This is a genomic window from Schleiferilactobacillus perolens DSM 12744, assembly GCF_001435585.1.
Taxonomy (GTDB): Bacteria; Bacillota; Bacilli; order Lactobacillales; family Lactobacillaceae; genus Schleiferilactobacillus; species Schleiferilactobacillus perolens.
In genome coordinates this window covers 1-52,942 of the sequence record NZ_AZEC01000017.1, presented here as the reverse complement: position 1 = coordinate 52,942, position 52,942 = coordinate 1, and the positions used below count along the sequence as shown (strand labels likewise).

44 protein-coding genes and 1 tRNA gene are annotated in these 52,942 nt (G+C 49.7%); 21 read left to right on the top strand and 24 right to left on the bottom strand.

Annotated features, from left to right (window positions below; translation table 11 throughout):
- Positions 1-50 precede the first annotated feature (50 nt).
- Entirely contained in the window at positions 51-788 is a 738-nt protein-coding gene (locus tag FD09_RS13620) for a hypothetical protein (RefSeq protein WP_057822242.1), read from the top strand.
- Positions 789-887: 99 nt separating this feature from the next.
- Positions 888-1,811, top strand: a complete 924-nt coding sequence (locus FD09_RS13615; RefSeq protein ID WP_057822241.1) for an AEC family transporter — start codon at positions 888-890, stop codon at positions 1,809-1,811.
- 45 nt (positions 1,812-1,856) lie between these two features.
- Here FD09_RS13615 and FD09_RS13610 read toward each other — a convergent pair whose 3' ends face one another.
- Positions 1,857-2,291 (bottom strand): MarR family winged helix-turn-helix transcriptional regulator, encoded by a 435-nt coding sequence (locus FD09_RS13610; protein WP_057822246.1) that lies wholly within the window; start codon positions 2,289-2,291, stop codon positions 1,857-1,859.
- A 167-nt stretch (positions 2,292-2,458) separates the two neighbouring features.
- Between FD09_RS13610 and FD09_RS13605 the strand changes: the two genes are divergently transcribed.
- The 3 genes from FD09_RS13605 (at position 2,459) to FD09_RS13595 (ending at position 5,468) form a co-directional block, all read left to right on the top strand.
- A complete protein-coding gene (locus FD09_RS13605) occupies positions 2,459-3,382 on the top strand; it encodes an AEC family transporter (RefSeq protein WP_057822240.1) in 924 nt (307 codons plus the stop codon).
- Positions 3,383-3,400: 18 nt separating this feature from the next.
- Positions 3,401-5,044, top strand: a complete 1,644-nt coding sequence (locus FD09_RS13600) for an acetolactate synthase large subunit (RefSeq protein WP_057822239.1) — start codon at positions 3,401-3,403, stop codon at positions 5,042-5,044.
- Positions 5,045-5,162: 118 nt separating this feature from the next.
- Positions 5,163-5,468: a SemiSWEET family transporter gene (locus tag FD09_RS13595; protein WP_057822238.1), complete on the top strand. Its 306-nt coding sequence runs from the start codon at positions 5,163-5,165 to the stop codon at positions 5,466-5,468.
- A 64-nt stretch (positions 5,469-5,532) separates the two neighbouring features.
- Here FD09_RS13595 and FD09_RS13590 read toward each other — a convergent pair whose 3' ends face one another.
- Both FD09_RS13590 and FD09_RS13585 read right to left on the bottom strand, forming a co-directional pair.
- The gene (locus FD09_RS13590; protein WP_235812298.1) at positions 5,533-8,400 is read right to left on the bottom strand and encodes a hypothetical protein; all 2,868 of its coding nucleotides are present in this window, start codon (positions 8,398-8,400) and stop codon (positions 5,533-5,535) included.
- Entirely contained in the window at positions 8,357-8,584 is a 228-nt protein-coding gene (locus tag FD09_RS13585) for a hypothetical protein (protein ID WP_057822236.1), read from the bottom strand. The genes FD09_RS13590 and FD09_RS13585 overlap by 44 nt, the downstream gene beginning before the upstream one ends.
- Before the next feature lie 198 nt (positions 8,585-8,782).
- Here FD09_RS13585 and FD09_RS13580 point away from each other — a divergent pair, with 198 nt between their 5' ends.
- Positions 8,783-9,253 (top strand): DUF3290 family protein, encoded by a 471-nt coding sequence (locus FD09_RS13580; protein WP_057822235.1) that lies wholly within the window; start codon positions 8,783-8,785, stop codon positions 9,251-9,253.
- 12 nt (positions 9,254-9,265) lie between these two features.
- The gene (locus tag FD09_RS13575) at positions 9,266-9,895 is read left to right on the top strand and encodes a DUF421 domain-containing protein (protein ID WP_057822234.1); all 630 of its coding nucleotides are present in this window, start codon (positions 9,266-9,268) and stop codon (positions 9,893-9,895) included.
- A gap of 112 nt (positions 9,896-10,007) precedes the next feature.
- Here the strand turns inward: FD09_RS13575 and FD09_RS13570 are convergent, their stop codons facing one another.
- The 7 genes from FD09_RS13570 to yycF all read right to left on the bottom strand — a co-directional run bounded on the left by FD09_RS13570 (position 10,008) and on the right by yycF (position 19,199).
- Complete coding sequence (locus FD09_RS13570; protein ID WP_057822233.1) at positions 10,008-10,679, bottom strand: MgtC/SapB family protein; 672 nt, start codon at positions 10,677-10,679, stop codon at positions 10,008-10,010.
- Between the two features lie 830 nt (positions 10,680-11,509).
- On the bottom strand, positions 11,510-12,895 hold the full coding sequence (locus tag FD09_RS13565; RefSeq protein ID WP_057822245.1) for a S1C family serine protease: 1,386 nt from the start codon (positions 12,893-12,895) through the stop codon (positions 11,510-11,512).
- Positions 12,896-13,062: 167 nt separating this feature from the next.
- The gene (locus FD09_RS13560) at positions 13,063-13,875 is read right to left on the bottom strand and encodes an MBL fold metallo-hydrolase (RefSeq protein ID WP_057822244.1); all 813 of its coding nucleotides are present in this window, start codon (positions 13,873-13,875) and stop codon (positions 13,063-13,065) included.
- 171 nt (positions 13,876-14,046) lie between these two features.
- Positions 14,047-14,877, bottom strand: a complete 831-nt coding sequence (locus FD09_RS13555; protein ID WP_057822232.1) for a two-component system regulatory protein YycI — start codon at positions 14,875-14,877, stop codon at positions 14,047-14,049.
- Positions 14,878-16,296, bottom strand: a complete 1,419-nt coding sequence (locus FD09_RS13550; protein ID WP_057822231.1) for a YycH family regulatory protein — start codon at positions 16,294-16,296, stop codon at positions 14,878-14,880.
- On the bottom strand, positions 16,280-18,160 hold the full coding sequence (walK, locus tag FD09_RS13545; protein WP_057822230.1) for a cell wall metabolism sensor histidine kinase WalK: 1,881 nt from the start codon (positions 18,158-18,160) through the stop codon (positions 16,280-16,282). Before walK ends, FD09_RS13550 begins: the two co-directional genes overlap by 17 nt.
- A gap of 325 nt (positions 18,161-18,485) precedes the next feature.
- The gene (gene yycF / locus FD09_RS13540) at positions 18,486-19,199 is read right to left on the bottom strand and encodes a response regulator YycF (RefSeq protein ID WP_057822229.1); all 714 of its coding nucleotides are present in this window, start codon (positions 19,197-19,199) and stop codon (positions 18,486-18,488) included.
- Between the two features lie 167 nt (positions 19,200-19,366).
- On the opposite strand from yycF, the gene FD09_RS13535 reads away from it, so the two are divergent.
- The 3 genes from FD09_RS13535 to FD09_RS13525 all read left to right on the top strand — a co-directional run bounded on the left by FD09_RS13535 (position 19,367) and on the right by FD09_RS13525 (position 27,744).
- A complete protein-coding gene (locus FD09_RS13535; RefSeq protein ID WP_057822228.1) occupies positions 19,367-20,695 on the top strand; it encodes an ABC transporter substrate-binding protein in 1,329 nt (442 codons plus the stop codon).
- 133 nt (positions 20,696-20,828) lie between these two features.
- Positions 20,829-20,901, top strand: a tRNA-Lys gene (locus FD09_RS13530).
- A 744-nt stretch (positions 20,902-21,645) separates the two neighbouring features.
- Positions 21,646-27,744, top strand: coding sequence for a mucin-binding protein (locus FD09_RS13525; protein WP_057822227.1), 6,099 nt, complete (start codon positions 21,646-21,648; stop codon positions 27,742-27,744).
- A 104-nt stretch (positions 27,745-27,848) separates the two neighbouring features.
- Here the strand turns inward: FD09_RS13525 and FD09_RS13520 are convergent, their stop codons facing one another.
- The gene (locus FD09_RS13520; protein ID WP_057822226.1) at positions 27,849-28,031 is read right to left on the bottom strand and encodes a hypothetical protein; all 183 of its coding nucleotides are present in this window, start codon (positions 28,029-28,031) and stop codon (positions 27,849-27,851) included.
- 405 nt (positions 28,032-28,436) lie between these two features.
- On the opposite strand from FD09_RS13520, the gene FD09_RS13515 reads away from it, so the two are divergent.
- Positions 28,437-28,835 (top strand): hypothetical protein, encoded by a 399-nt coding sequence (locus FD09_RS13515; RefSeq protein WP_057822225.1) that lies wholly within the window; start codon positions 28,437-28,439, stop codon positions 28,833-28,835.
- A 5-nt stretch (positions 28,836-28,840) separates the two neighbouring features.
- Positions 28,841-29,698, top strand: coding sequence for an NAD(P)-dependent oxidoreductase (locus tag FD09_RS13510; protein WP_057822224.1), 858 nt, complete (start codon positions 28,841-28,843; stop codon positions 29,696-29,698).
- A 92-nt stretch (positions 29,699-29,790) separates the two neighbouring features.
- Here FD09_RS13510 and FD09_RS13505 read toward each other — a convergent pair whose 3' ends face one another.
- The 5 genes from FD09_RS13505 to FD09_RS13485 form a co-directional block, all read right to left on the bottom strand.
- On the bottom strand, positions 29,791-30,246 hold the full coding sequence (locus tag FD09_RS13505) for a hypothetical protein (protein WP_057822223.1): 456 nt from the start codon (positions 30,244-30,246) through the stop codon (positions 29,791-29,793).
- Between the two features lie 157 nt (positions 30,247-30,403).
- Entirely contained in the window at positions 30,404-31,093 is a 690-nt protein-coding gene (locus FD09_RS13500) for an endonuclease III domain-containing protein (protein ID WP_057822222.1), read from the bottom strand.
- Between the two features lie 101 nt (positions 31,094-31,194).
- Entirely contained in the window at positions 31,195-32,127 is a 933-nt protein-coding gene (locus tag FD09_RS13495) for a helix-turn-helix domain-containing protein (protein WP_057822221.1), read from the bottom strand.
- Between the two features lie 971 nt (positions 32,128-33,098).
- Positions 33,099-34,241 (bottom strand): MFS transporter, encoded by a 1,143-nt coding sequence (locus tag FD09_RS13490; protein WP_083487953.1) that lies wholly within the window; start codon positions 34,239-34,241, stop codon positions 33,099-33,101.
- Positions 34,242-34,587: 346 nt separating this feature from the next.
- Positions 34,588-36,411, bottom strand: coding sequence for a cation:proton antiporter domain-containing protein (locus FD09_RS13485; protein WP_057822220.1), 1,824 nt, complete (start codon positions 36,409-36,411; stop codon positions 34,588-34,590).
- Between the two features lie 69 nt (positions 36,412-36,480).
- On the opposite strand from FD09_RS13485, the gene FD09_RS13480 reads away from it, so the two are divergent.
- Positions 36,481-37,209, top strand: coding sequence for a TatD family hydrolase (locus FD09_RS13480; protein ID WP_057822219.1), 729 nt, complete (start codon positions 36,481-36,483; stop codon positions 37,207-37,209).
- Here FD09_RS13480 and FD09_RS13475 read toward each other — a convergent pair.
- Positions 37,200-37,520, bottom strand: a complete 321-nt coding sequence (locus FD09_RS13475) for a hypothetical protein (RefSeq protein WP_057822218.1) — start codon at positions 37,518-37,520, stop codon at positions 37,200-37,202. The genes FD09_RS13480 and FD09_RS13475 overlap by 10 nt on opposite strands.
- 241 nt (positions 37,521-37,761) lie before the next feature.
- Here FD09_RS13475 and FD09_RS13470 point away from each other — a divergent pair, with 241 nt between their 5' ends.
- Positions 37,762-38,025 (top strand): GlsB/YeaQ/YmgE family stress response membrane protein, encoded by a 264-nt coding sequence (locus tag FD09_RS13470; RefSeq protein WP_057822217.1) that lies wholly within the window; start codon positions 37,762-37,764, stop codon positions 38,023-38,025.
- 393 nt (positions 38,026-38,418) lie between these two features.
- The gene (locus FD09_RS16395) at positions 38,419-38,853 is read left to right on the top strand and encodes a macro domain-containing protein (RefSeq protein WP_157053833.1); all 435 of its coding nucleotides are present in this window, start codon (positions 38,419-38,421) and stop codon (positions 38,851-38,853) included.
- Positions 38,854-38,917: 64 nt separating this feature from the next.
- Here FD09_RS16395 and FD09_RS13460 read toward each other — a convergent pair whose 3' ends face one another.
- Positions 38,918-40,822, bottom strand: a complete 1,905-nt coding sequence (locus FD09_RS13460) for a M13 family metallopeptidase (RefSeq protein WP_057822215.1) — start codon at positions 40,820-40,822, stop codon at positions 38,918-38,920.
- Between the two features lie 108 nt (positions 40,823-40,930).
- Positions 40,931-41,380, bottom strand: coding sequence for a MarR family winged helix-turn-helix transcriptional regulator (locus tag FD09_RS13455; RefSeq protein ID WP_057822214.1), 450 nt, complete (start codon positions 41,378-41,380; stop codon positions 40,931-40,933).
- 218 nt (positions 41,381-41,598) lie between these two features.
- On the opposite strand from FD09_RS13455, the gene FD09_RS13450 reads away from it, so the two are divergent.
- Entirely contained in the window at positions 41,599-41,865 is a 267-nt protein-coding gene (locus FD09_RS13450) for a hypothetical protein (RefSeq protein WP_057822213.1), read from the top strand.
- Between the two features lie 3 nt (positions 41,866-41,868).
- Here FD09_RS13450 and FD09_RS13445 read toward each other — a convergent pair whose 3' ends face one another.
- On the bottom strand, positions 41,869-42,678 hold the full coding sequence (locus tag FD09_RS13445; protein ID WP_057822212.1) for a hypothetical protein: 810 nt from the start codon (positions 42,676-42,678) through the stop codon (positions 41,869-41,871).
- A 313-nt stretch (positions 42,679-42,991) separates the two neighbouring features.
- Between FD09_RS13445 and FD09_RS13440 the strand changes: the two genes are divergently transcribed.
- Complete coding sequence (locus tag FD09_RS13440) at positions 42,992-43,810, top strand: aldo/keto reductase (RefSeq protein ID WP_057822211.1); 819 nt, start codon at positions 42,992-42,994, stop codon at positions 43,808-43,810.
- 28 nt (positions 43,811-43,838) lie between these two features.
- Here FD09_RS13440 and FD09_RS13435 read toward each other — a convergent pair whose 3' ends face one another.
- The 4 genes from FD09_RS13435 to FD09_RS13420 all read right to left on the bottom strand — a co-directional run bounded on the left by FD09_RS13435 (position 43,839) and on the right by FD09_RS13420 (position 47,172).
- Positions 43,839-44,345, bottom strand: a complete 507-nt coding sequence (locus FD09_RS13435) for a methylated-DNA--[protein]-cysteine S-methyltransferase (protein ID WP_057822210.1) — start codon at positions 44,343-44,345, stop codon at positions 43,839-43,841.
- A 638-nt stretch (positions 44,346-44,983) separates the two neighbouring features.
- A complete protein-coding gene (locus tag FD09_RS13430; RefSeq protein ID WP_057822209.1) occupies positions 44,984-45,469 on the bottom strand; it encodes a helix-turn-helix domain-containing protein in 486 nt (161 codons plus the stop codon).
- Positions 45,470-45,778: 309 nt separating this feature from the next.
- Positions 45,779-46,387 (bottom strand): hypothetical protein, encoded by a 609-nt coding sequence (locus tag FD09_RS13425; RefSeq protein ID WP_057822208.1) that lies wholly within the window; start codon positions 46,385-46,387, stop codon positions 45,779-45,781.
- A gap of 155 nt (positions 46,388-46,542) precedes the next feature.
- On the bottom strand, positions 46,543-47,172 hold the full coding sequence (locus FD09_RS13420) for a sugar O-acetyltransferase (RefSeq protein ID WP_057822207.1): 630 nt from the start codon (positions 47,170-47,172) through the stop codon (positions 46,543-46,545).
- A gap of 117 nt (positions 47,173-47,289) precedes the next feature.
- On the opposite strand from FD09_RS13420, the gene FD09_RS13415 reads away from it, so the two are divergent.
- From FD09_RS13415 to FD09_RS13400, 4 genes are all read left to right on the top strand, one after another.
- On the top strand, positions 47,290-48,543 hold the full coding sequence (locus tag FD09_RS13415; RefSeq protein ID WP_057822206.1) for an MFS transporter: 1,254 nt from the start codon (positions 47,290-47,292) through the stop codon (positions 48,541-48,543).
- An 18-nt stretch (positions 48,544-48,561) separates the two neighbouring features.
- The gene (locus tag FD09_RS13410) at positions 48,562-49,320 is read left to right on the top strand and encodes a TerC family protein (protein WP_057822205.1); all 759 of its coding nucleotides are present in this window, start codon (positions 48,562-48,564) and stop codon (positions 49,318-49,320) included.
- Between the two features lie 309 nt (positions 49,321-49,629).
- On the top strand, positions 49,630-51,354 hold the full coding sequence (locus FD09_RS13405; protein WP_057822204.1) for an ABC transporter ATP-binding protein: 1,725 nt from the start codon (positions 49,630-49,632) through the stop codon (positions 51,352-51,354).
- Positions 51,355-51,402: 48 nt separating this feature from the next.
- Positions 51,403-52,821, top strand: a complete 1,419-nt coding sequence (locus tag FD09_RS13400) for an ATP-binding cassette domain-containing protein (RefSeq protein ID WP_057822203.1) — start codon at positions 51,403-51,405, stop codon at positions 52,819-52,821.
- Positions 52,822-52,942 lie beyond the last annotated feature (121 nt).

The window sequence follows — 52,942 nt, the reverse complement described above, 5'->3', positions numbered from 1 at the left end:
GGTATCCTCGCTGTTTTTGGATGAAAGAAAAGCACTGCAGGAGGCGTAGTATGACCACTTTAACAATCACTTTGACAGCCGCCCAAACCACCGTGACGCTGCCGGCTGAACAGGGTCAAATTGTTTTTTCTAAAGAAAAACTGGCTCTGCCCGCCCATGGCGTCCAAATACCGGTGCAGGCTGGACATTTAGCCCCAATGGCAGAAACCGCCGCCGAATACATCACGATCACCCTACCCTGGGCCACTGAGCCGACGTATGTCGAACGCTTTTTACAGGCTCGGGCAGAAGGTGCAGCGTTGGCGCTCCCTGCCAATCAAGAAACCGGCTTAGCCGACTATTTGCAATTGCTGGATCAATTACTGACTCGCTTTGGCATTCAGTCTGGGCCCGCTGCAACACCTAAGCCCACGACCAAAAAGCCGATGAAGGCCCGCCACCGGTTCGATAAAGCATTGGTCAATGAGCCGTTTCATGTGGCCCGCAACGGCAGCAGGGCCACTGTCTACTGGACGAAACGTAACGAAATGACAGTCAAGACGGGGGCCACATTGACCACCGAGCTGCCGCTGAATCGGGATGGCTCATTGCGCTATGGCACGAAATACGGTCAAAAATTACGGGACGATCACGCCGCAGCCATTGCCGATCATCGCACCACAGCAGACGTCCATTTGCGCAGTGTCAACGAAGTGGGTCTGTTCCTATATTTTGGCGACACCAACGGCTGGCTGGAATTGATCAATGACCGGGGCCAAACGTTAGACGAATTGACCCGGGTGGATTAGCCGCCAATGTTGACAGAGCAACGTTTTACTCCTAAAGTCAGGGTGTTACATATTTTTGCACTCATTTGCTGAAAAAATTTTGGGAGATGCTCAGAGAACATGGCAGAAACACTGATCAGCGCCCTGCTGCCGATTGTGGTCACATTATTCATCGGTTGCTTTGCGGCGTGGCACAAGGACTTTACAGAACAACAGGCGGACGGCATCAACAAACTGGTCATGACCTACACCTTACCGTTAAGTTTGTTTGGCGGGATCATGACTACTCCGCGGGCTACTATCTTTTCCCATTTAGCCGTCGCCGGGTGGCTGTTGTTGGCCATGGTGGGCGGTTATCTGGCTGCTCTATTCATCGCTCATTTCATCCTGCACCAGGACATCGCCATCTCGACGCTGCGTTCCCTGGCGGTGGCCAGTTCGGCCGTGCCGTTTGTCGGCCCCACGATTCTCGGATCGCTATTTCCCACGCAAAGTGCCCTACTCATTTCCCTGGGTGCGCTAATTATCAATGTGATCCAAGTTCCGATCAGTGTTATTTTGCTCAGCGGCAGTGCGCATGAGCAGGCGTCGATTGGGGAGAATTTACTGGCAGCCGTCAAGAAACCGGTGGTGTGGGCCCCGATTCTAGCCTTCATCATTGTTCTGTGCGGCGGTCAACTTTCCCCTGCCTGGGCCAAGAACTTCACTGTCTTGGGCAGCGCCACCGGCGGCCTGGCCCTCTTCGCTTCTGGGGTCATTCTGTTCTCTAGAAAACCGATTCTCTCCTTGCCGGTTTGGATCAATACGCTGAGTAAAAATATCTTTTTACCGCTCATTATGTTCGGCTTGATGGTGTGGGCCCATACACCGACCCATATTCTCAATATGTCGTTGATGGCAATTAGTATTCCCACCGGCGCGATTGGCACGATTTTAGCTAGTCAGTACCACAAGGCTGAGCAGGAGATGGCGTCGAGCCTGTTCCTGAGCACAGTGCTGTCGGTCTTCACCATGGGCTTCATTATTATCATGCGCAATATCTAATCCGCAGCACTAAAAAAAACGAGAGGCTTGTGTCTCTCGTTTTTTTTAGTGCTGCGTGAGTTCGTCTTGAATTTTCTGGATACTAGTCACAAAAGGTGCGGTGGGTTCCAAGTTATTTTGAGCTAGCCGCTCTTCCCACCAGTGATTCCGAATAGCGATGATAGTGGGCAGTAACTTCTTCCCTGTCGCCGTGATAGTCACAATATTGGCAGTGCGGTTCGTGGGCGATACGGCTTTGGTCAGAAAGCCAAGAGACGCCAATTTTTTAGTTTCCCGGGTAATTTGGCCTTTATCAATAATCAAAGCATGGGCCAAGGTAGATTGGGTGCTGGGACCATGTTGAGCCAGGTATAACAAAATGTACGCACTGGTGGGATTCAAGCCCAGTTGGTCATACTGCTGCTTGGTGTCCCGTAAAAACGCTCGGTGAATCACCGAAAACGCCTGGGCAATATCGCCCGGAAATGTGTTACGTGCCATTGCTTTCACTCCCATCATCTCAATCTCACCTTTATTGTAGGCATTAACCGCTTTATTGAGCAAGTTTAACTGATGGGTGTTGACAATGCAACGTCTCTGTTCTATTGTTGTATTGTCAACATTAAGTGTTCTATAGGACATTAATTTTTAGGAGATGACCTGATCCATTGGCTGAGGCATTAATCAGCTCTTTGCTGCCCATTGTGGTCACTCTGTTTCTTGGATTCTTCGCCGGTTGGCGGAAAGACTTCGGGGAGCAGCAGGCGGGCAGTTTAAATAAATTAGTTATGAACTACACCTTGCCGTTAAGTTTATTCGGCGGCATTATGACCACCCAGCGGGCGTCTATCTTTTCCCACTTAGCCGTGGCTGGTTGGCTCTTAGTCGCCATGGTTGGCGGCTATCTGGTCGTCGTGCTCATTGCCCGGTTTCTGTTACATCAATCCACGGCTTTAGCCGCGCTGCGGGCAATGGCGATTGCCGGGCCGGCCATCCCATTCGTGGGGCCGACCATTCTGGGGTCACTTTTCCCCAGTGAAAGTGCCTTGCTGATCTCATTGGGCGGCTTGATCATGAATATTGTGCAAGTCCCCGTTACTGTGATCATGCTTTCCACGGCCAGTCAGCAGCATACTTCCGTGGGAGCAAATCTGTTAGGCGCTATCAAGAAACCGGTGGTCTGGGCGCCAATCCTAGCCTTTATCATCGTATTGTGCGGTGGTCAGTTGTCACCGGCGTGGGCCAAGAACTTCACCGTCCTCGGCAGTGCAACCGGCGGTTTGGCCCTCTTCTCTTCCGGGATCATTTTATTCACCAAACAGCCAAAACTGTCTCTGCCCGTCTGGGTCAACTCTTTGGCTAAGGACATCGTCTTACCCGCAGTCATGTTCGTCATTATGTTAGCGGCGCATACGCCTACATCAATTTTGAACATGTCCCTCATGGCGATTAGTATCCCCACCGCCGCCATTGCCACGATTTTTGCCAGCCAATATCATACGGCCGAGCAAGAAATGGCGTCCACTTTGTTTCTGAGCACCATTCTTTCCGTGGTCACGATGGGCTTCATAATCGTCGTCCGCAGTATTTAAGTTTTTGGAGGTCTTTAAATGGAAACTGCGAAACAAATCGTTAAAGTACTGGAGAACCGGAACGTCAAATACGTCTTCGGTATTCCCGGCGAAGAAAACATCCATCTCGTGGATGCCATCAATCAATCTGATAAAATTCAATTCATTTTGGTCCGTCACGAACAAGGGGCTTCCTTCATGGCGGAAGTTTACGGTCGCTTGACTGGCCAACCCGGTGTGGCCACTGCCACATTGGGACCAGGCGCCATCAACCTGCTATTAGGGGTGGCCGATGCCCAAACTAACTCTACCCCGCTGATTGCCATTACCGCTCAGGGTGGTTTGAACCGCATTTATAAGGAATCCCATCAAGTGATCGATCTGCGCGCCATGTTCCAACCGATCACCAAGTGGTCCACCAACATTTACACTGCCCAATCTACTTCTGAAGTGATTACCAAGGCCTATGATAAGGCCGTCAATGGTCGGCCGGGGCCGGTTTATGTGGGAATTCCTCAGGATGTGGAAGAACAGGATACCGGCAAACAATTGATTGCCAATCCGATGCCTGCTGAAAATAATGCGCCCCGCACCGAAGAAATCAATGCCGCGGCTCAGGCCATTCGCCAAGCTAAACACCCGGTGGTATTGGCCGGTAACGGGATTATCCGCGGCCATGCCTGTGACGCCATGCGCCAGTTAATGGATGCGACCCATCTCCCCGTCGCCACCACCTTCATGGGGAAAGGCGTCGTGGACGACCGTTCCCCTTATGCCTTGGGTGTCGTCGGCTTCATGGCGCATGACTATGAAAACTTTGCATTTGACCAAGCAGATCTGATTATTTCGATTGGTTATGGTCTGTCTGAATTTAATCCCGTCAAGATTAATCCAGAGGGTAAAACACCGATTATCCACTTGAACACTTTCACTGAGGATACTGATGAACATTATCCCGTGAAGATTAATATTGTGGCGACATTAAAGGAAAGTATTCCCGCATTGACTAAGGCTTTAGCAGGTTATCAGGCACCTGCCTTACAACCCGCAATCAAGCAAGCCGTCACTAATGAACTGGCTCAGGGTGCTGCAGACAGTGATGCGCCTTTGACCCCGCAACAAATCGTCAGTGCGACCCGTGAAGCCGTCGATGATCAAGGGGTCGTCTTAGTCGATACCGGCGCCTTGAAGATGTGGATGGCTCGCCTGTATCCCACTTACGCGCCAAACACTTGTCTGATCGACAACGGCTTGTCCACTATGTCCTGGACTTTACCCGGAGCGATTGGTGCCAAGTTGGCTGAACCGAATAAGCATATTCTATCTGTTATGGGCGATGGCAGCTTCATGATGAACTCACAGGAACTGGAAACCGCCGTTCGCTACCATGTACCGATGACCATCCTGTTATGGGTCGATAAGGCCTATGGGTTGATCAAGTGGAAGATGGATATGGAAATGGGCCACCATTCTGAGGTCGATTTCAATAATCCTGATTTCATCCAATACGTATCTTCATTTGGCGCCAACGCTCATCAGGTGACAAGCCGCAGCGATCTGGTTTCATCTCTGCGCGACAGCATGACCAAGGATAACGGTGTGAATGTCATCATCGCGCCGGTCGACTATCGTGAAAACATGAAACTAATCAATAAATTGGGCAAGGTCACGATTTCTCTTTAAAATATCCCTCATAATTTAATTGCAAAAAGCAGGGCTTGATGGTCCTGCTTTTTGCGTCAACGCTTTCCTTGTGCCATTTTTCCATCAATGATACCCTTAAAGGAAAGGAGTTTTGTTTATGCGCTACGATACCGGTGAATATCCTAAGAATGTTGATCCCAAACGAGTCAAACGGCTCAAACTTTTGAGTAAGGTTGCGACCATCACTTGTATTTCCATGTATGTCTCTTACATTCCTCAGATTATTGCCAACTTTTCGGGTAATCCCGTCTCTCCAATCCAACCCCTCGTGGCTATGATCAACGCCTGCTTGTGGGTGGCTTATGGCTGGTTTAAGACGTACAAGGATTGGCCGGTCATTATTTCCAACTTGCCCGGCATCGTCTTTGGCTTGGTGACCGTGGTAACTGTCTATATCCACTAACAATTAAAATAATAGAGCGATTCAATCACTTCCTTTATGGAAAATTGATTGAATCGCTCTTTTGTTACAGCCCGTTAGTCACCAACCACGTAATTTCACCCGTATACTGGCCCACACTGATGGCAGACCGGTTGGCATCAGTAATCAACAACCGCGGCCCAGCAATTTGGTTGGCCCCCGTCTGCGGGCTGCCGGTTTTCCACCAGGTATTAGAAATATTGAAAGTGTTGGTGCTGTTATCTATGTTGACGTAAACGATCGTACCAGCGGCCAGCGAATCAATGGTGCCGTTGGTGCGCTGATACCCGAGGGCATCGGTTAAGATCTTACCGGTACTGCTGGTCAGTGGCTTGGTGGCCTGGGCCGCCACTTGGAAGTTCTTATTCGTCGTCGTTTGATTAGTGACCGTTAATTCCCCAGTCATCTTGGCAATTGGATAGTTTCCGCTAAGCACGGTGAGGGGCTGCTCGCCAAAATCAATCTGGGGCACTGTGATAGCGATTAGCCCGGCGGCATGCTTTTTGTAATAGTACTTGATATCGATTGTATCCGATGAAGACCTCAGCTCTCCTTGACCATTACCGGGCAGTCGAGATTGGTCCAAATCGTACCGGGTCGCGCCGCTGATGACGGTTAAGGGCGGGTGCCCTTGGAGATTATCCGCCGCCGTATCCAGAATGCTGGGACTGCCGGTGGCGAAATTGTTAAAGTTATATGGATCCGGCATAATACCGGTTTTTACCACCGGGTTAGCCACTGCCGCACCCGCAGTATTTTGCAAGCTAAGCAGTTGGCCAGTATCGTCCAGCAAGTGAATGTTGGCTTTCGCCGGCTTATTTACCGCGACTTGCACCACGTTGGACACTAAGGGCACATCCTGTTTGTACGGATCGTCAACCGTACTGTTGTCAGGGGTATCAATGGCGTAAATGTACACGGTGTGCTGGCCGCCATCGGTAAGCAGCTTAAGATCAGCGGGATCGGTAATTTGCCCAGCAAAGTCCAGATAGTCCGTATGCGGCGGCTTAGTGGCATACTGGGCATTGAACAGGACTTTCTTATTGGCAATATTAGCGGCATTACCGGTGGTCACAGGAGTGCCGTCCACCTGATAATAAACCGTCGCTCGATTACTATTGAGGTCAAACACACCACCCGGAATGGCCGCGGTGGATGATCCTGCCGGGATGTGCTGGTAATCGCTGTCCGCCCGAACGGTGGGGGCCGTTCCCATATTGAGCGCCGAGTTGAAAGACATGTCGAAGGATTCGCCATCTTTGAATGAGCCTACCTGGCTGGGAGACCACTTCATGATGATGGCAGAATCATCCGGCGGGACGCCGCTGCCGGTGACAGCGCCACTACCAAAAATCACTTCATCCGCCTTGGCATCGGCCTTGCCGGCGTCACCTTTACCCTCTGGGCCGGCAAAGACGGGATAGCCATCGGGATAGTTGCCGCCGGTACCGTCTATATCACCAATCATTGACTGATACGTGTTGAGCCCATTTTCTGTGACATACATATTTATCCGGGCGGATGTATCACCTGGAGATGTTGCCACGGTTGGCTGGAAAAGTTGCATCCAGTGAGTACCGCTCCAACTATCCGGTCCGTTGATGCTATTGAAGTTAAATTGCATGGAATAGGGTGATTCCAGAGTCGGGGAGCGGAAATACACGCCTTGAGGTTTGCCTTGACGGGGACCGTCCTGCGCAATAGCTGAATAATACAAAGGTGCATTGTCCGTGGTCCCTATTTTTACATCAAATTGACGGCCAAAATAAATACCAGTTAAATCTTGTCCACTGATATTAGTCACGCGTTCCCCCATCATCATCTGACGACCATCACTACTCGGCTGCAACTGGCTTTGAACATGTACAGCCAGAGGGCCGTTTTTTATGCCAAGCATTTGCAGATAATACGTATTTTTGATGTAGCCATCATACTCTAGATGAATAATCTTTGAATCGGTACTGTCTGGATACATTCGGATGTGTTTAATATCGTCAAACTGGATTAACGGTGAATATTTATCGCTCGGTGGCTTAGAACCGCTGGAACTACCCGTCCAAGGAAGCCATGGTGCGCGCGCAAAACCGATTGCCAGGCCCCCAGAACTATATAGGTTGGTAAAATCAGTCACGCTGTTTCTTGCCGGTGCGTTGGTTGGGAACATCGAGTCTGATTCCCAAAGTGAATTAACCGCAGAGCCATTCTTGAGCAAATTGAAATTAGGTACATCAATAGAGTTGGTTAACTGGGTCAAATCATAGTTACTGTGGGTCGTTGCCTGATTTGATCGATACACACCATACATGTAGCGTAGACTTAAATCGTTACCCAATGGCAATTCGGCGGAAGCTCGGGTAATCTCTGGTCGCCATAAATTAAAAGTAATCTGCATCGTCTTCTGATTTTTTGCGACATTAAAAATCACTTTTTTACCGTTATATGGCAAGGCGGCGGGATTGACAACAGTCAGGGTCAGACTGGGAGGCGTTTGCCCACTCCCCCAACTGTAGCTGAGTTTAAAATCCGTCGGTTTCAGATCCGATGAGGCCTGCCAAACAAAATCACTCAGTGAAAGCCCGGTTAACTCATTGGCGGTAAAACTGCCCCGATCAATGGTTCGCGCCGGGCTAGTCAGATTGTAAACATCCCCCGCGATTTTCGTGGGTAAAAGGCCTCCTGGTGCTACCCCATCAAACGCCACCCCCGCGGGAATGATTGGCACCGCCGTACTGCCGGTATCAAAATAAGCAAACGCCTTACCACTATCCGAGGGCGCAATATCCAAATATGTGACGCCTGGCGTGGCTGCTGGCGTCACAGCTAACGGCGCTGCTGGCGCGGCCAAGTTGTTTTGACTGAATTGACTCCCGTTAACCGCCTGCATCAGTGCACCGGCGTCCATCTCCGGGTGCACTGTTTGACGGCAACCCAATAAACTCATCCGCGGTATACGCTGTTCCCACCACTGCCTGCTGGGCCCACTCTGGCGCCACTGAATCGGCGTGCACTGTGTTATTTTGTAACACACCAAAAAGCATTCCCCCGAATACCAATAACAGCGCAAAGAAATGTAAAAAGTATGTATGTTTACGTCTCACGGCCTTCTACCCCCTTGCTGAAAGGCCAAATGTCAATATTGTTATGCTCACTTATTAACAATTTCACTGTTATTATATCATTTCTTATTCCCACAAGGAAACGTTTGCGAATACGAAACAAAATCCTGACATGTTATTTGCACTCCACCATCAGATTGGCGACAATAGTCTTATCTTAAGGTTTGGAGGAAGTAAAACATGACACAAATGTGGACCTATGGATATTTTGGCCACCATACCAGCAACCAGTTCGACTGGGTGGGTTATATCATCACCGGAATTGTTTTAGTCATCACGATTATTCTGTTACTGAACTATCTGCGCCACCGGAATAACGCTCGGAATCGGGATTTATTAATTCTGTCCTTGCTGGTTGCAGCATTGTCCGTCACTATCCAGATCAGCGATCTGCAATATAACTACCAGTTGACCAATAGCAACAATAATAATTCCCTGGTTATGATGGAATTCATGCGCCATGTGGCCAAGGATAAGAAGGTAACGGCCAGTCAAGTTGCGGCCAATCAGACTTCACTGGGAGCCGGATTGGTGGTCAAAGTCGCCAGTGATTATTATCAGGTGACCTTCAACAACGATAACGCCATTACCAGCTACACGCTGACAAAAACAAAGTTACTGAATCGCAAAATACAATTAATCAAGGAATAAGGGGACGCCATTATGGATATCGATTATTTTGAACTGTTTGTTAAATTGGCCCTGGGATTTGCGGCCTTCGTTTTACAAATTTCATTGGCCGGGCGCGGCAACTTAGCGCCCTCTAACGCTATTGATCAACTGCAAAACTTTGTCTTGGGCGGAATCATCGGGGGAATTCTTTACAATCCGAGTATCACCACGCTGCAATTTTTCATCGTGCTGCTGATTTGGAGCACCATCGTCTTTGGCGCCCGTTTCCTCGCCAACCACAACAACCTCGCCCGCCGCATCTTGATCGGTCAGCCCCACACGATTGTGCATAATGGCAAAATCGATACCGACTTTGCCACCCGGGCTGGTATTTCGGCCCAAGAACTGGCCTTTCAGTTGCGCCAGCATGGGGCTAGTAACTTGGAGAAAGTCAAAAGGGCCGTCTTGGAGACCAACGGCACTTTGACCGTGACCTTACAAAACGACCCAACAGCGTACTATCCTGTGATCCTAGACGGCCAGGTAGACGAAGATGCCTTAGACATCATCCACCGCGACCGGGACTGGTTAGATACCCAGCTAGAATCCCACCATATAGAAATGTCCCATGTGTACATGGCAATATATCAAGATAATCAGCTGCAAATCACGCAATATTAACTCACTCCGCGTATATCAAAAACGAGGGGTTGAGGCCAAATCTTCCCGGATGCGCCTGTGCCAAAGCTGCCCATCAGGAAGGATTTTGTCCCAACCCCTCGTTTTTCTGTTTTTAATATTGCAACGACTTAATTCCTGATCGCTCTGCAAACATTGTCAAAAACCGGTCGATGTTATGTGGGTGGGATGTTTCCAGCCACAGGCTTAATTTGACCTCGTTTTTCTCCTCATCACGACGCATATCCAGGTTAGTCACATGAATATGAAAATCATGCAGCTGGGCACGAATCGCTTTGATTTCCAGTTCGTTTTGCACCATGACAATGGTCACATGCTGTGTGTCCATCTTTGGCACAAATGGCAGCTGGCGGTGCAAGATGATCTGAATCAGCAGCACAATGGCGGTCGTCGCCACACCAACGATGTAAAGCTTGGCGCCGATCGCCATCCCGACCGCAGCGGTCGCCCATAGCCCAGCGGCGGTGGTTAACCCATTAATGCCGGAACGCCGGACCAAGATTGTGCCGGCACCTAGAAAGCCAATCCCAGTCACAATTTGGGCCGCGATCCGCGAGGGGTCCAGCGTAATGTTTTGCGTCCGCATTAAATCGAAGAACCCATATTTAGACACAATCATCACCAGGGCAGAACCCACAGCGACGATCATGTGCGTCCGAATGCCGGCCTCTTTCAACCGGTTGGTTCGTTCATAGCCGATGGCGAAGCCGCAAAGACTCGCCACGAGCAATCGTAAAATTAATTCGAGTTGTTGTACCCAATCCATGACGGTGATCTTACCTCTTCGCATATTTAGATAGAGAGAGGGTAACCAGCATCGTCTTGATTCCTCAATTGACCGAAGAATCAAAACAACCCCAGCGCCCTCTTTTCTTCAATAAACCAGTTTAGCCCAACCTTATCCACAACTCAAATGCACTTATCCCCTGTTCCTGTGGATAAGTATTTGGGCAATGTCCATATATGGGGGCGGTATTATGTTTGTCCCCTATATGTGTGTTGGCTAAAATCGAGCCAATTTTTTTCGCTAACCATTTTCCACATGGTAAAAATCGTTCGATTCAATTTTTTTGTTGCGTTCCACACTCGTTGGGGCCGTATGTTTCACGAGATTTCGAACAAATGTTTTCCACAGTTATCGACAAGTTATGCACACTGTGGATAACTTACTCACAACCCCGCAAAACCAAGTTATACACACAATCCACAGACTTATCCACAGGTTGACCAATTTATCCTCCACCGGTCTTTTGACCCTTGACATTGCCACTTCTTAACATTAACGCGATATTTACAATATTATTACGTAATAAACGAACGTTCGCCTGTAAGATGGCCGTCTTGCGACCGTTTTCCCGTGGAACACGGATATTTCCTATGTTTCACGACATGAAGAATTCTGGAAATAGTTGTGCACAAGCACCGGTATTCCCGGGAAATATTTCCCAGACAATTCTCGCCTGGGCTAAACCTGTGCAAAACTGTCTATTCAGTCGGGAGCACCGACCTCGCCTATTTGATTCGATCAAAGGAGAAGACGCAAAAAAGAACCGGCTATCATGATGATAACCGGTTCTCCCCTTATCCGCTTACCGCTTAATTACGGGCGGATGAACTACTGCTGCTACTGTTCTTCTCGACTTGACTCTGCGTCTCGCTCAACGTGACTGTGGCAGTCTGTTTGTTACTGCCGCGGTAGTACGTGACCGTCACCTTATCGCCCACACTGAAGTTGTACAGTGCCGTATGCAATTGGGCCACGGAGCTGATGGCCTTACCGTTCAGGGCGGTAATTACATCATAAGCTTTCAAACCAGCGGCGGAAGCCGGTGTATTCTTATCCACGCTGCCGATGACGACCCCTTCAGTCAGGCTGGCTGGAATCTTCAGCTGACTGCGGATCTTAGAATTATCGACAGTACTCAGATCAATGACCCGCACACCCAAGGCTGGCCGAACGACTTTACCATTCTTCACTAACTGGTTGATAATCTTCACCACTTCGTTACTGGGAATGGCGAAGCCCATGCCTTCAACGGCTGTGCCATCGTTGCTTTGAGCCAGCTTCATGGAATTGATCCCGACGACTTGACCCTCCGCGTTCACGAGCGGACCACCAGAATTACCAGGATTGATGGCGGCATCAGTTTGAATCACCGTTGCTTGACCTGTCGTCTGACCGCTGGAATTGGTAATGTCCACGGTCCGACTCTTAGCAGAGATGATCCCTTGGGTCACTGAAGTCGCGTATTCGCTGCCCAGTGGCGAGCCAATGGCAATGACTGGTTCGCCAGGGGTGACAGCGTCCGAGTTGCCAAATGTAGCGGTGCCCTTGACATACTTCGCATCGATGGTCAGTACGGCCAAATCGGTCAGTTCATCGGTCCCAACTAGTTTTGCCGTGACCTTCGTGCCGTCACTCATGATGACTTGTAAGGAATCGGAGCCCTTAACAACGTGATAGTTCGTGACGATGTAGCCCTTACCGTTTTGATTGGCATAAATGACGCCAGAACCTTCGCCGTACTCTTCTAGGCTATCATTGGACTTGCTGGAACTGGAACTGCTGTCATCCCCGAAAAGACCAGCAAACGGATCAGAACTACTGCTACTGCTTTGTTTTTGTAAATTCACCACGGAAACCACGGCATTTTTATTCTTAGAAAACGCCTTGGACATGGTAGTTGTATTCTTCATCGTGACATTGCTGACTTGGGTTGTCCCCGCAGTAGAAGAATTGGTCACCGCACTGGAAGTATCCGTATTTTGATTATGCAGCTGGTAACTGATCCCGCCATAAGCAATACCACCACCGACTAACGCCGATACCAACGCAATGACCGCTGTTTTCCAAAGGCCATTACCCCGTCTCTTCCGCGGCGGCTGACCGTTGCCATTATTATTATTCACTGGCCGCATTGGGCGTTGATCCGGTGATTGATTCGGTTGTTCGTTACTATTATTAAATTGGTTATTATCCATGATCGTCACAGGCCTTGTCAGACACCAAGACCTAACCCCTCCTTCTCTCATATCATTTTACAAATCCAGTATATCGTTCATATTTGAAAAAATTACGAACAATGTGTTGTTAGTCTGTGCAAATTTTTGATAGAAATGTGATGTTGCCGCGGCTTTTTACCCATATCTTAAATTGTGAGCAAAGGCACCGCCACTAATGGATCTGTATCGTGAATGTGAAAGTCGTGTTCCACCGCAAAATCGTGTTTCGCCATGGTCTCGGCCACTGTCATATGGGCCAAGGACTTCATATTGTTTTCTTGACTCAGATGACCCAAGAAAATGTTTTTGGTGTCGTTGCCCACCACATCGATCAACGCCTGCGCACCGTCCATATTGGATAAATGTCCGGTATCACTCATGATACGTTGCTTCAACGGCCACGGATAGCCACCTTCTCGCAACATTTCGGTGTCGTGGTTGGCTTCAAATAAGTAACAGCTAGCATCCTTGATGACGCCTTCGACTTGTTCCGAAACATAGCCAGTGTCCGTAATAATCACGAAGGACCGGCCATGGTGATGGAATTCGTAGAACTGGGCCGCGGCTGCGTCATGGGAAACACCGAAACTGACCACATCTAAATCGCCCAGAGACAGCGTCGTGCCCATGGGGAACAGCTGGCGTTGACCGACGGGGACGTTACCTATTTTATGCCCCATAGCCTGCCATGTGGGTTCGTTGGCATAGACATTGATCTGCGGGTAACGGCGGGCTAATACACCTACGCCGCGGATGTGGTCGCTGTGTTCATGGGTGACAAAAAGGCTGTCCACCTCTTTAAGGGTGCGGCCAATGCTTTCCATCAATAGTTCCACTTTTTTGCCGGATAGACCGGCATCGACGAGTACTTTGTGTTGTGGTGTTTCAATGTAGGTCACATTGCCGGTGGAACTGCTGGCGAGTGGACTGACCCGGAAATAATCTAAACTGTGTAACACTTGCGTCACTTTTTGCCGACCCCTTATATCGAATTTTCAGTTATAGCGTAACATATTTTTGGTGCGGGTTTCGTATCTGACAGCTTGGTGGGCCGTGCCAATGCTGCGCAATCTCCGCATTGGCACTAGCTAAGTCAGGATGCTCCCGCTTTCACCCTAATAAAACGGATTTTAATCATCGCTATCCGAAGCAGTGGCATTACTGTTGTCGCTCTTGAGGACGGCGCCGGTGAAGGCGTTGACGCGTTTGATGCTGACAACTTTGGTGTTGCGGTTTTCGATGCCGACGTACCAGACCGGGATGTAGATGGTGCTGCCTTTGGCGTCTAGGAGCCAGCCGTAAGCGAGCTTTTCCCAAAGAATCTTGGAGTTGGTGGGAATTTCGCTGTAGGTATAAAGGAGCATGACGGCCTCTTGGGCGCTCTTGGTTTGGTCCATTTCCTGCAGCTTGATCAGATCATTGATGTAAGTCTGGGTATAGCCAGTCACCCAACCGCTGCGGATTTGGAAGACCAGTTGACCATGGCTGTCCATTATGAGATTGCCGTCCACCTTCTGGGCAAAGACGGCCCGGCTAGAGTCGGACACCTCAGGAACGTATTGATAAGAATTGGCGAAGAGCACGTTGCCACTGGTTTTCATCCAGTCTTGCAGGACTGCTTTACGGTTTTTGGCAGTCACTTTAAAAGGATCGTTGAGTTTAGAAATCAAGGTCATTTGCGAAGAATCCAGCGAGACTGTTTGGCCCATTAGCTTGTGGGCATTGGCTTGCAGATCCGTGTTGGGACGGCTGGCCAAGTAATAGCCGGACCCGCGTTTGGTCCCTTGATCACTGTCAATAGAGATGTTGTCCTCTCGCAGTTCTTGGGCAAAACTCGCCGGTGTCGTCGTGGCCGTGCGTGAGGAGACTTGGGTTTTATTGGATTGCCACGAGAAGAACAGGAAGAAATCCAGCGCAATGAATACAATGAGGAAAATTCCTTCGATTTTGCGAAAATCCATTTATTTCACCCCCGAGGTGTCTGCTTCTTGCTGGACGCGATCCACGGCATTGGCTTGGGCATTGGAGAGCGCGTGCTTCTGGGCACTATCGTCGGCATCTGTCACTGTGTTGGGGTCAGTCTTTAACCAAGTCGCATAGGACTGCCACTGACCGTAGTAACGGACATAGTATGTGGGGATTAGATCCACCACTTGGTCGGTTTGTTTATCCATTTGCCAACGATACCCCAACTGAATCCGCTCAATTCGATTGCGGTGGTAACCCTGTTTCACCAACGTATCGATCACATTTTGAGTCGGCTGGACAGCGATCGCCGTTTGATCGGAGGGCACTGGTACCTGCAAATTACTGTTGGCAAAACTGGCCTCCAGTAAACCCGTGGAATCGCCGGGAGTGATTTGTACGGCGCCCCGAGTGGTTTGTTGAAAGACGGGGAAGCCTTCTACATAGTTCCGGAAAGAAATCGACCCCGTGTTGTCATCGTAGGAAAAATACCGAATATTGCGCAGTGTGATGCCGACTTGTTTCAATGTCTGGAAACTGTTCTCCAGTTTCTCCGTCATCGTCTTGGCTTGCTTCTTACCATACTCTGAATAGGTCACCAAATGACCGCTCTTAGCGACGTTGAGTTTTTGACTGCCAGAAGTATATTCTGTGCCATCGCTGTCTGAACGGGACTTGATGCTGCTGGAATCGACTTTGCCCATCAAGTTATTCACAAATTCATTGTCCGGCGTGTAGGCGACCAAATAGCTATAGGGATTCATTCTGAATGATTCCGTGAACAGCATTTGGACGGTTTTGTTCATCGCAATGTATTTCACCGGGACAGTAAAATCAGCGCCCTTTACCAATTTGGTCAAAGTACTATAATTGCCCTTCACCTTTGCCTGGCGAATGGTATCTGTTTTGTCGTTCATAAACGTCAGGGTAAGTTGATCCTTACCCTGCGCTACACTGAGCCGATCAAAAACAAAGTCACTAGCAGATTGTTTGACCTTTTGTTTAAAGGTGTCCGCAAATAACTGCCAGGTGATGCGGTCAGGATAAATCATCATGATGGTGTTCTTCTGATTGATTCGTTCCACATAATCCTTGGTATTCAACTTGGTGGGATCACCAATCTTGGCCAATGACCATTTTGCCATCTGTTTTTGCAGATTCGACATGAGATTGTTTTTACGGTTGTAAACTAGTTTTTCCGTGTCATCGTTGTGATAAATCACCCGAATCGGCAAATAGACGTCGCCCAAACTCTGCATCGTATCCGTTTGGACAGCGTCGGCATTGCTGTTGACATCCTGGGTGGGGCGGTTGAAGACCGTGTTATGGGTCATGATCAAATACGTCAGCACAAAGCTGATGGCGACGGCAATGATCAATGTCACCCGCAGCAGAACACTAGACAGTTTCGTCATCCCAGTCACCTCCTGGATCGTATGGTTGATAGGGCAGCGAAATGTAGAAGGTGGAACCCTTCCCTTCAGTACTGTTGACCCAAATTCGGCCGTGGTGGGCCTCCACCACTTCTTTAGAAATGGCCAAACCTAAACCAGTACCGCCCTGTTTACGCGACCGGGCTTTGTCCACCCGATAGAAGCGATCGAATACTTTAGCCAAATCAGCCCGGGGTATGCCCAGCCCTTGGTCGGCAATACTAATCAACACGTGCTCCCGGGAACGGAACAACCGGACGGTGATGGTACCGCCATCGGGGGAATACTTGATGGCATTGTTCATAATATTGTCGATCACCTGAGTCATTTTATCCGTGTCGATTTCTAACCAAATATCCTGTTTAGTCAGATCGCGTTTGATCACGTAATGTTTCTTCGGCGCACCTGAGTCTTCGGCATGTTCCTCATCGGAATGGATCATCATGTCGAAGCGATTGATGATGTACACCAGAAATTCGTTCAGGTTAACGTATTCCAAATCCAGCTTAGCCGTGCCCCGGTCGATCCGGGAAAGGCTGAGCAGATCGTTGATCATTCGGATCATCCGCTCGGTTTCTTCCTGGGTCACTTTCAAAAACTTCGGGGCAATCTTCGGATCTTTCCAGGCGCCGTCGTTCAACGCTTCAATGTAGCTGCGCAAACTGGTCAAAGGCGTCCGTAATTCATGGGAGACATTGGATACGAACTGCTGCTGCTCCCGTTCATTCTTTTCTTGTTCCGTGACATCATGGAGCACACAGACTAGGCCGGAAATAAACCCAGTCTCTCGTTGAATCAAGGAGAAGTAAGCATGCAAGATCAAATCCTTGTCGCTGCGATCGGACATATCCAGGATGATTTCTTGTTGCTTCTCCAGCAGATCCCGTAATGTGTAATCTTCACTGATAGCCAAAACATCCAGGATGGAGCGGCCAATGGTTTCTTCTTCGGTCTTCCCCAAATAGTCCTGGGCGGTGTCGTTGATGATCACGACATTGCCCCGGCGATCGGTGGCGATGACGCCATCTGTCATGTAACTAAGGACACTATCCAAACGTCGCCGCTCGGCTTCCGAGGCTTCCTGGGCTTCTTCCACCCGCACAGACAGGTTGTTGACGGCGACAGCCAGTTGACCCAGTTCATCGTTCCCATAAATCCGCACTTGACCAGAGTAATCGCCCCGGGCCATACGGATGGCCTGTTTCTTCATATCGTCGATGGGTTTGGTGATCGCCCGAGAAATCAAGATGGCAATCAAAGTGCCCATCACGGCGGCGACTAGCGACGCGGCTAAGAAGATTTGGACGATCTTCGTGATGTTGTCAAAGACGGGTTCCATATTGGCTCGGACATACACCACCCCCACTGTGGCATTACTCTCGGCAGTGGGATTGGACAATGGTGTAATGGAGATGTAGTAATTTTGGTTGCGGTTGTCCTGGCTGATCCGTTCCAGCTTACGGTTGTTGTAAATACCCTTTTTTACATCCTGGTCGGTGGAGCGGCGGCCAACGGCATCTTGGTCGTTGACGTTACTGGTACCACGAATGATCCCGCGGTTGTCGATGACCTGGATCTCCGAGATATTGCTCTTGTTGACGTTGGCGATGATGTCTTTGATGGTTTGGTTGGCCTGGGTGGTGTCTTTATTCACCAGGGCGGTGGAAAGTTGACTGGTGACGTAAGACTCTAACTGAATGGAGTCTTCGAAAGTGGAAATGTTTTGTTCTTGCAATTGGCCGACAAAATAAGCCCCGATGACTTCTAGCGTGACGACTAATAGCAGCACAAACACCAGGGCGATTTTGAAGTGAATCGATTGGAAAAGTTTAATTCGTTTGTTCATAGTTTGCTGTACCTACTCCAGCCGGTTCTTTCGTGAGTGGGAACAGTGCCGTGCCAAAGCTGCGCAAGCTTCGGTGGCAGGTGGCTGGAACGCTGTGACGGCGGTTTGAGCCCGCAAAGTGCGCGGTCTCAAACACGCCTAACCACATCAGGGCAAAAAGCGCCCTGTGTGGTTTCCACAGCTGAGCCACCTGCCACCTACGCTTGCTCCGCATTGGCACTAGTCTCCGGCTCCCGCAGTTATATCAGTTACGTCTGTAAACGGGCGCAGCCGACCAGACGCCTGTCTTTATGTCGACGTCTCTAACCGGTCGGCTGTGCCCTTTTTATTCTTCCCCTGGCTTGCGCAGGAAATAGCCGACGCCGCGGCGGGTGACTAGCCATTCTGGTTTGCTGGGGTTGTCTTCGATTTTTTCACGTAACCGGCGGACGGTAACGTCGACGGTGCGAACATCGCCGAAGTAGTCGTACCCCCAGACGGTCTGTAGTAAGTGCTCGCGGGTCATGACTTGGCCGAGATGCTGGGCCAGGTAATAGAGCAGTTCAAATTCGCGATGGGTGAGTTCGATCTTTTCACCGCGTTTCTTGGCAATATAGGCATCGGGCAGGATCTGCAGGTCGCCTACTGTGATTTCTTGAGGGCCTTCGTTTTCTGCCTCCTGGGCGGTGTTAGAAGCGTCCATGCGGCGTAAATTGGCTTTTACTCGGGCAATCAGCTCACGGTTGGAGAAGGGTTTCGTAACATAATCATCGGCACCTAGTTCAAGGCCAAGAACCTTGTCGATTTCAGAATCCTTCGCCGTCAGCATGATAATCGGAGTATCTCGGTCTTTCCGCACTTGACGCGCGACTTCGAGCCCATCAATCTTTGGCAGCATCAAATCCAGCAGAATCAAATCTGGGTTGCCGCTCTTCACTTTCTCCAAAGCTTCCTCGCCATCTGCGGCGGTTTCCACTTCGTATCCTTCTTGAGTCAGGTTAAATTTTAAAATATCGGAAATTGGTTTTTCATCGTCTACTACGAGAATTTTTTTGGCCATTACAGAAAATTCCTCCTTAAAGTTGAGGTGCGTGACCTGTAACAATTATAACAATTCTCCGCTATATTACAAAAGTAATGGGAAAACGATGCCAATGCACTCTTCTCTGGCATTATCTGAGCTTCTTTGTTGCATTAATCCGGGAAGATTTTATACTGAAAACGGTGATGTACACCAAATACATATCACAGGGGGCATTGATCGTGAAGCTTCATCGATGGTTAGCAGTGGTCGCTGTAGCGGCGACGGCATTAATTATGGCCGGTTGCGGAAACAGTTCAAGCACCAGTACCAATAGCGGTGCCAGTTCAAGCGGGCGGACAAAAATTACGTTCTGGTACCGGATGAATGGGGTTTACGAAAAAGCGCTAAAATCCTACATTAACGACTTCAATAAGCGTCAAAAACAGTACGAAGTTGTCGGTACTTCCCAGGGCAGTTACGACGATTTACAGAAAAAGCTGTTGGCTTCGGCTAAGTCGCGGACCTTACCGACCATGAGTCAGGTCACGGATATTACAGTGCCAGAGTATATCAAAAACGGCTTCATCTTACCGCTGGATGATGTGGCTTTAAAAGGATCCGACAAGTTATCCAGCAGCGAACTCAATGATATTTATCCCGGTATCCGCCAGAACTTAAAGTATAAGGGCCAGTACTACACGATGCCCTTTGCGACGGGGACCCGGATTATGTTCTATAACAAGGACATCCTGGACAAGTATCATCTGAGTGTACCAAAGAATTGGGAAGATTTTGCGGCCATCAGTAACAAGCTCAAGGGTACTGGCATCACCACTGTGGGCTTCAATAAGTCCTACGACTTTGAGTTTGAAACTTTAGCGTACGATGCTGGGAACCGGCTCGTCACCCCGAAGTTGCAGGTCAATTTGACCACGCCCGCTTCCCTCGCCGCCGGCAATGCCATTGTTTCCATGCTCCACAACAAAACCGCCACATCGGCCGGGACCGATGTCTACTTCAACGTTCCCTTTATCCAAGGCAAAATGTTTGCCGGCTTCGGGTCATCAGCTACGATCCAACAGTTGAAGAACACCGCACCCAAGGGCATGCACTGGGGCACGGCTTTAATGCCTGCCTTCCAGGGTAAAGAAAGTAACGTTCTAGGGAACAATGGCTTGAGTATTTTCAAGGGAGCCTCCACTAAACAGCAGCAAGGCGCGTGGCAGTTCATGAAATATTTAATGAGCAGCAAGGTGCAATCCGACTGGGGCCAAAAGACCGGTTATGTGCCCGTGGTGAAATCCGCAGTCGCCAGCGCGAGTTATCAGAGCTTCTTGAAGAAGAACCCAGAGTACCAGGCAGCGGTTGATGCTTACAAGGACGGCTTCTCTTCCACCCCGTTTGTGGGCTACAACGAATATCGCAATGATCTGTATGCGGCGGTAGATGCCACGATTAGCAAGGGTCAATCCGCCAAAACAGCGTTGACGACTTTGCAAAAGCAAACGGAGGCCATCGTCAAAGGTAATTAATTCCGCGATGTGGGCCAATGGGACATCGTCAGTCCTAACACATTTCCGAACTTTTTCTGAATTAGGGGTTGCGTCCGCCTAGTCTTGCGTGCTATTATATTTAAGTCGTTGAGGCAAGCAAGTACTTATTTATGGGTGGTTAGCTCAGCTGGCAGAGCAACGGACTCTTAATCCGTGGGTCCAGGGTTCGATCCCCTGACCACCCACTAGCAGAAATTCACCGGTAGTCGTCACGGGGGTAAACCCTTGGCACTACCGGTTTTTTTATTACTGATAATCGATTCGAGACTGACAACTTTACGAGAAAAGGGCACCATAGAGTGCACCACAGAAAACAAACAAATTTAGCAGAAGCAACTTGCGGGCAGGTGGCCGTTGCCGATAATGGCAGCGGCTATTTTTGTCGTTGCAAATCCCTATGATTATACAAAATTCAGAAACAGCAAATGATATCTCATCGCCAAACATGCACGGTTACGCCGGTTAATACCGTAGTTGTCGATATGCACTCAGAAAGCAGCATTGATTTGGTGGCTTTTTTTTCTGAAAAAATATACGAAAATCTAATCTGATTACTGGTCGGGATTAGGATTTTTATGGTTCTCGTCACGACTTTGTGTTCCTACCCATGTCAAAACTTTCCTACTTAATAAGCATTTAGCGCGTGCACAATGTTTTGCCTATGCTATAGTGTAATTATGTATAGAGCAGTTGGCGGCATACGTATCAGAACATCGCCCGCTAATAGCTCCAGACACTATCTAACGTGCCGATGACAGAGTGGAAATGAGCGCTTGCCGGTCTTTTCCGAGCCAGTCGGACTAACACGTTGCTATCGGTCGATTATCTGCTTGATTTTCGGCTACTCGGTGTTAGTGGGGACACCGGTCTTTTACAGGAGCTTAACATATGATAAAAGATCGATACATTTTGTAGGGGGAAATGTGCATATGTCAAAAGATCGTCGAGGACTCAAAAGACTGTACAAAGCGGGAAAGTTTTGGGTGGCCGCGGGTGCGGGCCTGTTATTGCTGACGGGCACGAGCAATAGTCAACAAAAGGTCGACGCAGATACGGCTGCAACACCAGTCGCTAACACGCAAAATACCACCGCTGGCAATCCGATCCAAGCCGCTGCAAAGACAACCAGTCCAGCTGCGCCGACGGTCACTCAAAAGACTGCCGTCACGCCCAGCCAGACACCGACAGCAAATGATCAACCGGCGCCCACTTCTTCGGCCACGGTGACCGGGCCCACGGTTACAGATGACAGCAACTTAAACGATCCACTCGTTTACAGCCTCTCTGGCTCTTTTAAGAAGGGGGACAAAATTCAGCTGCTCATTCCAGCGGGCACCTTGAAGTTTCTAAAAATGGGATCAATATCATCTGGCACAATTCCTACCGGGACCACTTCAACCACTGTGAATGGTGTCGCGTACGATGCCTTGACAATCAACATGACCAGCGATTCTACGGTGAGCACTTCCGTTTACTATTCAGTGAATGCGAGCCCCTACTCAACAGGTGCCAGCTCTAAGTTTCTTAGCGATGGTAAGCCGTCAACAGACATTCCCGTTCTTTTACAGGTAAATGGGAAAACCGCCAGCCAAATGACCACCACCTTCAATAAGAAGCCAAATCAGCCGGCCATACCTTCAAATGGTTGGGCAATTTTTGATAATCAAAATATAGGCGCAATCGTGGATCCTTCAACCGGCACCTATAAACAACAAGCCGTTACAAAGATTAATTGGCAGACTTTTGCGGATCGTTTTTCATATACCAAAGATTACCTCAAAAACTGGCAAGGCTACGATGTCTTCACCGCGCCAACCACCGTGACGATCACGCTACCGGCCGGAGTAAAAGTCATCAGTGCTGAAAAGACAATCGCCGATGCGCCGTATACAGTCTCCCAATCGGGTAATCAGTATACCTTCACGTTTGCGGCTGGTACACCATTAAGAGACGGGGCTGGCTCAATTTTCAAGAGCGGCTTCTTTAAAATTGTGAGCGAATACGATGGCGATGTGGGGACAGGCAAATCATTGACGTTGACAGCCGCGGTTAGTACTGCAATCAACGGTCAGACTTACCAGTATGCGGTCAACTCTAAAAATGCGTTTTCTTACCAACCTTTTGTTGGAAAATTGAGCATGGACTCGTCGGCTAGTTTCGCTCGTGATAGTGCTGGCAACGGTAATTCCTACTTGCCGTCATTTACCAAAGACCCATTAGCGGATACCTCATCGGTTTTCTGGGGCAGCGTTCTTGATAAGAGTAACTACGATTATCAAGGCCATCCCGAGGCGCAACTGACAATTAATCCAACGCTTAAAAACAGTATGAATTTGACTAGCGTCACTAACGTGAGCGACCCTAGTTATTGGAAGAGCATCGGTTTTACTGACAATGTGGAGCTTATCTTTACCACAGCAAGCGGTAAAACAGACGTCCAGAAGGTCGTCTCTGGCAAAACAAATTACGTGACGACAATCGGTTCACAGGCTGATCCAGTCCTTAATGTCGTGGTCCGAAGTGTGGACGAAGTACGGCCAACCGGTTCAGTAGGAACAGTCACAGGTATGGATGTTGCCCATCGGCTTTCATTCCATGCTGAGTTTTACTCCAATCAACCCCAGGCAGTCCACTACCGATTCCAGACTACCCAAAAAAACGGCGATCAAGTCCTCAGTACTCCAGCTGGTGATTGGCAGACCATCAACTATGACTCCGTACCCCGCATACTCATCCAAGAGAAATACTATACGGGTGTCGGCTTCATGGGCTGGGATAATTTGTCTGCCGGTGTCACCAATGCCGGTGATACGATTTCGTTCCGCAATAACCTGCAAAGTCTAGCCATTAGCGCCGGGAATCCTGGCCAAACATCCGCTCTAGTGGGCGGCCAAAACGCTGCTGCATACAATACGTATTTAGCCGCCAATCCGGATGCATTCGGTGTCTATGTGCGCATTCCAAAATATACGACCTTTGCTGGCGTGGCCGCATTGCGTAACGCCTGGGATAACCAAAACCTACAAGCCCAAACCTTTGTCGATAAGAATGGGGATACCGTCCTCTATATCAACCATCTGACATTTACAGGTAGTGGGACCACTGCACGCGGTATTCCAGTCATTGTGAATAGTGGGTTAGCCCCCAACACCCTGATTTCATTCTCTGCCTGGGACTTTGGCTTTCGACCGGATGCTTCAATTTTCCGCTTCAACGGGACCCAGTTAACCCGTGGCGCTTCCTTCCAGGACGACTGGAACAACGGTAATGTTTACTACAACTCCAAAGATAACCCAACCTTCAGCATCAAAACCGTAGCCACCTCAGACTTCGTCCAGAGTGCTGGTATCCAAGGCTCTGCGGATAACGCATTCTCGCATACAGGCAAAATCAATACAGCCAAGCCCACCGCGGTAGTCACACATAATCTTTACAACGGGACTACGAACACAGTCACGATTGACTCATCCCTGACCCTGGGTGATAAAAACAGTCAGCATATGCATTTAACAGGGCCAATTAAGATCGTTGATGACGCAACCAAAAACGACATCACCAGTACTGCGAAAATCACTTATCTGGATGCCGCTGGCGTGACCACGACCTATGACAAAGCCGCGAGCATCCAAATTGAGCGGATTGCAGTGGGCGCTAAGTCTGCCGTGACCGTCACCTCTAACATAAAGTTAGACGATGACCAGCTCAAAGACTCCATCGTCGGCAAGAGCTATTCTTTCCCGGCCAGTGCCACGGTTTACGGCGCAGACGGCACGCCCATCAAGACAGACGAAGAAATTCCTTTAACGGCTACTCTGGTCCGCCAAGTCAACGAACAGTGGCAGGTCGTCACTAAAGACCCCGACGGTAAGTTTGTCAGTTACAATGACGGCAAGTCCGACCAGACCACTACCGGCATGGTGGGTGATCAATACACTGCCGCCCCCTTCAAGACTGGCCAGACTATTGGGACGGATCATTATGTGACCCAGATTGTCGATGCAGCTGGCAACCCAATAGATCCGACGACTTTGCAGTACACCGATACCAGCAAGGATGCCCAAGGTAATCCCGTTGGTGCGACATATTACGTCGTGGTGGCGCCAACTAGTGAAACCACCACTAAAGATGTGACATATACCGTCAATTTTGTCGGTGCTGGTGATGCGACACCTCAATCTGTGACCAAGACGGTGACTTGGACCCATACGATCGACAATGTCCACGGCACGCAAACTTGGACCCCCAACACGACGGATGTATCGATGACGGCACCGACTGTGGCTGGTTATACCCCAAATCAGGCGGTTGCCTTTAAAGACGCCCTCACTGCCAGCACCACGGAACCGACTAATCAAAGCCAAACGATCACCTATGCCCCGAGTTCCTTCACGAGTGATGTCACCATTCATTCTAATAAGGGCGACCAGGTGGTCAAGGATGTCACTGGCAATACAGGCGATATCGTTGCAGTTAACGTGCCTGACGTAACGGGTTATGAACCGGATAAAACGACCGTGGATGCCATGGTCAATGCGGACGGCACCATTACCGTACTCGACGGGGACAAGGGTGGCGCTGGTTATGTCACTTATTCACCGAAGGAAATCACTGGCACCGTGACGTTGCCCACCAACCAGGGCAACAAGACAGTCCCAGTTACTGGTAAAGCAGACAGTGACGTCCAAGTCGATACACCGCCAGTTCAGGGCTACACGCCTGATCAGGATCACTTCACCGCCCACATCAATGCGGACGGGACGATTACCACCAAGGATAAAATCACTTACACGCCTAACGAAGTCACGAATGATGTGTTAATTCATACCAATCTGGGCGACAAGGTTGTTCCCGACATTAAAGGTACTGTCGATACCCAAGTGGACGTGCCCGTGCCGTCAGTTGAAGGCTACACTGCGGATAAGCAAACAGTCAAAGCCCAAGTCAACCCCGATGGCACGATTAAGGTCATCGATGGCGAGAAAGACGGCCAAGGGTATGTCACTTACACTCCGAAAAATATTACGGGATCAGTGACCATTTCTACCAATCACGGGCCTAAAACCGTGACAGGTGTCAAAGGCACTGTCGGCGATAACGTCACAGTCGACACGCCGGCCGTGCCAGGTTACACACCGGATAAGAAGGAATTCACTGCCCACATCAATGCGGATGGCACGATTACCACGACGGACACAATCGTTTACACAGCCAACGACGTGACGGCTAATGTGACCATTCCGTCAAATAAGGGCGGTCAAGTGGTAAACGGTGTGACGGGTAAAGTCGGCACCATCGTGGACGTCACCGTGCCGAAACTGGATGGCTATACTGAGGACAAACAGACTGTCAAAGCCCAAGTCAATGCGGATGGCACCATCACCGTCATTGACGGCGGCGAAGGCGGTCAAGGGTATGTGACCTATACAGCTAATCAAGTCACACTCCCCGTCACTGTCCCAAGTAACTTGGGTCCCAAGACCATTGAGGTCGTCGGTCATAGTGGCGAAACCGTCCAGGGCAAGGTCCCTGAAGTGGCTGGCTATGATGCGGATAAAGAATACGTGACCGTGCACATCAGCGATGACGGCAAGACTGCCACAACTAACGACACCATCACTTATACCGCTAAAGAAGTCTCCACCGATGTGACGATTCATTCCAACATGGGGGATCAAATCGTTAAGGGCGTCACGGGTAAAACTGACGAAACGGTCAAAGTGCCTGTTCCCCCTAAGACAGGGTACACTGCGGATAAGACCACTGTGGATGCCAAGGTTAATCCCGACGGCACCATCACTGTCATTGACGGTGAAAAAGCCGGCGGTGCCGGATATGTCACCTATGTACCTAATGACGTCACTGGCTCAGTCACAGTTCCCACAAACCTCGGGAACAAAACTGTGCCCGGCATCAGCGGTAAAGTAGGCGATGATGTATCCGTGGCGAGTCCATATATTCAGGGCTACACACCGGACAAAGATCATTTCACCGCCCATATTAATCCTGATGGTACGATCACAACCAAAGACACCCTTAATTACACGGCCAACGCCGTCACCAATGAAGTGGTCATTCACTCCAACCTGGGGGATCAAATTGTTAAAGGTATCACTGGCAAGACCGGGGATATCGTGAAGGTACCGGTCCCCGGTATTACGGGCTATACCCCGAACAAGACCACGGTGGACGCCATCGTGAACGCCGACGGCACAATTACCGTCATTGATGGTCAACAAGGTGGAAAGGGATTCGTCACCTATTCTCCCAACACCATCAGCGGTTCCGTGACCATCCACACGAATCTCGGTGATAAAACAGTCTCAGGTATTACCGGTAGTGTGAACAGCGATGTGCAAGTACCAACGCCGCCAGTTCAAGGTTATACCCCCGACAAGGACCATTTCACCGCGCACATTAACGCGGATGGCTCGATCACCACGACGGATACAATCAAGTACACACCGAATATGGTCACTGGTGATGTGACGATTAAGACCAACCTTGGCGACAAAACGGTCCATAATGTCAGCGGCCTAGTGGGCAGCGATATCCAGGTGCCGACACCGGTCGTACTGGGATATACCGCCGACAAGCCGTACTTCACCGCCCATGTCAACGCGGATGGCACGATTACTACCACCGACACAATTGTGTATACGAAAGTGAAGGATCCTGACCAACCAGGCGGCAATCCCGATCAGCCAGGTGGTAACCCGGACGAATCCGGTGGTAATCCCGATCAACCGGGTAAACCTGGTAAACCGGAAACCAATCCTGGTTCCTCGGACAACAATCCGGATGGGTCGAATACACCATCTGGCAAGCACCCTGGCACGAGCGGAACCACGAATGGTACCACTGGTGCGGGAACGGCAACCAATTCCGCTAACACCAAGGGTAAGCTGCCGCAAACGAGTGAGAGCCATGCTAACAGCCGCGTGCTGAGTGCCATCGGCGTTTCTCTGATGGGGCTGCTCGCAGCATTCGGATTGGTTCAATTGAAACGGAAACGCGATACTGAAAAATAAACGTGGATAGATTTGAAAAAGGTCGATTGGGCAAAAATGTCCGATCGACCTTTTTGTTTGCTTCGTCATACCAGTGCTGTGAAGAAAGTGTGCCACCCAGTATTTCAGTCTGCCTCATTTTTGTGATGTTGATAGAGATCCTTGCGGAAAGCGTCCAGATCAGCAAATTCATCATATTCACCACGAGCAATTTGCTCATGTGCCTTCTCAGTAGCTATATCCAGCGGATCCAACGCAGTCATGTCGCGCGGAATTGCTTTGTTACGAACCAGCGACTGATACGGCATCGTGATGATTGTATCGGTGGTATAGCCTAGCGCCCTTAATGCTGCCTCCCTTCAGCCTTCAGCTTGGGATCAATACGCACACTGATCCGTCCAGAATTTATTCGGGTCATCACTTCAACACATCCTTTTCACGTATTATTTTACAACCAACGACCCAAAGCGAACTTACTTCCATCTGAGCCATTTAGTTTATCGGTGATTAATAATCATCCTTCCTGCAGAGAATTATTCTACCGAATGAATACAAAGATTTTTCTTGACACCGCTTTCTTCGTTTGAGCAAATTAATTCTTCTTTCTCCCAAAAGCATGTAAACTAACGGCAGAGTGATCGATCAATGATCACTCTGTTGCGTTCTGGCCGGTCGCTTGACTAACTGGAACGTTCAAGAGAGGAGTGCACCCAATGCAAGGGGATTTGGGGAGTTATCAGTATGTCCAGCGGGTTTATAACGACAACATGCGGATCGCTAAGTACCAGTTACCAAAAACAGCGGCAGACGGGAATGTCACGTTTTTTGACGATGGTTTGATCAATCTCACCATGCAAATTGCTGGTGGGCGAGTCACTAAGATTACAATCGTGACCACTGATCCGCGTTCGTCGGCATACATGCAAGTCTTCGAAGGATTCGAATTCGGCTTCAATGCCGTCAGTACTTGGATTCAAAATTATCATGAAACAACAACTACCCATGGCCCTTCTCAGGGTATCGTGAAGGGTATTCTAGCTGATTACAACACCACACCCGCCAATGTATTAACGGTGAGTCTCACCCGGGTGTCTGGTCAAGCAGAGGAGTGAGTGATATGCACGTCACATTTATTGGCATTGGTTATATGGGCACGCAAATGGTACCCCACTTGGCGGCTGCGGGGTATGATGTTGTCATTTGGGATAAAGATCCTAAAAAAGCCGCGGCGATTGCTGGTGATCACGTCACCGTCGCTGACTCTTTAGCGGACGCGGTGCGCGCGTCAAAAGTGATTATCACCTCGGTGATGTCATCTGACGTACCGGCCCTGCATATTGGCAGTGACGACGAAAAAGGGATCACAGCCTATCTGCAACCAGGAAGTACCTTAATTGTGACTTCCACATTAGATCCCGAAAAAATTGAGGCCATTCATAAAACAATGCCACCCGATACGCATTTATTGGACTCACCAATTATCGGCGGTGTCCGCTATGCTCGGGAGGCTTCGCTGGTCTTGATCGTGGGTGGCAATAAGACTATTTTTGACCAGGTTAAGCCAATCCTGTCTGTCTTTGGGACGGTGGACTATGTCGGCCCATTAGGCAACGGCGCCAAGCTTAAACTGATCACCAATGTCGGCATCATGGCCGCTGAGGCTGGGATTCGCGAAACCTTAGACTTAGCCGATGCATATGGCATTGATTACGATACAACACTGGATCTGCTGCAACGCGGCCCGATGAAACCGGTGGTTGTCCGAGCTTTGGATGAAACCAATCCGCGGCCGCTGAAAGACTCCGTCGCCGACGAGATCGAATTAGTGAATGCCACTAAGGATCTGGTTGAACTGCCGATGGCTAAGGCTGGGTTGCGACGGCTGGAAAAAGCGGTCGATGCGGTGGATGGCGAGGCACGGTTTAGCGATATTGTGCATAAGAATACGTCGCTGGATAAAAATAAGAAGTCGTAGAATTGATTTCCGTGAAAATAAATATGCCCCTTCATTGTTGGTCAAAATAAACCATCCAATGTGGAGGCATTTTTCAATTAATAGTGGTTTGTTCACGCACCATAATGAATCTTACCCTGATTCAGCAATTGCACCACATTGTCGTGGTTTTGCTTCACCCAGCTAAAGCCTACTAGTCGTTTCCAGACGGCAATGTTGGCCACATCGCCATCGTTGTTCTCCACCATGAGTGCGTCGTTAGCCAAGGGTGAATGACCATTCGTCATACCAAATAAATGGAACTTTTCCTTTTCGAAATGAAGCGACTTAATTTGCTCCTTGCCGATCAGAATATGTTTCCCTGTTAATTTATACAGTGGTGTACATTCCAGCATCAATAAGCCGTCTTCCTCGAAGCTCAGATAGAACATCGGGTTGGACAACGCCGCCACCACAATCCCGAACCCCCTACCCACCATATCATCAGTTTGCGCGTATACCACGCGACTCGTATCGGCTGGATAACCAAGCTTTACCTTGGCAGCGCTAATCTCCTCTAATTTTGCCATAGAAATCCCCCCAAAATAATCCTTAGCCACGACGCTTGTGCTTATTGTTTATTTTCGAATAATTCAGGCACTAATGCAACCGTTTTATTTTCTGATGTGTCCTTACCCAAATTGCTATGCTTCCATCCCGCTGCAAATATGGACCACTCTATCACAACTACTTTGTCACACGCGGTTCTCCCCGCGGCCCATCCTGTAATACCGCTTGGGCGGGCCACTGATCGACTGACACGGTATCTTGAAGTAAGAATTTGTCATCATAGGGATGCCGGGTTTGAGTTTTACCGTGCTCATCAATCAAGGCATGCAGTTCCCGGGCATCATCCAGGCTCAATGTCGCGGCAAAGGGCGCCATGGCGGTATACATCGTCGTATATGTTTTGTAGTCGCCCAACCCTAGTCTGGCGCTCAACCGGCGGGCGTATTCGTCGGCTACAAAAGTCGGTTTGTCAAAAGTATAGAGCAACATCACATCCGCAGTTTCCGGGCCGATGCCGGGTAATGTCAATAATTGCGACCGCAGTTCAGCTGCCGGGTGCTGACTAATGACAGAAAAATCGCCACCCGCATTAGCCAGCCACTCTAAGGCGGTGCGAATACGGATGGCTTTTTGTTTATAGAACCGGGCCGGGTGCACTCGGTCCTCTAGTTCAGCAGGCGTTAAGGCCAATAATTGGTCCAGACTCATGACATCCTGCAAATTCTGCACCGCCAAAGCCACGTTGCGCGCATTGGTCCGCTGAACGAGGATCATCATCAGCCAATCCTCTAAGCGATTGTTTTGCCACCAATTTTGGCGGCCGTAATGATGCGCCAAATTTATAAAGACTTTTTGCCATGGATTCATCGTGATCACGTCCTCTCAGAGAGTCAGTGTATCACGATTAGCCAGTGGTTAAGCTTTGACGAGCTCAATAGGCGGCGCAGACTTATGTTTCCCGTGAAACATTATGCCTTGGCCGACTTTTTCTGCACATGGGACAGTGTTTCCGGAGCCAGCCAAGCCCGTAATCGTTGAATTTCCAGGGCAGTCTGTTCGCGATAGATCGGCATATCTAAAGTTTTGAGCATATCCAACAACGTATCGACACACTTCAGTGTGGTGGGATCGTGGCTATCAGTATAATTCAAGAACGCATTAAAAATGGTGCGCATCAATCGTGGATACATGTAGCGCTCCTGTAATTCCTCTTTATTGAAATCAGCCAACAAGCGGCGATACACTTCAATATTCTGCTCATTGATCACTGGTTCAAAGGCCTGCTGCAGCATGTCCCCTCTAGTGGGAATCGTATTGCCTGCCTCAAACTGGACTAATTTATTGACTCGTTTCAAATAGGTGGGCAAAAGGATGGTTAACTGTTTGACTGTTAACACAGGCAAAATGTTGAATAATAGTGTGACCTCATAACCGTACCATGTTTCAGCTTCCTTCAAGAAACCAGTCAATTGAGCTAACTGCGGCTGACTGTTCACAATTCGTTTGTCATGCGCATAGTAATCGGCAAAAACACTCGCAATCAGTGCTGTATTGTGGTCACCAAAATAGTGTGTCTGGGCATAACTGTGCTCCGCCAACCGGGCCGCTTCAATAAACGGCGTGGCGCGCTGATGAATCGTCCCGTTGTTCATCAACTGCACGATTTTCGCCGTGGTCTTCGCACTGACTGACTCATCCATCCCCACGTAGACGTTAGCAAACTCACCAATCATAATGTTTAAACGACGCAGCATCTCCATCAAGTTTTCTGCAGAGGTATCAATGGTGCCCTTTTCAAACCGGAAATAATTGGCGCGCGACATAATGCCCTCATAGACCTGTCGAGTCTCAATGCCCTTATTCGTGCGGAACTCCTTAATGATTGGATCGATTTTACTCATAGTAATCCCACCTACCCCTTCTACTTGGTTTTAAAGCACTGTACCAATGTCTGTCAAACCGTTCCTCGCAGTTTGGCTGATATTTATACTGGGTTGCCAGGCCGTCATGGTGTGCTGCGCTTTGTGAGCCGCGTCTAGGTCTCCACTCTTCTTAAACGGGCTGCGCGGACCAGAGGCTAGGAGATAAGAGCGGGCAGGCATAAAACCTAAGTACGGGTTTTCTGCCTCTCTACTCCTCTTCTTAGACGGGCGCAGCCAAGCAGAAGCTAGGACGCAAGAGCGCAGGCACATAAAACCTAAGTACGGGTTTTCTGCGCCTGCGCTCTTGCGCCTACGCTTCTAACCGCTTGGCTGCGCCCTCTCTTCTAAAAAAACCACGCATGATATGCCACCCTCAATTTAATAGCTCTCAGGCGAGAGTGAGTTGGACATCATTCGTGGTTTTTAATGTACATATCAACCGGCCAACACAACAGTGCGTTGACACAAACCGGGCACACAGGGCAAGTCACTACCCTGGATATGCACAAAAGTGTTTGAGAAGGGCCAGTAAAGTCTGGTTCACCGGCAATAGGGTGACAAAGTCACAATACCATTCCCCCCTGAACGGCACTGTAACCACTTGGCAACCAATTGCATTGTAACAAACCAAATCAGGAAACGGCCCATCTGTTGCAAAAATGAGACAAAAAAATCCCACTATCGGGGAGGTAATAGTGGGATAAATTTAGATATTGGGAGGAAAAATCATGAAGAAAAGTTGGTTGAAGTCTATTGTTGGTATGTCTCGCGGGCATCCAGCGATGGCTCTAGAAACCAGCCGCTGAAACCGCGTTGATAATCGCTCATCGCTTCGCCTCTTTCCTGTTGATATTGTATATACTACTGGGAAAATGTGACGATTGTGCGGTGCTGATGTTGTCCTTTTGTCACCTTTTTCAGTCCAAATCAAGAAATGGATTACCAAAAGGTTAAGCACGTGCCCGACGTATCGTCAGCAAACCAACGATTCCCACAACATGCAGGACAAAGAGTATTAAGAATGTCCAGTTATAGTTCACTAGCGTGATTAGCGCACTGCCGACCACGGGGCCGATCGAGCGACCAAGCGACCCCGACAAGCTCGCCAGCGATTGGATCATGCCGCGATTGCGGTCCGTGGCAAACCGGTTCATTAACGAAGGCGCCGCTGTCAAGGCCAGGATTTCACCCATTGTCACAACAGTCATGCCCACCACAAAGCGCCAATAGGCATCCGCATTGATGATGACCAAATATGACACACCAAATAGTAAGGCCCCGCTAATTACTTTCCATAAATCACTGCGCCAGCTCGGTTGGATCAGCCGGGTGACAATTGGTTGAATCAGTACAATCAAGCCAGTATTGATGGTGAACAGCAGGCTATATTTCTCCACACTAACTCCTTCCCGCAGCATCAAGACCGACACATTACTATTCCACTGTTCGTAGCCGATCCAGATAATAACTAGCATGACACTCACAACGGTCACATTCCGTGATACCTGCGGGGTTAGCGGCACGCGCGGCTGCTTAGCATTCGGACGCGGTGGTCGCACAATTGGCTGAAACAGCCCGCCAATGACAGCAAACGTCAAGATAAAAAGCAGCGCCGCCCCGCCAAACACCCATTGGATGCCTTGGTGATACAGGAAGCCACTGCTGGCGGTCGCAATTCCCATGCCGACACTGGCGATCCAGTAACCTTGATTAAAAATATTGGCATCGATCCGTTGTTGATACGCAATGTAACCATTCATAGCGGCATTGAGCAGGCCTAACCCCAACCCATAAGCCACCACAAGGCCAACAAATACCGGCCACCCATGAATAAAGGTCAACGTGAGCAGCGCCGCCACTGTGAGGGTATTACCCACTATCAAAACTTGGCGAGGCTGCCAGTGGTCAAAAAGCCACCCAGCAAATAAATTCCCCACCGTCATGGCCAGTGAGAACCCCATCAATGTACTACCCGCCACCACCAGACTCTCGTGCAGGTCTTGGTGAATATACAGTGTGGTAATGGGCATGATCAAACCGATTCCCATATTGATACAAAAATTTGCAAACAGAATGGCTCTGGTCTTGGTCATGGTCACGCTGACACCCACTTTATAAATAATCGATTGACTCCCATCATAGCAGAAAAAACCGCCGTCCGAGGAGGAGGACAGCGGTTAAAAATGATTATCGGAGAGGAAAATCATCATGAAGAAAAGTCTGGTTAGGTTGTTGGTGTGTTGCCTAGAAAGTCGTCAGCGATGGCTCTAGAAACCAACCGCTCATGCTTTGTTTATCATCGCTCATCGCGTCATCTCTTTCCGTTCTTGATGGTATTAATACTACCGGGAAAGCATGACGAAAATATGCCCCTTTTGTTGCGTCTCTGTCACCATTTTCCCCACTTTCAGTGAATCCCTGCGAAGAAAATGTGATGGTTTAATTCAGCCGTTCCACTTGCCGCCGAATCTCTCCCACAGCGTCCTTGGCCCCGGTGAAGATAATGTGATCGCCCAATTGAATCTGGGTATCGCCATGGGGCGCCACAAATTCGTGGTCGCGGTAAATCTGGCTGATCGTAATTTGGTCAATGAACGGCAGGTTCTTGATGGCCAACCCTGTAAACCGGCGATTACGCACTACGATTTCATAGATGCCAGCCGTGGTATCAGAAAGAATTCGAACTGTGGCTGGCGATTCGATCAATGCCCGTAATAGTGAAATATTGGCCTCCAGTGTGTTAAAGATCTCCACACCCTGGGCGGTCAACTGATCGTATTCATCGCTTTGGATGTCCTTGTTTTCAAACCGGGCAATCACCCGCGGTACTTGGGCCGCAATGGCCCACTGCGCCAATTGATAGTTTTTGTCATGATCGAAATAGCCCAACACCACAATGTCAGCTTGAAAAGCGTGGGCTGCTGTCAGCTTTTCTGCCGTGAATTCATCTAAAAATTGAACATTGGCTTCGGAGTTGTAGGTCTTATAGCGGGTAGTATCATCGGTGTACAGCGTGATATCGTACAGACCCTTCGTCAATTGCTGAGCGATGGGGACCGTCAAAATGTTGGCGCCAATGAAGTGCACCACCGTTTTCTGATAATCTTCCTTCTCCTTCACGTATAATGTATTAAACAAGATCGGTGCACCCAGACAGGTAATGACCGCCGCCAGGGTAAAAGCGCCGGCTTGCTGACTGGTGACGATGCCGAGGTTGCGCCCCACGCTCACGGCCGGTACCACCAAAGTGATTGTGGTCGAAATCAGGAAAGCCCCGGCGATGGCGTTGCGCGGCTGGAATCGGCGCCGCAGGATCGGCCAAAGCAAGACCTTGGCTAATAGGAAACCAACCAAGAGCAGCGGGATCAGCTGCCAGCTGGCCGGATCAGCCAATAAGGTCCGCAAATTAATTCTGACGCCAGTCATGATGAAGAAAATGGGAATGAAGAACCCATAGCCGATACTCGTCAGCTTGTTCTGCGTTTCTTCCCGGGGATGTAATAACTTCATCACGATCCCGGCAAGAAAAGCACCCAGAATGGATTCTGCGCCAACTTGGGCGGCCACGGCTACCAGGGTCACAATCAGAAAAAAGGCTAGGCGAATATCCAACTGGGTCGTACTTTTATCAATTTGGGCAAACCACTGATAAGGCCGGCGAAAACGCAAGAGCAGAATAATGGCTACCAAAAAGATTAGCAGTAACAACCAAATGCTTTTGTCCGTTGGATGGACCAATGCTGAGTAAATGGTGAGGGCCAATAACGGCACCACTTCGCCCAAAGCCGCAATCAGCAGCATCGTTTGACCAAAGGGCTTGGATAGCAACTCTTTTTCCTTCAGTGCCGCAATTACCACCCCCAATGCGACGGTGGAAAAAATGATCGTCGCGAAGATAGGATGACCGAAAAGGCCGGTGATTTTTAATAGTTCACTGGCCAATAGGGCCATCACAATCACGCTGGCGTATGACAATAGCGCCACACTGACCGGTCCAGGCTGGTTGTCTGGCCTCTTTTGTCGTCGAAAGAGCGAGAAATCAATTTCCATCCCCGAGAGGAAGATCAAGACGATAACCCCTAGACTGCTCAGTTGATTCAGCGTTGTATTCGTCTGCACGATTCCCAACAGACTCGGCCCCAGGACGATACCGACAATGATTTCGGCCACCGCTGTAGGAATGTTGGTAATATGTAAGCGGGCCATCACCAATGGAATCATCAGTGCGGCCAATAATACGATGACTAAGGCAATACTTTCCACGGGTCATCGCCTCCTTTGTTATCGAGACTACACGTTTCAATATTTTTGTCCAGAAAGAAGGTATTCCGAGTGATCGATAGTCATTTCCACAGCGCTGATAATCTGAGCTTTTTGACCCATCTAGCGGCCACCGGCGTGCAAGGCATCGTCAACAGCCAAACTCCCGCAGAATTTGCACTCCTGCAAAAATGGCAATCCCGCCACCCCGATCAAGGAATCACCCTCTCCGCCGGGGTCCATCCCTGGGACGCTGATCATTTAACAGCCGGTAAAATGCGGCCGATCCTGCAACAGGTACCGGTCATCGGCGAAATTGGATTGGATGCCGTTTGGACGAAGAATTCCCTGAGCCAGCAGCGGCCGGTCTTTGTGGAGCAACTGGCCTGGGCCCGGGATTGGCACAAGCCGGTCATCTTGCATACTAAGGGTGTCGAACACGAAATCCTCGAGACCATTCGGCAGTTTCCGAACCGCTACTACATCCACTGGTATGACAGTGATCAGTGGCTGCCAGAGTATTTGCGCCTGGATACTTATTTTTCGGTTGGACCGTCTCTGGGACTCGATCCGGTCGTGAATCGACTGGCTGCTGCTGTCCCACTGGACCGATTATTACTGGAATCTGATGGCTGGGAATCGATCCACTGGGCTAGTCGGCACCCAATCACCACCAACCAGGATTATGACGCCTTCATGGCCGGGTTATTAACCCAATTGGCCGCTTTGCGGGGATTAACTCCGCTCGCCTTAGCCGCCCAGCTCACCAAGAACCTGCAAAACTTCTTGCATCAGCCATAGAACTGCATGATTAAGTTATTGCCACCGCTGAAGCTGAGCCAATATAGGAAAGCCACCACCCCATTGACAAGCAGAGAACCCACCACAATGGCGAAACGGAACGTGAATGGCCGATAGTAGCCACTATCGTCGCTCACGTGATAGCGCACTCGCCGGCGTCCTTGATACGCAATCGTCATGAGTAGCAGCACAATGGTGGCAATGATTTGTACGGCCAAGGGAAAAATACCCATCCGTGTCGCCCCAGAATTCAACGTCAAAAAATAAACTCCCAGCGTGATCACATCAATCAAAATCGCTAAAAGCGGCATGATAAATCCCTCCATATGGTTATGTTGCTGCTATTATACCGGTTTACTGAGGGACTCTGGTAGTGTGACAACTTTCTTATTGATAAGTCACGATTTATGTGACAAATTTGTTCGACCGCTTGGCAGCGGCGGAAAAAGACCGTTCTAGTGCCGTCAAAACGCTATGTTGCTGAATTCCGGTGCAGTCCGCTACACTTAAATAGTAGTCGACGCACAGTACATACTAGAAAGGAAGATTGCTATGCTACATTGGTTGTGGACATTACTCGTTGGCGCCATCATCGGCGTGATTGCCGGGGCCATCACGGGCCGTTCCATTCCTGGAGGCTGGATCGGCAACATCATTGCCGGACTTGTCGGCGCTTGGCTTGGTCAAGCACTGCTCAGCTCTTGGGGCCCGCAACTGGCAGGAATGGCCATCATTCCCTCGATCCTTGGTGCTGTTCTGCTGGTGCTGATCGTTTCCTTCATTCTCGGTCGCACTGGTAAATCAGCGAAGGCGTAACTGCTCGTGCCTGTCTGCTCTTCATTGAATGTTATCTCCCCACGTTAACTCCTGCCGACCTCCCACGGCAGGAGTTTTTTATGTGGAGAACGCAGTTGACAGGTTAGGCAACGTGGTATAAGGCTTTGAACTCTGATGGATGTGGGATGTAGTGCCAATGCGGAGCAAGCGAAGGTGGCAGGGGGCTCAGCTGTGGAAACCACACCGCGGCGCACTTTGCCGCGGATGTGGTTAGGCGTGTTTGAGACCGCGCACTTTGCGGGCTCAAACCGCCGTCACAGCGTTCCAGCCCCCTGCCACCGTAGCTTGCGTAGCTTTGGCACGGCTACACGAAAAGTTTTCAGTTCCACGTGGAACATAATGTGCTACGCTTACGATACAGAGGTGATTGCATTGAATTATCACGAAGAAGTACAAGACCTGTTCGATTCCGACCCCACTTACGTATTTGCCCACTGTGTGGCCGCCGATGCTGGGATGGGCGGCGGCATTGCCTGGACTTTCCGCCATCGGTATCCCGAGATGCCCGCAGCGGTATTGGCCGCGCAACCGGTGGTGGGAGACGCCGTTCGCTATGTCAGTGACGATGGCCGAGTGATTTACAATCTCATCAGTAAGGGCAGTTCCGCGCAACTCCCGGACCGCAGCGACTTTGAAGATTCTCTGCGTGCGTTGAAGCGGGCTTTGCTCGCCCATGGCGAAAAGCGGCTGGCCATTCCGCGCATTGGCGCCGGGATCGACCGGTTGAATTGGTCGGATAGTGCTGGCTTCATCCAAGAACTGTTCGCAGATACGGATATCGAAATCATGGTATGCGTGTTGCATTAATTCCACTCAAATAGGACCGGAATCCCAAAAAAGATTCCGGTCCTATTTGTTTCACGTCATTCGATTACCAGATCACAACGCGTTTAGCTGGTTCTTTGTACATTCCATCGCCTGGCTGTACATTAAATGTCGTGTACCAGTCGGCTTGGTTTTGGACCTGAATATTAGCCCGCAGTTTGTTCGGCGCATGGACATCAATAGCCAAAATGAATTGGGCATATTCTTTCCGGGCCTTTTCTCGCCAAATGCGGCCCCAGTTCAAGAAGAAGGCCTCCAGATCCACATTGGGGTCCTTCTTGGCCGTAGCCAATGCCGCAGACAAACCACCATCGTCAGCGATATTTTCACTGACGATCTGCTTGCCGTTCACGGTACCGCCGGCGACTTTCAGACCGTCAAATTCATCAATCATGCCTTGGGTCAGTTCCTTGAACTTCTTGAAGTCAGCCTCTTGCCACCAGTTCTTCATGTTCCCGAATTCATCGAACTTAGCCCCGTTGTTATCGAAGCCATGACTGATTTCGTGGGCAATGACGGCGCCGATACCACCCAGGTTTTCACTGCGGCTTTGTTGCAGACTGTAGAACGGCGCCTGCAAAATGGCTGCTGGGAAGGTAATATCGTTGCGGTTCGGATCATAACTGGCATTGACTAAGTGGCCCGGCATATTCCATTCTGTCCGATCCACCGGCTGAGTCAATTGCTCACGGTTGTATTCATCGCCGGCTTCATTCAACGCCATGATATTTTCAAACAAACTCTTTTTAGCATCCACATGGAAACGATCGTAGACGGCCTTGGGATGATCCGGGTAACCCATCTTCAGGACCATCTTATTCAACTTCACGATGGCTTTATCTTTGGTGGACTGAGATAACCAGTCATTACTGCCTAGACGTTCCTTATAGGTCTCAATCATATCTTCGACCATTTCAGTGACATCGGCCTTCGCCTTTTCACCAAAATACTTACGGCCATAATAGATGCCGACGGGCTCGCTGAAGCGGCTATTAGCCACCCGATAGGCATGCTTTTCTGGACTGGCGGCTTGCGGCCGACCGGTCATGGCCCGGCCAAACGCCCCACCGTCGATCCGCAGCTGATTGCTTAAATAAGCTGTAGATCCGAGCAATTCTTGCACATAAGCCCAGTGGATAAACAGCGGATAATTGGCTTCGTTGAACAGCTGGTTGAATTCTTTGAAGAAACGCGGTTCCTCTACGATCACTTTGTCCGGCACCGCCGGAAGGATGTCTTTCAAGAGCCCTTCAAAGTCAAACGGGGCCAGTTGTTTAGCGACTTCTGCTGTCGGCGTCGGGTTATATGCGGCTGGATAGTCTGCCCACTCTTCCCGACTCTTGATGTGTTTAGCGACTTCTTTATCGAAGGCCAGTGTGTCTTTAACATACTGATCTTGTTCATCAGCGGACAATGGTGTTTGGGCGATGATGCCCCGGGCCATCTTTTCCCAGGCGGCCAGCAATGTGGCCGCTTGTTTGTTGCCCTCTTGATAATAAGTCGTGTCAGGCAAGATGGTGCCGATACCAGCCACAGAATAAGCATTCTTGCTGGTGTCTTTCATATCCGGACTGACACCAGAACTGAACGGGGCCGGATACAAGCCCTTCTGTAACGCACTGAAGTCGGCGGTGTAATCAGCCAGTGTTTGGTAGGATTGAATCTTGGCCAACCGCGGCAAGATCGGTTTAATGCCGGCGGCATCCCGGGTGTCAAAATCCAAGGCCTGTTTATACAACGTGATCGCTTGGGCAAAATATTTGTCTGGAATTTCTTCCTTACCGTCTGCCATGGCAGCAAATTCACCCATCATTTTCTTTTCAACTTCACGGGCTAAATCATTAAAACCGCCTGTTGAGGATTCATCATCGGGAATTTTTGCCTGTTTTTCCCAATCACCGTTGACGTATTCAAACAAGTCATCTTGTACGCGTACTTTTGTATCGGCCATGTGACCATTCCTTTCCAAAATACCATTTGCTTAGAGTTTAACTTAAAGAAGCGAAGAAGCAAAGGAACAAGCGGATCAAATTTATTCCAATTGTGATATTTTCGTGGGTTAGCCTTTAGCGGCGCGGTCGGTATTGATTTCAATTTGCCGGAGCATGGCATAAAAAGTGACTAATTGTTGATCCGTAAGCCCATAACGCAACTCCCGGTGCCCCGCAAGTAACGTCTGGACCAATTGCTGATAAACAGCCCGACCAGCAGGGGATAACCGCAAAAGCCAGCCGCGCCGATCATCTGGGTTAGCTGTCTTGTTGATCAGCGCCTGCTTCTGCAGCGTATTTAAACGTCGCGTGACCACACTGGCGGTAATCGCCAATCGCTGGACTAGCCAGTCCTGGCTAACCTCTTTTTGCTGGCCAATAAATAACACGATGAGATAGTTATCCAGTGTCAAATTTAACGGTCGCAGCCGCTTTGTCAGGTATCTGTCCAGCATCCGTTGGGTGTGGGTCACAGACGCATAGATGGCATCCGGCATGACCAGTTCTTGTTCTGCCATCCGCTGACTCTCCTTTCTGCCTTTAAAAAACAAATGATTGCTATAAATGCCTGTTTAACGGCTTTTTGGGGCCCATTCCCTTAACACGTTCTACCGCAAAAAACAATCTATCCGGGAAAAATTCTCCGTGCTATACTCGATTCATTGCGAAAAAAAGATTGGACCGCGCTCTTGCATTTGCAAACACCGGTTCGTATACTAACTGGGGAGGTCATCATATGCAGCAATTGAAATTTTTTACACCGACAGATAACGCTCACGTATGGCTGGATGCTGATACATATTTGTACGCCGCACCCACAGGCATTGTGTGTTTGAACCATCAAGACGGTGATCAGGTGGAAACTTTGGATACACTCAATTATCGGTTTTTCCGCAGTAATTTCCCGCTATTTCTATTTCACCATTTTCCCACGATCTCTCTGGTCGATGTCCACGCCTTAGAAGTGCGGTTAGACCAATTATACGAAAACACGGTGCGCTAGCCGTTAATTGCCCGCGTCACGCGTATCGCTGGACCCTTGCACCGTCCCCAGCATGCCGGCCCACTGCAATGTGGCCAGAGGATCTTGGCCGGAAAAGGTATAAAGCCGTTCTCCATCATTCCAAACCAAACGTTGACTGGACGCATCGGTGGCTGGTGTCAGGAGCGTGACCGCGCCCTTGTCACTGGGAGCAGGTAAAGAATCACCCCGCCACGCATTGACGACTTTTTCTGCCAACGGTTGGGCTTCATCCTTGGTACTACTGTCCTGGACGGTCACGACCCAATTGCCATTTTGCCAATGCAAATAGTGGGCAGTAGCGGCACCCGCTTTGGTCGCCGTGATATTCTTACCCAGATTCACCGTGGGCAGTCCGTCTTGGACTGGTTCGGCATTGACTGCGGCAGCGGCCGTGTCAGCGTCGTTATAATCCCGCCAAGTCAGTTGATATTGCCACTCCGATAAAGCATCCGATTGCAGATCTGCACTCGTGGTGCTTTCTTTGTATTGGATGACATGAATATCGCCGCTGGTGGTGGCACTCACTGTCCAGTAGCCATTTTTGGGTGGTGTTTTTAAGAGGTTGGTGGTGCCGGTGTCTTGGACGATTTTGGTGTTGATCGCAGCCAATGCGGCTTTGGGGCTCAAATTGGCGACTGTGGATTGACTGCTAGAGGACGCGTCACTGCTTTGGCTTTCTTTGGTTGTTGTGCTTTGGCTGGTGCTGTGTTCTTTGGCCGTGTTGGTTGGCTGACAGGCGGTTAGCGATAGTAATAGGCCGCCCGCTAACAAAGCTGTCACTAGTTTCCGCATGCTGTACTTCCTTTCTGGAAAAGGACCGAGCCGTGCCAAAGCTGCGCAAGCTTCGGTGGCAGGTGGCTGGAACGCTGTGACGGCGGTTTGAGCCCGCAAAGTACGCGGTCTCAAACACGCCTAACCACATCAGGGCAAAAAGCGCCCTGTGTGGTTTCCACAGCTGAGCCACCTGCCACCTACGCTTGCTCCGCATTGGCACTACCCTTGTTCTCACCTCACGGATAAATGGATCTTCTAAAATCACTGTTAGAACCATTATATGCCAACGGGGCGTGTGAATGTGCTACCATCATTTTGAGGGGTGATTTTTATGGCAATATTAACGGATACCTACACGCTAGCAAATGGTGTGGCGATTCCTAAGATTGGGTTTGGGACTTGGCAGGTGCAGCCAGGGCAAGAGGCGTATAATGCGGTGACTGAAGCATTGAAGATCGGTTATCGGCATATTGATACCGCCTATGCTTACCGTAATGAAGCCGATGTGGGCCGGGCGATTCGGGATTCCGGGATCAAGCGGGAAGATATTTTTGTCACCACGAAGCTGCCAGCAGAAATCAAGGAATATGATGCCGCGCTGGATACATTTAACGAATCCATGGCCAATTTGGATATTGGTTACGTGGATCTTTATCTGATTCACGCGCCCTGGCCTTGGGGTCAACGGGGGACGGATCACACCAAGGGAAATATTGCGGTTTGGTCCGCTTTTGAGGAAATCTACCGCACCGGACGGGCCCGCACCATTGGTATTTCTAACTTCGCTGTAAAGGACATGCAGGCTATCCTAGATCATGCGCAGGTCGCTCCCATGGTGAACCAGATTCACTGGTCAGTGGGCTATACAGAACCGGAGATCACCAAGTTTGCCCAAGATCATGGCATGCTGGTGGAGGCCTATTCACCGTTAGGTACCGGCCGATTGATTGGCAATAAGCATATCCAAGCAGTCGCCGATCATTACGGCGTCAGTACCGCCCAATTAGCACTGCGTTATTGCATTCAAAAGGGTGTGCTGCCGCTACCGCGCTCCATTAATCCGGACCATATCCGCGCAAATCAGGATATCGATGGCTTCACGATTAACACGGAAGACATGCGCGCATTGGACGAATTGCATCTGCGCTAACTCAATATTTTGGCACGAAAGCATTGGCTCACTGGGCTGATGCTTTTTCATGTTTTAATAATGCCTGCTTGAGGACAGCACCACCGCGATATTGGCCTAGTGAGCCGTCCTGGCGCAAGACCCGCTGGCACGGGACAATCAGCAGCCACGGATTGCGGGCAACCGCATGGGCCACTGCGCGGACTGCTGTGGGTGCACCGCTTTGTACAGCGAGAACACTGTAGGAAATCGTCGTCCCATACGGTACCTGGCGCAAGGCAGTCCACACCCGTTGTTGAAATGGGGTGCCGACCGGCGCCAGCGGCAAAGCAAACGCGGTCGCTGCACCGGTAAAGTATTCCTGAAACGCTGTTTGAATAGGCTGCGCGTCGCCGGCCGCCTGTATCCGTGCTGTTGCATCGTGCCATTCCGGTCGAAAATCACGCCAATCCTGCAACGTATTGCCTGGAAAACCAACGAACACAACGCCGATGTCGTTGCTCACGACCAACCAATCACCCCACGGTGACGGCACTGTGGTATATCCATATGACATCCCAGATGCCTCCTTTTGGCCCGTTTAACGGGCATTCCTAATTGTCCAATCGTATTTGTTGCCCCCTGCTTTCAAGGCGGCATATAATAACAGTGTAGATTGATACGCGCGCTAGTCTACACGTTCTGAGCGTCGGCAAAACGCACAGAACCCCCCATATTCGTTGGGTATACTCACGGACGGCAAGCCGTGAATATACGAAAGCCATTAGGAATGAGATGAATCCTGATGGTTTTTTTGTATCCAGAGGGCGCAGCGCCCCGGTCAGAAGCGTAGAGATAAGGCAGGGCAGGTGAAAAACTCGCACTTAAGTTTTACACCTGCCCTGCCTTACCTCATAGCTTCTGGGGCGCGGAGCCCGTTTTGCCGCCCTTGCCCTATGACANCTCGCACTTAAGTTTTACACCTGCCCTGCCTTACCTCATAGCTTCTGGGGCGCGGAGCCCGTTTTGCCGCCCTTGCCCTATGACATAGCCCCTGGTCGGCGGAGCCCGTTTAAGTCGGGTGATACCTGAGGGGCGCCTAATCAGTTTACATGAGAAACATACCCAACCCCACCAGTTGGGAAAAAAAGAGCAGGCCCAAACCCCCGAAAAAAAGGTCCCTCGCCTGCTCAAGCTCAGATATTCACCCAAAAATTACTTACGGTTGATGAAAGTAACCTTCACGTCGCTCTTATATGCATCCGCAATTTTTGCCAATGTCTCTAAAGAAGGTACACTATTACCCTTCTCTAAGTTGAAGACGCTGGAATACGCAATGCCGGTCGCTTCAGAAATGCTCTTACGATCCGCATTCTGATTTTCCCGATACTTCCGCAAGAAGTTGCCAGCCGTCTTAGCAGCATTGGCATGACTGTTATTGCGGGAAATCATGAATGAAGCGTCTTTGCTTTCAGTTTCAGCAACCACAGGCGCAGCCTTTTTCGCTGGTTCGCTGATACCAAACAATGCCGGTACATCCAAATTAAGATCCGGATTGAGTGACTTCAGTGTTTGCAACGTATTTAAAATGCTTTGACTGATTGTTTTTAATTCATCTTCTGTTGCATCCACCGGAATGGCAACTTGTGCCGTACCGCTATGGATGGGAATTTTTAATTCAATGGTGTTTGTGGAATCCACGATAAGCCCTCCAATATATTCAAGTTATACTTATCGTACACTCAACCGAACAAATATGCAAAAGAAAAAACCGATAAAAAATACTCTGAAAAATTACCCAAAACCTTGGTACGACGCGCTTTTTCGCTCTTTATCACAAAATCCTGAGTAAAAAATAAAAAACAGTAAAGAAAGCATGACTTTTTTGCGTCGTCATTTTTGGGGAAATGCGGGGATGTGCCATGCCTGCGGGCTTTCTCGCATGAAAGTAAAACAACACCCGTTCCTTTTACCGAAGCAAAAGGAACGGGCGTTGCTGGTCCAATTTAATTAAGATTGATTATTCTGCAATAATGCGGCCGTCAGTAATTCGCCGCTGTTATACGTCTGTTGCCGCAAGTCGCCATCGTGATCCGCTAAGTGGACGGTTACCGGGGCCAAATCAACGAGCGGCACGATCAAAGCAAAAATGACCCGGCCCCCTGGCGCAATCAGCCGATACTGATTTTTCCAAATAGCCTTTAACGTCGGGTATTCTTTGCCGATCGCTGTCACCAACTCATTATCTGGTCGCTCCAGCGACAGCGGGGTACGATTTTGGGAAGCCAACAGCCAGCCGCCTTGGATAAAAGCCAGAGGTTGGATATTATCCTGCGCAGTATTGACGTATTGCAATGTGAGAATGGCGCTCCATTGGCCAGTCAAAGTCCGAATATAGCGGACAGACCGCACACGAATCTCACCCAGCACCGTGGTCAGCCATTCTCCCCGAACACTCGCTGCCTGTGCAAATGCGGCCCGCAATTGCCGTTTGGATAAGCGCAAGTGCGGTACGTCAAAACTTTCATGCCCTTCCCGTAAACTAGCCAGGAATGGTCTGAGTCTTTGTTGAATTCCCATTGCATTCATTCCTTTCGCCCCCGTCGTACCAAACTTCATTAATCTATCATCTTATTGTTATCGTACCGGGGACCATAAGGAAATGCAACGGCTATGCATCGCCGTAAATAAAACGTAATAATCACTATCACCTTGCAACTATTCTGCAATAATGTAAGCGCATATTGTTTAAGAAACAGTAAACCTACCTGGGTTTACTGCCGTTTTGTCTGGGCTTGCCAATCTAAAAATTCTGCCTTTTGGGCCGCCCACACTGCTTGATCCTTTTCGGTGATGGGGCGCAGCACCCGGGCGGGATTACCCGCAATCACCACATGGCTGGGGACATCTTTCGTCACCACGGAACCCGACCCGATCACCACATCACTGCCGATGGTGACTCCGGGGTTAATAATCGTACCGCCGCCGATCCACACATCATTACCGATCGTGATGGGTCTGCCATATTCTAAGTCCTCACCGCGAATCGCCGCATCAATGGGGTGGCCGGCGGTGTATAAACTAACATTGGGCGCCATGTACACACGATTGCCAATCGTAATCGGTGCGGTATCCAAAAAGACACAATTGGTGTTCGCATAAAAATTATCGCCAATCGTGGTATGGATGCCATAGTCGATGTAAAATGGCGGTTCAATATAGTAATTATCACCCACTGTTTTAAACAATTCCTTCAGAATCGCTGGCCGCTTGTCCTTCTCCGCTGGCGGAATATGGTTAAAATCCCACACCAATTGTTTTCCCCGGGCGCTGTCCGCATGAATCTCTGGATCGGCTGCCTTATATAGTTTGCCACTCAACATTCTTTGTTTCATTGTTTCCATTTAACAATTCCCACTTTCCAGTTAAAACGTATTCAATTAGCCATTATACCCGAATTCCACACACTTTCGGTTATACTATTCACAACAACGAAAGAAAAAAGAAATGGGGCGAGTTCAGTGCGTTTCACCAAAGAAGAAAAGAGCTGGATGATGTACGACTGGTCCAACTCCGCCTATGGCATTGTGGTCGTGACCGCGATTTTGCCGATTTATTTCAAAGCGGTGGCGACCGGAGCTGGCGTCTCTGCCGCCAACTCAACTGCCTACTGGGGTTATGCCAACTCGTTCAGTACCTTGATCGTGGCATTATTGGCGCCAGTGCTGGGGGCAATTGCCGACTACCAGCCTTATAAACGGATGTTATTCATCCGGTTCAGCGCATTAGGCATCATTGGTACAGCCCTTTTGCCGTTTGTCCCGGCTAGTTGGTGGGGCGTATTGCTAGCCGTGTTTGTCATTTCTAACATTGGTTATTCTGGCGCCAATATTTTTTACGACGGTTTCCTGACTGATGTGGCCACTGCCGATCGGATGGACCGGGTATCGGCCAATGGATTTGCACTGGGTTATATGGGCGGCGTAATTCCCTTTGTCGTCGTGATGGTACTGGAGTTGACCAACGGCTTGGGCATGATGAGCCAGACCATGATCGTGCACTTTTCATTCTTTCTCTCTGCACTGTGGTGGCTGGTATTTGCCCTCCCCATGTGGCGGAATGTCCAGCAGACTTACTTCCTCGACAGTGTGGATCATCCCGTCCGCACCAGTTGGCACCGGGTACGCGTCACCATCGGCCGAATCGTGCATAACCGCCCGGTTGCTTTGTTCCTTTTAAGCTACTTTCTCTACATCGACGGGGTCGATACGATTTACACCATGGCCACCACCATCGGAGTTGATCTGGGTCTCAACAGCAGTTTACTAATGGTCGTACTGCTCATGGTCCAATTGATCGCCGTGCCGTTTTCCATTCTGTATGGCCGCTTGGCGCAAAGAATTGGCACGCGACCAGTGCTCTTAATCGCCATTGGTTTCTATGCTTTCATCACGTTATATGCTTACTTCCTCCGCGGCCAAGCCGGCTTTTGGTTCCTAGCCGTCCTCATCGGGATGAATCAAGGCGGTATCCAAGCGGTGAGCCGCAGCCATTATGCGCGGCTGATCCCGAAGCATGAGGCCAGTGAGTACTTTGGTTTCTACAACATTTTTGGTCGTTTTTCAGCGATTTTTGGGCCGCTCTTAGTCGGAGTGATGACGCAGATCACCGGCCGCTCCACCACCGGTGCCAGTTCTCTGTTTATATTTTTCTTCATCGGCTTTATTGTCTTTCTTTTCGTGCCAAGGGAAACGACCGCTTCCAGAAAGGGGTAACTTCCAATACTACAACGCATGTATGGTCCGTTCTTTGATTTGAACAATTGGGCCCACGTGATTACGTCCGGCAATGACTGGTTGATTATTTTGTCCCTCATTTTGCTGGAATGTCTGCTGTCTGTCGACAATGCCGTCGTGCTAGCCGCCCAAACTCAGGCGCTGCCCACGGAAGAACTGCAACGCAAATCCCTGCTCTACGGAATTTGGGGAGCTTACCTATTCCGGTTCATTGCGATTGGTCTGGGTACTTATTTGATCCATTTCTGGTTCATCAAAATTCTTGGGGCCGGTTACTTAGCCTACCTCTCATTCCATTTCTTCTGGGATCGATATCACCATATTGATGATGCAGAAAGTAGCGGCGAAAGCAAACTGCTTAAGGGTAAGCATCACCGGATCAGCTTATTCTGGCGGGTTGTCATTTCAATTGAATCCATGGATATCGTCTTCTCCATCGACTCCATCCTGGCTTCCGTCGCCGTCTCGAAGAATCCAGTAGTCGTCTTAATTGGCGGGATGATTGGCATCCTGTGTATGCGGGGCGTGGCCGAAATCATCATGGCGCTGATGGCCAAAATTCCAGAATTAGAAGTCATGGCCTACGCCTTGATCGCAATTATTGCGGTCAAATTGTTTCTGGCCATCCCAATGATCGGCATTGAAATTCCCAACAAAGCTTTTGCCCTGATTGTGGCCGGTGCTATTGCTGTGACGCTGATTATTCACTTTGTCCGGCAAGCCCATACAGCGACCAGCAAGCAAGAAAAAAATTAAAAGGCTTGTCAAGCTGGATTAGAGTGTGCTATCTTTAGGTCATCAAATATTAACGAGGTGAAACACATGTCCATTTCTGTACGTATTGCGCTGCTTGCATAACCTTCCAAGGTTATTGCAATTGTCTGAATATGTCGATTTAGCGGCATATATCAGCTCATTTGCGTACGTACAGGATATTGCGACGTGTGTTTTTTTGGTACCCCCGCTCAAGGGCGCAGTCTTTTAGCGCGGATGATACCCGTAGTGAACACTGTCTTTGTGCAACCTCTCCTGACGCCGTAAATGGGCATCAGGGGAGGTTTTTTTATGTTACATTATCTAACCGACGACCGGAAACACTTGGTTTACAACATCGTGCTGACGCTCGTCAACGCATTCACCATGACCTTCTACGCATACGTCTTGCAATGGGTCATGTATATCGCCACTGGGAAAATTAAGATGAGCTTTGTCACAGCCATCTGGTTGTTACTGGGCTATGTGGTTCTCTCTAACGCTATTGATTCACTGTGGCAATATGATAGCTTGGCTTGGCCGACCAAGATTTCCCAACGCATTCGCAATGATGTTTTTGCGACCATCGATGACTTCGATCCCTCCACCTTCAACCACACCACGACTGGCAGTTACGTGGCCAAATTGACGAAACAGGTGGATCTGGTCCAACAAAGCTATTTTCAAATCATCTTATTCCTGGCATACAATGCCGCCCAGTTAGTCATCGCGACAATCGGAACTTTGCTGATCAATCCGCTTATTACTGGCTTGATCGTCCTGCTGAGTATTCCGTCCGTGATCTTGCCCTTCTTAACCAAGAAATACTTGGAGAATGCCAAAGAAGGTGTTGTCGATCAACTGGATCATTACACCAGCCACATCACTGACTTTCTGCAAGGGTTCACCACGGTCCAATACGCATTGTCCCAACCGATTTTCTTCCGGCGGCATCAGGCGGCTAATCAGGAATTGACCGATGCCAGTACCCGGGACGTCAAAGTTCAAAAGATCATCGGCGGAATTTCCAACGCTTTTTCCGACGTCCTGTACTTTGGTACTTGGTTGTTAGGCGCGTGGTTCGTTCAGCAGGGCCAAATGGACTTGGGCCAACTTGTGGCCTTCTCCCAGTTGTCCGCCATGTTGAACTGGCCGATGGCGAGTATGATTCGGTATCTCACTGAACTTTACGGTGGCCGCAAAGCTGCCAGCGAGTTGCAGTCTGTGCTGGCACAAAAAGTCGACCGGCCCACGACAACCATGGCTCAACTCACCACCACCGATCCATTCATCGTGGGGCAGCACCTAGCCTTTCAGATTGACGATCAACCCATTCTGAAAGATGTTTCCTTCCGGTTGGGGGCTAAAGAAAAAGTGTTGCTGGTGGGCGCCAGCGGTTCCGGCAAGTCCACACTGGTGCGGACGCTGCTCAATGAAGTCCAAGGTTACTCCGGTCACATGACCATCAATGGTGTTGATCTCAAACAAATCGACCGGTTGGCCGTTTATCGTACCATCGGCATCATGGAACAACACGGCTACATCTTCCAGGGCAATGTCCGCGAAAACGTGAGTCTGTTTGACCACCAGTACAGCGACAAGCAAATCATCACGGCGCTGGATCGGGCCGGTTTAGCCAATTGGTTCACGACGCACGACTTGGATACCCCGTTGTCCGATCGCGGACCGGAACTATCCGGGGGTGAGAAACAACGACTGGCCTTAGCCCGGCTCTATCTGCGCGGTTATCGCTATTTCATCTTTGATGAATTGACGACTGGTTTGGACCCGAATATTGCCACCACACTGGAGCATGACTTGTTTCAACTGTCTCAAGGTTTCTTGTTGATTACCCACCGGTATAATGACGAAATCTTCCGGGCAGCCGATCGGATTTTGGTGATGAGTCATGGCAAGTTAGTGACCCAGGGCAACTTCCGCTCCCCTGCAGTGCAACGGGAGCTGCGCCGGCTGCAACTGGTCACTGATCCCAAGATCGGCCCAGCCGTACCGATTGAGTTAGCGCCAGCGGAATAATCTAATTATTTCCCGGGGAATAATTTGAACAGAAAGGAGTTTTCAACTATGGGTACCATTCAAATCCAAAACCTCACCTTCGGCTATCCCGATCAGGAAACGCCCTTGCTAAGTGATCTATCCGTATCCTTTGACGCCCGCTGGCACTTGGGTTTAGTCGGTCGCAACGGCCGGGGCAAAACCACCCTGCTGCATCTGCTGATGGGTGATCTCCAGGCCAGTCAGGGCACCATCACCACGGACCTGACATTCCACTATTTTCCCCAACCGTTACCGACCAACGCGGACACAATGGCCGTGAGTGACGTATTATTGGCCATTAGTGCCGCCGAGCCGTGGCAGTGGCAGGTGGAAATGCAAGATCTCGGTTTACCCTTAACCATCATGGATCAGCCATTCGGTACATTATCTGGCGGTGAACAGACTAAAGTGCTGCTGGCCGAATTGTTCAGCGCACCGGACGGCTTTGCCTTAATTGATGAACCGACGAATCACTTGGACGAGCAGGGTCGGACACAAACCGCCCGCTACCTGCGCCAAAAGCAGGGATTCATTGTCGTCAGCCACGATCCGTCATTCCTTGACGATACCACCGACCACACGCTGGCCATTGAGAAGAAACAAGTCTCTCTATATCAGGGCAACTACAGCGTCTGGCATCGGGAAAAGACGGCCACCGATACCCGGGAGGCCGAGCAGCAAGGTACGCTTAAAAAAGAAATTAAGCGGCTCACGGTGGCCGAACGCCAACGAGAAGCTTGGTCGAACAAAACAGAAGCAAAAGTCTCCGCGGCTGCTGATCGTGGATTTGTGAGTCATAAATCTACGAAAATGATGCGCAAGGCCAAAAACATCGAGCGCCGGAACACGACGGCGATTGCGGATAAAGAGGCCTTATTGAAAAACGTGGACGATGTTGAACCGCTTAGTGTGCCTTACACACCCTGGCGAGAAAGCACCGTACTGCGCACGAATGCGGTCGCTGTACATTTAGCTGGTCGGCAGCTTTTCCAACCGGTCAGCTTCGTCTTACAGCGCGGAGACCGATTGCAGATTCAAGGACCCAATGGCATCGGCAAATCGAGTTTGATTCATGCCCTGCTGGGTCAATTACCCGCAACCGATGTCTCAGGCAGTTTCCAAGTCCCTCAGGGCGTCACATTTTCTTACCTGCCCCAAACCTTTGCGGACCCGGACAAGCTAATGACGGTCGTGGGTCCAGATGCCCTGAAGGATCAGACGATTCTTTATTGGCTGCACAAAATGGGCATGCCCCGCCCCCCGCTTTCTCGTACCAGTGCAAAAATGGAGTATGGGCGAGAAAAAGAAACTGCTGCTGGCTTACGCGTTGCAAAGACCCGGCAATGTCTTGATCTGGGACGAGCCCACCAACTATCTGGATGTGGACACCCGGGACCAGTTACTGGCCGGTGTTCAAAAAAGCGACGCCACCATGATCATCATTGACCACGATCGTCAATTCACTGACGCAGTGTGTAACCGTCAGCTGGCACTCATTCGATGACCGGCTGCAAAAAAAGATCGTTCCGTGGATACCTTCAAAATGAAGTGCCCCATAATTGTTAGA

Bases quoted from the DNA above. Each gene is read 5' to 3' on its own strand.
- yycF (WP_057822229.1), bottom strand. From the start codon at position 19,199: ATGGCCAAAAAAATTCTCGTAGTAGACGATGAAAAACCAATTTCCGAT.
- FD09_RS13615 (WP_057822241.1), top strand. From the start codon at position 888: ATGGCAGAAACACTGATCAGCGCCCTGCTGCCGATTGTGGTCACATTA.
- FD09_RS13440 (WP_057822211.1), top strand. From the start codon at position 42,992: ATGGCAATATTAACGGATACCTACACGCTAGCAAATGGTGTGGCGATT.
- FD09_RS13495 (WP_057822221.1), bottom strand. From the start codon at position 32,127: ATGAGTAAAATCGATCCAATCATTAAGGAGTTCCGCACGAATAAGGGC.
- FD09_RS13555 (WP_057822232.1), bottom strand. From the start codon at position 14,877: ATGGATTTTCGCAAAATCGAAGGAATTTTCCTCATTGTATTCATTGCG.
- FD09_RS13570 (WP_057822233.1), bottom strand. From the start codon at position 10,679: ATGGATTGGGTACAACAACTCGAATTAATTTTACGATTGCTCGTGGCG.
- FD09_RS13410 (WP_057822205.1), top strand. From the start codon at position 48,562: ATGTATGGTCCGTTCTTTGATTTGAACAATTGGGCCCACGTGATTACG.
- FD09_RS13565 (WP_057822245.1), bottom strand. From the start codon at position 12,895: ATGGATAATAACCAATTTAATAATAGTAACGAACAACCGAATCAATCA.
- FD09_RS13500 (WP_057822222.1), bottom strand. From the start codon at position 31,093: ATGAATCCATGGCAAAAAGTCTTTATAAATTTGGCGCATCATTACGGC.
- FD09_RS13425 (WP_057822208.1), bottom strand. From the start codon at position 46,387: ATGAAGTTTGGTACGACGGGGGCGAAAGGAATGAATGCAATGGGAATT.
- FD09_RS13435 (WP_057822210.1), bottom strand. From the start codon at position 44,345: ATGTCATATGGATATACCACAGTGCCGTCACCGTGGGGTGATTGGTTG.
- FD09_RS13550 (WP_057822231.1), bottom strand. From the start codon at position 16,296: ATGACGAAACTGTCTAGTGTTCTGCTGCGGGTGACATTGATCATTGCC.
- FD09_RS13450 (WP_057822213.1), top strand. From the start codon at position 41,599: ATGCAGCAATTGAAATTTTTTACACCGACAGATAACGCTCACGTATGG.
- FD09_RS13525 (WP_057822227.1), top strand. From the start codon at position 21,646: ATGTCAAAAGATCGTCGAGGACTCAAAAGACTGTACAAAGCGGGAAAG.
- FD09_RS13610 (WP_057822246.1), bottom strand. From the start codon at position 2,291: ATGGCACGTAACACATTTCCGGGCGATATTGCCCAGGCGTTTTCGGTG.
- FD09_RS13400 (WP_057822203.1), top strand. From the start codon at position 51,403: ATGGGTACCATTCAAATCCAAAACCTCACCTTCGGCTATCCCGATCAG.
- FD09_RS13470 (WP_057822217.1), top strand. From the start codon at position 37,762: ATGCTACATTGGTTGTGGACATTACTCGTTGGCGCCATCATCGGCGTG.
- FD09_RS13420 (WP_057822207.1), bottom strand. From the start codon at position 47,172: ATGGAAACAATGAAACAAAGAATGTTGAGTGGCAAACTATATAAGGCA.
- FD09_RS13510 (WP_057822224.1), top strand. From the start codon at position 28,841: ATGCACGTCACATTTATTGGCATTGGTTATATGGGCACGCAAATGGTA.
- FD09_RS13405 (WP_057822204.1), top strand. From the start codon at position 49,630: ATGTTACATTATCTAACCGACGACCGGAAACACTTGGTTTACAACATC.
- FD09_RS13600 (WP_057822239.1), top strand. From the start codon at position 3,401: ATGGAAACTGCGAAACAAATCGTTAAAGTACTGGAGAACCGGAACGTC.
- FD09_RS13535 (WP_057822228.1), top strand. From the start codon at position 19,367: ATGTACACCAAATACATATCACAGGGGGCATTGATCGTGAAGCTTCAT.
- FD09_RS13505 (WP_057822223.1), bottom strand. From the start codon at position 30,246: ATGGCAAAATTAGAGGAGATTAGCGCTGCCAAGGTAAAGCTTGGTTAT.
- FD09_RS13620 (WP_057822242.1), top strand. From the start codon at position 51: ATGACCACTTTAACAATCACTTTGACAGCCGCCCAAACCACCGTGACG.
- FD09_RS13455 (WP_057822214.1), bottom strand. From the start codon at position 41,380: ATGGCAGAACAAGAACTGGTCATGCCGGATGCCATCTATGCGTCTGTG.
- FD09_RS13580 (WP_057822235.1), top strand. From the start codon at position 8,783: ATGACACAAATGTGGACCTATGGATATTTTGGCCACCATACCAGCAAC.
- FD09_RS13460 (WP_057822215.1), bottom strand. From the start codon at position 40,822: ATGGCCGATACAAAAGTACGCGTACAAGATGACTTGTTTGAATACGTC.
- FD09_RS13490 (WP_083487953.1), bottom strand. From the start codon at position 34,241: ATGACCAAGACCAGAGCCATTCTGTTTGCAAATTTTTGTATCAATATG.
- FD09_RS13445 (WP_057822212.1), bottom strand. From the start codon at position 42,678: ATGCGGAAACTAGTGACAGCTTTGTTAGCGGGCGGCCTATTACTATCG.
- FD09_RS13520 (WP_057822226.1), bottom strand. From the start codon at position 28,031: ATGCCGTATCAGTCGCTGGTTCGTAACAAAGCAATTCCGCGCGACATG.
- FD09_RS13575 (WP_057822234.1), top strand. From the start codon at position 9,266: ATGGATATCGATTATTTTGAACTGTTTGTTAAATTGGCCCTGGGATTT.
- walK (WP_057822230.1), bottom strand. From the start codon at position 18,160: ATGAACAAACGAATTAAACTTTTCCAATCGATTCACTTCAAAATCGCC.
- FD09_RS13475 (WP_057822218.1), bottom strand. From the start codon at position 37,520: ATGCCGCTTTTAGCGATTTTGATTGATGTGATCACGCTGGGAGTTTAT.
- FD09_RS13595 (WP_057822238.1), top strand. From the start codon at position 5,163: ATGCGCTACGATACCGGTGAATATCCTAAGAATGTTGATCCCAAACGA.
- FD09_RS13515 (WP_057822225.1), top strand. From the start codon at position 28,437: ATGCAAGGGGATTTGGGGAGTTATCAGTATGTCCAGCGGGTTTATAAC.